General features: G+C 62.3%; 58 protein-coding genes (1 of these 58 cut by a window edge). 32 read left to right on the plus strand and 26 right to left on the minus strand.

Annotated elements, in window-relative coordinates; genetic code table 11:
* Positions 1–19: 19 nt before the first annotated feature.
* From KIH45_RS14605 to KIH45_RS14625, 5 genes are all read right to left on the minus strand, one after another.
* Complete coding sequence (locus KIH45_RS14605; RefSeq protein ID WP_213176782.1) at positions 20–1,003, minus strand: bifunctional DNA primase/polymerase; 984 nt, start codon at positions 1,001–1,003, stop codon at positions 20–22.
* Complete coding sequence (locus KIH45_RS14610) at positions 966–1,310, minus strand: hypothetical protein (protein ID WP_213176783.1); 345 nt, start codon at positions 1,308–1,310, stop codon at positions 966–968. Before KIH45_RS14610 ends, KIH45_RS14605 begins: the two co-directional genes overlap by 38 nt.
* A 165-nt stretch (positions 1,311–1,475) precedes the next feature.
* Positions 1,476–1,664: a helix-turn-helix transcriptional regulator gene (locus KIH45_RS14615; protein WP_213176784.1), complete on the minus strand. Its 189-nt coding sequence runs from the start codon at positions 1,662–1,664 to the stop codon at positions 1,476–1,478.
* A gap of 85 nt (positions 1,665–1,749) precedes the next feature.
* On the minus strand, positions 1,750–2,256 hold the full coding sequence (locus KIH45_RS14620; RefSeq protein WP_213176785.1) for a hypothetical protein: 507 nt from the start codon (positions 2,254–2,256) through the stop codon (positions 1,750–1,752).
* Positions 2,249–3,532: a tyrosine-type recombinase/integrase gene (locus KIH45_RS14625; protein ID WP_213176786.1), complete on the minus strand. Its 1,284-nt coding sequence runs from the start codon at positions 3,530–3,532 to the stop codon at positions 2,249–2,251. The genes KIH45_RS14620 and KIH45_RS14625 overlap by 8 nt, the downstream gene beginning before the upstream one ends.
* A gap of 369 nt (positions 3,533–3,901) precedes the next feature.
* On the opposite strand from KIH45_RS14625, the gene KIH45_RS14630 reads away from it, so the two are divergent.
* From KIH45_RS14630 to ribH, 6 genes are all read left to right on the plus strand, one after another.
* Positions 3,902–4,123: a hypothetical protein gene (locus KIH45_RS14630; protein ID WP_213176787.1), complete on the plus strand. Its 222-nt coding sequence runs from the start codon at positions 3,902–3,904 to the stop codon at positions 4,121–4,123.
* 107 nt (positions 4,124–4,230) lie between these two features.
* Positions 4,231–6,093, plus strand: a complete 1,863-nt coding sequence (locus KIH45_RS14635) for a cation:proton antiporter (RefSeq protein ID WP_213176788.1) — start codon at positions 4,231–4,233, stop codon at positions 6,091–6,093.
* A complete protein-coding gene (locus tag KIH45_RS14640) occupies positions 6,090–6,731 on the plus strand; it encodes an OmpA family protein (RefSeq protein WP_213176789.1) in 642 nt (213 codons plus the stop codon). Before KIH45_RS14635 ends, KIH45_RS14640 begins: the two co-directional genes overlap by 4 nt.
* 117 nt (positions 6,732–6,848) lie before the next feature.
* Positions 6,849–9,143 (plus strand): EAL domain-containing protein, encoded by a 2,295-nt coding sequence (locus KIH45_RS19485; RefSeq protein WP_213176790.1) that lies wholly within the window; start codon positions 6,849–6,851, stop codon positions 9,141–9,143.
* 279 nt (positions 9,144–9,422) lie between these two features.
* Positions 9,423–10,712 carry a 3,4-dihydroxy-2-butanone-4-phosphate synthase gene (ribB, locus tag KIH45_RS14650; RefSeq protein WP_213176791.1) on the plus strand — a complete coding sequence of 430 codons (1,290 nt, stop codon included), beginning with the start codon at positions 9,423–9,425 and terminating at the stop codon, positions 10,710–10,712.
* A 16-nt stretch (positions 10,713–10,728) separates the two neighbouring features.
* Entirely contained in the window at positions 10,729–11,151 is a 423-nt protein-coding gene (gene ribH, locus KIH45_RS14655) for a 6,7-dimethyl-8-ribityllumazine synthase (protein WP_213176792.1), read from the plus strand.
* On the opposite strand, the gene KIH45_RS14660 is transcribed toward ribH, so the two are convergent.
* Together KIH45_RS14660 and eno are read right to left on the minus strand one after the other, a co-directional pair.
* On the minus strand, positions 11,148–13,043 hold the full coding sequence (locus KIH45_RS14660) for a M13-type metalloendopeptidase (RefSeq protein WP_213176793.1): 1,896 nt from the start codon (positions 13,041–13,043) through the stop codon (positions 11,148–11,150). The genes ribH and KIH45_RS14660 overlap by 4 nt on opposite strands.
* Before the next feature lie 124 nt (positions 13,044–13,167).
* Positions 13,168–14,451 carry a phosphopyruvate hydratase gene (eno, locus tag KIH45_RS14665; protein WP_213176794.1) on the minus strand — a complete coding sequence of 428 codons (1,284 nt, stop codon included), beginning with the start codon at positions 14,449–14,451 and terminating at the stop codon, positions 13,168–13,170.
* Between the two features lie 191 nt (positions 14,452–14,642).
* Here eno and KIH45_RS14670 point away from each other — a divergent pair, with 191 nt between their 5' ends.
* The 6 genes from KIH45_RS14670 (at position 14,643) to KIH45_RS14695 (ending at position 17,474) form a co-directional block, all read left to right on the plus strand.
* Positions 14,643–15,203, plus strand: a complete 561-nt coding sequence (locus KIH45_RS14670) for a hypothetical protein (RefSeq protein ID WP_225899957.1) — start codon at positions 14,643–14,645, stop codon at positions 15,201–15,203.
* A gap of 26 nt (positions 15,204–15,229) precedes the next feature.
* Positions 15,230–15,622 (plus strand): phage holin family protein, encoded by a 393-nt coding sequence (locus KIH45_RS14675; protein ID WP_213176795.1) that lies wholly within the window; start codon positions 15,230–15,232, stop codon positions 15,620–15,622.
* Complete coding sequence (locus tag KIH45_RS14680; RefSeq protein ID WP_213176796.1) at positions 15,619–15,954, plus strand: hypothetical protein; 336 nt, start codon at positions 15,619–15,621, stop codon at positions 15,952–15,954. The genes KIH45_RS14675 and KIH45_RS14680 overlap by 4 nt, the downstream gene beginning before the upstream one ends.
* A 111-nt stretch (positions 15,955–16,065) precedes the next feature.
* Positions 16,066–16,620: a hypothetical protein gene (locus KIH45_RS14685; protein WP_213176797.1), complete on the plus strand. Its 555-nt coding sequence runs from the start codon at positions 16,066–16,068 to the stop codon at positions 16,618–16,620.
* Between the two features lie 141 nt (positions 16,621–16,761).
* Positions 16,762–16,986 (plus strand): DUF4170 domain-containing protein, encoded by a 225-nt coding sequence (locus KIH45_RS14690; RefSeq protein ID WP_213176798.1) that lies wholly within the window; start codon positions 16,762–16,764, stop codon positions 16,984–16,986.
* 2 nt (positions 16,987–16,988) lie between these two features.
* Positions 16,989–17,474: an arsinothricin resistance N-acetyltransferase ArsN1 family B gene (locus tag KIH45_RS14695; RefSeq protein ID WP_337925492.1), complete on the plus strand. Its 486-nt coding sequence runs from the start codon at positions 16,989–16,991 to the stop codon at positions 17,472–17,474.
* Between the two features lie 4 nt (positions 17,475–17,478).
* Here KIH45_RS14695 and greA read toward each other — a convergent pair whose 3' ends face one another.
* The 4 genes from greA to carA form a co-directional block, all read right to left on the minus strand.
* Positions 17,479–17,955 (minus strand): transcription elongation factor GreA, encoded by a 477-nt coding sequence (gene greA, locus KIH45_RS14700; protein WP_213176799.1) that lies wholly within the window; start codon positions 17,953–17,955, stop codon positions 17,479–17,481.
* Between the two features lie 115 nt (positions 17,956–18,070).
* Positions 18,071–21,394 carry a carbamoyl-phosphate synthase large subunit gene (gene carB, locus KIH45_RS14705; RefSeq protein ID WP_213176800.1) on the minus strand — a complete coding sequence of 1,108 codons (3,324 nt, stop codon included), beginning with the start codon at positions 21,392–21,394 and terminating at the stop codon, positions 18,071–18,073.
* The gene (locus KIH45_RS14710) at positions 21,395–21,685 is read right to left on the minus strand and encodes a hypothetical protein (protein WP_213176801.1); all 291 of its coding nucleotides are present in this window, start codon (positions 21,683–21,685) and stop codon (positions 21,395–21,397) included.
* 125 nt (positions 21,686–21,810) lie between these two features.
* Positions 21,811–22,995 (minus strand): glutamine-hydrolyzing carbamoyl-phosphate synthase small subunit, encoded by a 1,185-nt coding sequence (gene carA / locus KIH45_RS14715; RefSeq protein WP_213176802.1) that lies wholly within the window; start codon positions 22,993–22,995, stop codon positions 21,811–21,813.
* Between the two features lie 149 nt (positions 22,996–23,144).
* Here carA and KIH45_RS14720 point away from each other — a divergent pair, with 149 nt between their 5' ends.
* The 3 genes from KIH45_RS14720 to rpoD are packed head-to-tail and all read left to right on the plus strand — an operon-like array spanning position 23,145 to position 27,566.
* Positions 23,145–23,597: a GatB/YqeY domain-containing protein gene (locus tag KIH45_RS14720; protein WP_213176803.1), complete on the plus strand. Its 453-nt coding sequence runs from the start codon at positions 23,145–23,147 to the stop codon at positions 23,595–23,597.
* Positions 23,598–23,609: 12 nt separating this feature from the next.
* Entirely contained in the window at positions 23,610–25,493 is a 1,884-nt protein-coding gene (dnaG, locus tag KIH45_RS14725) for a DNA primase (protein WP_213176804.1), read from the plus strand.
* 51 nt (positions 25,494–25,544) lie between these two features.
* Positions 25,545–27,566 (plus strand): RNA polymerase sigma factor RpoD, encoded by a 2,022-nt coding sequence (rpoD, locus tag KIH45_RS14730; RefSeq protein WP_213176805.1) that lies wholly within the window; start codon positions 25,545–25,547, stop codon positions 27,564–27,566.
* A 58-nt stretch (positions 27,567–27,624) separates the two neighbouring features.
* Here rpoD and KIH45_RS14735 read toward each other — a convergent pair whose 3' ends face one another.
* Positions 27,625–28,575 (minus strand): homocysteine S-methyltransferase family protein, encoded by a 951-nt coding sequence (locus KIH45_RS14735; protein ID WP_213176806.1) that lies wholly within the window; start codon positions 28,573–28,575, stop codon positions 27,625–27,627.
* A 202-nt stretch (positions 28,576–28,777) separates the two neighbouring features.
* On the opposite strand from KIH45_RS14735, the gene KIH45_RS14740 reads away from it, so the two are divergent.
* Positions 28,778–29,395 carry a TetR/AcrR family transcriptional regulator gene (locus KIH45_RS14740; protein ID WP_213176807.1) on the plus strand — a complete coding sequence of 206 codons (618 nt, stop codon included), beginning with the start codon at positions 28,778–28,780 and terminating at the stop codon, positions 29,393–29,395.
* 59 nt (positions 29,396–29,454) lie between these two features.
* On the opposite strand, the gene KIH45_RS14745 is transcribed toward KIH45_RS14740, so the two are convergent.
* On the minus strand, positions 29,455–30,972 hold the full coding sequence (locus KIH45_RS14745; RefSeq protein WP_213176808.1) for a catalase: 1,518 nt from the start codon (positions 30,970–30,972) through the stop codon (positions 29,455–29,457).
* A 199-nt stretch (positions 30,973–31,171) separates the two neighbouring features.
* Between KIH45_RS14745 and rpiB the strand changes: the two genes are divergently transcribed.
* The 5 genes from rpiB to KIH45_RS14770 are packed head-to-tail and all read left to right on the plus strand — an operon-like array spanning position 31,172 to position 34,282.
* Positions 31,172–31,609 (plus strand): ribose 5-phosphate isomerase B, encoded by a 438-nt coding sequence (gene rpiB, locus KIH45_RS14750; RefSeq protein ID WP_213176809.1) that lies wholly within the window; start codon positions 31,172–31,174, stop codon positions 31,607–31,609.
* Between the two features lie 11 nt (positions 31,610–31,620).
* The gene (gene glyA / locus KIH45_RS14755; RefSeq protein ID WP_213176810.1) at positions 31,621–32,916 is read left to right on the plus strand and encodes a serine hydroxymethyltransferase; all 1,296 of its coding nucleotides are present in this window, start codon (positions 31,621–31,623) and stop codon (positions 32,914–32,916) included.
* A 10-nt stretch (positions 32,917–32,926) separates the two neighbouring features.
* Positions 32,927–33,088 (plus strand): hypothetical protein, encoded by a 162-nt coding sequence (locus KIH45_RS14760; protein WP_156521628.1) that lies wholly within the window; start codon positions 32,927–32,929, stop codon positions 33,086–33,088.
* A gap of 10 nt (positions 33,089–33,098) precedes the next feature.
* A complete protein-coding gene (gene nrdR, locus KIH45_RS14765; RefSeq protein ID WP_213176811.1) occupies positions 33,099–33,560 on the plus strand; it encodes a transcriptional regulator NrdR in 462 nt (153 codons plus the stop codon).
* 5 nt (positions 33,561–33,565) lie between these two features.
* Positions 33,566–34,282 (plus strand): RNA methyltransferase, encoded by a 717-nt coding sequence (locus KIH45_RS14770; RefSeq protein WP_213176812.1) that lies wholly within the window; start codon positions 33,566–33,568, stop codon positions 34,280–34,282.
* A 4-nt stretch (positions 34,283–34,286) separates the two neighbouring features.
* Here the strand turns inward: KIH45_RS14770 and KIH45_RS14775 are convergent, their stop codons facing one another.
* Entirely contained in the window at positions 34,287–34,598 is a 312-nt protein-coding gene (locus tag KIH45_RS14775) for a chorismate mutase (RefSeq protein WP_213176813.1), read from the minus strand.
* A gap of 233 nt (positions 34,599–34,831) precedes the next feature.
* Between KIH45_RS14775 and rpsD the strand changes: the two genes are divergently transcribed.
* The gene (gene rpsD, locus KIH45_RS14780; RefSeq protein WP_213176814.1) at positions 34,832–35,446 is read left to right on the plus strand and encodes a 30S ribosomal protein S4; all 615 of its coding nucleotides are present in this window, start codon (positions 34,832–34,834) and stop codon (positions 35,444–35,446) included.
* Positions 35,447–35,588: 142 nt separating this feature from the next.
* Positions 35,589–35,777 (plus strand): hypothetical protein, encoded by a 189-nt coding sequence (locus tag KIH45_RS14785; RefSeq protein ID WP_213176815.1) that lies wholly within the window; start codon positions 35,589–35,591, stop codon positions 35,775–35,777.
* 5 nt (positions 35,778–35,782) lie between these two features.
* Here the strand turns inward: KIH45_RS14785 and tgt are convergent, their stop codons facing one another.
* Both tgt and KIH45_RS14795 read right to left on the minus strand, forming a co-directional pair.
* Positions 35,783–36,904: a tRNA guanosine(34) transglycosylase Tgt gene (gene tgt / locus KIH45_RS14790; RefSeq protein ID WP_213176816.1), complete on the minus strand. Its 1,122-nt coding sequence runs from the start codon at positions 36,902–36,904 to the stop codon at positions 35,783–35,785.
* A 58-nt stretch (positions 36,905–36,962) separates the two neighbouring features.
* On the minus strand, positions 36,963–37,535 hold the full coding sequence (locus tag KIH45_RS14795; protein ID WP_213176817.1) for an alpha-ketoglutarate-dependent dioxygenase AlkB: 573 nt from the start codon (positions 37,533–37,535) through the stop codon (positions 36,963–36,965).
* Positions 37,536–37,605: 70 nt separating this feature from the next.
* Between KIH45_RS14795 and KIH45_RS14800 the strand changes: the two genes are divergently transcribed.
* Entirely contained in the window at positions 37,606–38,367 is a 762-nt protein-coding gene (locus tag KIH45_RS14800; protein ID WP_213176818.1) for a TSUP family transporter, read from the plus strand.
* A 9-nt stretch (positions 38,368–38,376) separates the two neighbouring features.
* Here the strand turns inward: KIH45_RS14800 and KIH45_RS14805 are convergent, their stop codons facing one another.
* The 8 genes from KIH45_RS14805 to KIH45_RS14840 all read right to left on the minus strand — a co-directional run bounded on the left by KIH45_RS14805 (position 38,377) and on the right by KIH45_RS14840 (position 44,894).
* Positions 38,377–39,312: a DUF481 domain-containing protein gene (locus tag KIH45_RS14805; RefSeq protein WP_213176819.1), complete on the minus strand. Its 936-nt coding sequence runs from the start codon at positions 39,310–39,312 to the stop codon at positions 38,377–38,379.
* 19 nt (positions 39,313–39,331) lie between these two features.
* The gene (locus tag KIH45_RS14810) at positions 39,332–40,105 is read right to left on the minus strand and encodes an ABC transporter permease (RefSeq protein ID WP_213176820.1); all 774 of its coding nucleotides are present in this window, start codon (positions 40,103–40,105) and stop codon (positions 39,332–39,334) included.
* Positions 40,102–41,085: an ABC transporter ATP-binding protein gene (locus KIH45_RS14815; protein ID WP_225899958.1), complete on the minus strand. Its 984-nt coding sequence runs from the start codon at positions 41,083–41,085 to the stop codon at positions 40,102–40,104. The genes KIH45_RS14810 and KIH45_RS14815 overlap by 4 nt, the downstream gene beginning before the upstream one ends.
* Before the next feature lie 165 nt (positions 41,086–41,250).
* Entirely contained in the window at positions 41,251–42,279 is a 1,029-nt protein-coding gene (queA, locus tag KIH45_RS14820; protein ID WP_213176821.1) for a tRNA preQ1(34) S-adenosylmethionine ribosyltransferase-isomerase QueA, read from the minus strand.
* 42 nt (positions 42,280–42,321) lie between these two features.
* The gene (locus tag KIH45_RS14825) at positions 42,322–43,065 is read right to left on the minus strand and encodes a peptidylprolyl isomerase (RefSeq protein WP_213176926.1); all 744 of its coding nucleotides are present in this window, start codon (positions 43,063–43,065) and stop codon (positions 42,322–42,324) included.
* A 103-nt stretch (positions 43,066–43,168) separates the two neighbouring features.
* Positions 43,169–43,681: a pantetheine-phosphate adenylyltransferase gene (gene coaD / locus KIH45_RS14830; RefSeq protein ID WP_213176822.1), complete on the minus strand. Its 513-nt coding sequence runs from the start codon at positions 43,679–43,681 to the stop codon at positions 43,169–43,171.
* 30 nt (positions 43,682–43,711) lie between these two features.
* Positions 43,712–44,638: a polyprenyl synthetase family protein gene (locus KIH45_RS14835; RefSeq protein WP_213176823.1), complete on the minus strand. Its 927-nt coding sequence runs from the start codon at positions 44,636–44,638 to the stop codon at positions 43,712–43,714.
* A gap of 4 nt (positions 44,639–44,642) precedes the next feature.
* On the minus strand, positions 44,643–44,894 hold the full coding sequence (locus KIH45_RS14840) for an exodeoxyribonuclease VII small subunit (protein WP_213176824.1): 252 nt from the start codon (positions 44,892–44,894) through the stop codon (positions 44,643–44,645).
* A gap of 110 nt (positions 44,895–45,004) precedes the next feature.
* On the opposite strand from KIH45_RS14840, the gene purL reads away from it, so the two are divergent.
* Together purL and KIH45_RS14850 are read left to right on the plus strand one after the other, a co-directional pair.
* Positions 45,005–47,224 (plus strand): phosphoribosylformylglycinamidine synthase subunit PurL, encoded by a 2,220-nt coding sequence (purL, locus tag KIH45_RS14845; protein ID WP_213176825.1) that lies wholly within the window; start codon positions 45,005–45,007, stop codon positions 47,222–47,224.
* On the plus strand, positions 47,221–47,892 hold the full coding sequence (locus KIH45_RS14850) for a nitroreductase family protein (RefSeq protein ID WP_213176826.1): 672 nt from the start codon (positions 47,221–47,223) through the stop codon (positions 47,890–47,892). Before purL ends, KIH45_RS14850 begins: the two co-directional genes overlap by 4 nt.
* On the opposite strand, the gene KIH45_RS14855 is transcribed toward KIH45_RS14850, so the two are convergent.
* Complete coding sequence (locus KIH45_RS14855; protein WP_213176827.1) at positions 47,889–48,326, minus strand: PaaI family thioesterase; 438 nt, start codon at positions 48,324–48,326, stop codon at positions 47,889–47,891. The genes KIH45_RS14850 and KIH45_RS14855 overlap by 4 nt on opposite strands.
* Before the next feature lie 3 nt (positions 48,327–48,329).
* A complete protein-coding gene (gene serB / locus KIH45_RS14860; RefSeq protein WP_337925493.1) occupies positions 48,330–49,211 on the minus strand; it encodes a phosphoserine phosphatase SerB in 882 nt (293 codons plus the stop codon).
* On the opposite strand from serB, the gene miaA reads away from it, so the two are divergent.
* The 6 genes from miaA to KIH45_RS14890 all read left to right on the plus strand — a co-directional run.
* Positions 49,204–50,190: a tRNA (adenosine(37)-N6)-dimethylallyltransferase MiaA gene (gene miaA, locus KIH45_RS14865; protein ID WP_213176829.1), complete on the plus strand. Its 987-nt coding sequence runs from the start codon at positions 49,204–49,206 to the stop codon at positions 50,188–50,190. The two genes, serB and miaA, sit on opposite strands and share 8 nt — an antisense overlap.
* A 141-nt stretch (positions 50,191–50,331) precedes the next feature.
* Positions 50,332–52,041 (plus strand): biosynthetic-type acetolactate synthase large subunit, encoded by a 1,710-nt coding sequence (ilvB, locus tag KIH45_RS14870; protein WP_237688785.1) that lies wholly within the window; start codon positions 50,332–50,334, stop codon positions 52,039–52,041.
* On the plus strand, positions 52,041–52,556 hold the full coding sequence (gene ilvN, locus KIH45_RS14875) for an acetolactate synthase small subunit (protein ID WP_213176831.1): 516 nt from the start codon (positions 52,041–52,043) through the stop codon (positions 52,554–52,556). The genes ilvB and ilvN overlap by 1 nt, the downstream gene beginning before the upstream one ends.
* Positions 52,557–52,664: 108 nt before the next feature.
* Positions 52,665–53,684: a ketol-acid reductoisomerase gene (gene ilvC / locus KIH45_RS14880; protein ID WP_213176832.1), complete on the plus strand. Its 1,020-nt coding sequence runs from the start codon at positions 52,665–52,667 to the stop codon at positions 53,682–53,684.
* A 183-nt stretch (positions 53,685–53,867) separates the two neighbouring features.
* Positions 53,868–54,518 (plus strand): YceI family protein, encoded by a 651-nt coding sequence (locus KIH45_RS14885; protein WP_213176833.1) that lies wholly within the window; start codon positions 53,868–53,870, stop codon positions 54,516–54,518.
* A gap of 104 nt (positions 54,519–54,622) precedes the next feature.
* Positions 54,623–55,816, plus strand: the 5' portion of a protein-coding gene (locus KIH45_RS14890) for an amidohydrolase family protein (RefSeq protein ID WP_213176834.1). The gene runs 240 nt beyond the window's last position; the window shows 1,194 of its 1,434 coding nt (coding positions 1–1,194); its start codon is at positions 54,623–54,625; its stop codon lies off the right edge, out of view.

The following is a 55,816-nucleotide window of genomic DNA, read 5'->3' on the forward strand; positions in this document are numbered from 1 at the left end:
CACCAGCAGGAAGTCTGAATCACAACGCAGCCGAAATGGGAATCCCCCTCGAGTCAGTTCGTGTGGAAACCGCTCTAAACCGCCGCAGCGGCCACGGTTCGCCCGGCATGTGATTGGCCATTTCATTTGCGGCCACGAAGGTTTCGCGGTGTCCGTTCATGCGGCGCAGGTAGGCCAGAAGGGCGAATGCGTCGGGGTGCTGCACCATGCGGTCTATGTCATCGAAGGTCAGGACAAGGCGCTGCCCTGCCCCGAACCAGTTTTCACCCGCTTGGGTTTTCGTCCAGGCGCTTGCGACAACGCCTAGAACCTCGGTATCGGGCAGCGGTTCGATCATTCCCGAGTCATTGAATGATGACGCGAAGGTCATCAGGTCCTCGATGGTGCGGCTGTTCCGCGCCTCGGTCATACATGCCCGCCACAAGGCAACATTGCGCTGCCCCTTGCCGATCAGGTCGTCATTGATAGGTGCGACATTCTGACGCGGCAACGGCTTGCCGCGCATGACGGGAAGGTCCGCAAGGTCATCTAGCGAGCCTTGGATCAGCTCGTAGGCACCTTTCGCGCCGCGCGATGGCGGGGCCACCACGAACCCGTCGCCCAGAATGTCGATAGGCCGGGCAGGGTCGGGACGAACGGCCCGCCTTTCCCCGCCATGGCGATACCATGCTTGGAAGTTGCCGGACCCGCTGCGCACGATGATCGGGGTCGGCCCGAACTCGTCTATGGCATCGCGCAGTAGGCGTTCGTCCGGCGCGTCCACGTCCAGAACCGTGATGCGATTAGGACGGCAGGCGAAGCCGAAAGCATCATCGCCGGGGAACTTGCCCCTGAATTGCTCCGATGCTTTCAGCCCCGCTTTGAGATAACCTTTTACCGCCGGGCGCTTGTCACGAACCGGAAAGGTCGCGATGCCTGCCTCCGCATAACGCGGCTGCCATGTGGCAAAGAGCCCCGCCATGTTCTCATATCCCGTAGTCGGATTCGGGATCGCAGGGGTCATCGTCCACCGCCTTGTCGGAACAATCGTCCTCTTTAGGATCGTCGTCCTCGGCATCCTCATGGTCGCCGCCGGTGACATTGCGAATGCCCTTCATGGAAGGTGGCATCCTTTCCCATTCGATCCATGCGGTTTCGCGCGGATCGTCGTCCTCGGCTGGGTCGTCGTCCTCCCAGTCGGGGTCGCCGTCCAGCAGGTCTAGGGTGCCGATCATGGCTTGGTAGAGATTGCCGATTTCCTCGGTCATGCGCTCGAAAGACTGGCGCGATGCCAGCAGCGGCGCGATGTAGATTTCAGGTGCGTGTCGCATGGCGAAACCTCCCGAACTCGGGCAGGCCGATCAGCAGCGAAAGGCGCTGCCGCATGGCTGCATTTGCTTGGATTTTCGGGCGGTTTCGGGTATGGCTGGGGGTGTCCGCCGCAATGGACATTCCAGCCCTCGCGCCCTGCCCGGCGCGGGGGTTTTTCCTTTCCATCAGGCCGCCTCCCGCTCCGCGATGCGGGCTTTGATCCACCCGTCGATCTCATTGTCGGGCCAAGCATTGATGCGGCCGGAAAGCTTCACGGGGCGCGGAAATTCGCCGCGTTCGAGCAACTCGTAGATGTGGGAGCGGCTAAGGGCGGTGCGCTCCTTAACGGCATCAAGGCGGAGAAGTGTCGTCATGTCGTCCCTCGCTGTTTATTGGACGACATGATTAATTAGCGGCATCTAGCCGGGTGTCAGCAATATTGCAGTCTTGGTAATTCGGTTAGATGTCCTTTGCCCGATGCTTTTCGAGCAAGGTTTGAACGAAGTTCGCGCGCCATTCGGGGTCAGACCAGTCTCGGCGATGTTTTAGCCAAGTGAATATCTCTGCCCGACTCATTCCAGTTTCCTCTGTCGCTTGGGCAACAGCAGCCTCCTGTTTAATGTTCAGCGCAACTAGAGATTCGACAATTGCAGCGGCCCGATGACCGTTCAGGGCGCGATCATGCTTATTTATCGGCTTGCCACGCTTCGCGCGCGTCAATTTATAAGGAACACTTCCGTCACCATTCACGGCACCCGCCAAACCAATCAGGACAAGATGAAGGCCAGAAAGGAATGCCTCATCTTCTTGGGACATATTTTGTCGTGATTTCGCTATGTATCCGCCCAATATGGGCAGTGCATCCATGAGGTATTCTCCGACAAATTCCAAAGGCTCGTCCCCGTTCAACGCATACCAAGCCAGCCATTCCTTGCCGATGGATGGATCGCGTTTGCTTTCAGCCATGAAGCGCCACCACATTAGTCGTTTCAGTCCCGCGCACGATCCGGTCTAATTCGTTCGCCCATGCTTCCAGTGCGGCCCGCTTCTCGTCCTTCCAGTCGTGGCGCTGATAAACGCCAGCGATGCCGCCCCGCGCACCTGATACGTGATTCAGAACCGCCTCTGTGACCTCGTAGCGGACCCCTAGCCGTTGCAGGCCGGTCGCGACGGTTCGCCGTATATCATGCAAGGTCCAATGCGGCCCGTCCTCGCGTTCTAGGTTTTCGTCCAGCTTGGCCCGGAACCGCGCCTGCGCCTTGCTGAAACCGCTAGGGCCGCGATCAGCCTGCCCCGCCCTCGTCCGCGTCGGGAACAGCTTTCCGCTGCCCTCGACCTCGGGGATCGCCTCGACAATGGTTTTCGCCACGGCAGGCAGTGGGAGAATATGCACAACATCATTCTTTGCCCGGCCCGCCGGTATCGTCCATTCGGCGGCGTTCAGGTCGAACTCGTCACGATCCGCGCTGAAAACCTCGTCGCGGCGCGCGCCGGTCAGCATCAGCAACTTTAGGCCCGGTCCCCATGGGTTCGGTTCATCCTCGGCCACGCCCCACAAGGCTTTCAGTTCCGCCTCGGTCAGCACCCGGTCGCGCGCTTTCGGCTTCGGGGGTCGTCCTGCATCGCGGCACGGGTTCGCTTCCAGCTTGTCGAGCCTCGGCATAGCCCATGTATAAAAAGCCGATAGCTGCGCATGGACCGCGCGGGCCATCGTCGGGGCGGTCGTGGCGATGTTGTCGATCAGTTCGGTTATCTCGCCCCGCGTCACGGTATCAGCGAAGCGGTCGCCAAGTTCGGGCATGACATAGCCGTCCATGATGCGCTTGATCTCGCCATGCGATCGCAGGTCCCGTTTGCCGTCGAGATAAACGGGGATCAATTGGCGGAAGGTCCCGCCCTTGGCCCGTGCCCGCTTCGCAGGGGGCGGTGCGCCTTTCCCTGCCTCCAGGTCGTTCAGATAGGTCCGCGCCTTGCGCCGTGCCTCGGCCAGCCCGAACCGGGGGCCATAGGTCCCCAAGGTCAGGTTATGGACCTTCGCACCCTGCCGCTTGCGTAGGACAAAGGTTTTCGTGCCCTTGCTTGATACCCGGACCCGCAAGCCCTGCACCTTGTCGTCGGGAACCTCGATCCGGCCCGTCTCGGGTGCCTTGATCGCTTTCACGCGCGTGTCGGTCAGTGTAATGTTACCCACGATGTTACCTGCCTCGCAGAAATGCCCGCCAACGGTCAGCGGGTCATGCAAAGTGTTACCCCGGGTAACAGAATCGTGCAAATACTATCGGATAGCGCCGGATGATGCCGGACCATCTATCATTGAAATACAACGCTTTATGGATGCAATCGGACCCCGCCGGATGCTCCGTCCTATAACTCTTAATCAGCGGGTCCTAGGTTCGAGCCCTAGTGCGTCCACCATTTTTTCAACATTCATCGATGTTTAGCCCGGTTTCTTGCCTCGTCGGCAGAATGCCTCGTTGCATCCGCAGCTGCTCTCGCCGCCAATGATACGAAAGTATCAATGCGGGTGCGAACGATGTTCGCCGGACTCCTCGCAGGTTAGCGCATGCTGCGTTGCACACAGAGCCTGCGAAGAGAATACGACGTGAAGATCATGACCCCGAGCACCTATGAAACCATCATTGCCGCGCTCGGCGATTCGATCGTCTACCTTCTGGAACAGAACAGCCTCCCCGCCGAAGCAACCGATGCGCGCGAAAAGGTCGAGGCGATGTTTCAGACGCTTGCCACTTTCATGGGACGCGAGGGGCACGACGATCTTGAAGGCTTGCTTCAGCATTATGCCTTCATGACTTCGGGCTCCACATCGCACTGATCTTCAATTTGGTCGGGAACTCTAAGGGGTCTCGTCATTTACCTTGGGCACAGGCCCCGCAGGCGCGATTGCACCTTGGGCCGCCGCGTGGCAGCATCTGAGGGGTAATGGAAGAACAGGCTCTCGTAATCGCGCTGGTCGGCGTGCTCGGCATCGGCGCTCAATGGATTGCCTGGCGGACCGGTTGGCCGGCCATCGTGCTGATGCTCGTCGCAGGCTTTGCCGCTGGTCCCATCACCGGGATCATGGATCCCCATCACGCATTCGGCGAACTGCTCGAACCGATGATCTCCATCGGCGTTGCAATCATCCTGTTCGAAGGCGGGCTCAGTCTCGATTTCCGGGAATTACGCAAGACGGGCAGCGCGGTCTGGCGTCTCGTCATATTCGGCGTGCCGATCGCCTGGTTCGCAGGGTCACTGGCCTGCTACTATATCGCAGGTCTGGTCTGGCCGGTCTCCATCCTGTTTGCAGGCATCCTCGTCGTCACGGGCCCGACCGTGATCTTGCCGCTCTTACGCCAGTCCAGCGTTGCGCAGCGGCCTGCCGCGATCCTCAAGTGGGAAGCGATCGTCAACGACCCCTTCGGCGCGATGTGCGCCGTCATCGCCTATGAATATTTCCGCGCATCGGCCAACGGTGCAGGCCTTGCCGAAGTCCTGCCGCAGATGGCCTTTGCAACGATTGCCGCCGCCGTCCTTGGCTATGCAGCGGCCTGGATGATCGCGTGGAGCTTTCCGCGCGGGTTCGTGCCGGAATTCCTGAAAGCGCCGGTCCTGCTCGTCACGGTGATCGGGCTGTTCGTCATTTCGAACTCGATCCAGCAGGAAACCGGCCTCGTCGCCGTTACGCTGATGGGCATCGCGCTGGCCAACATGAACGTCGATTCCCTGCGCGACATTCACCCGTTCAAACAGAACATCGCGGTGATGCTGGTTTCCGGCATCTTCATCCTGCTTTCGGCCTCACTCAACTTTGACACGCTACGCGCGCTGGAATGGCAGTTCACGCTGTTCCTCATCGCCATCCTCTTTGTCGTGCGCCCGCTTACGGTCCTGCTCAGCCTCGCGTTCAGCTCGATCCCGTGGAAAGAGCGTATCTTCGTCGCCTGGATCGCGCCGCGCGGTATCGTTGCGGTCGCCATTTCCGGCCTGTTCGCATTGCGCCTGTCAGACCTTGGCTATGGTGACGGTACGATCCTGATCAGCCTGTCCTTTGCCGTCTGCGTCGTCACCATCGTCGCGCATGGCTTTACCATTGCGCCCGTATCGCGGTGGCTGGGACTGACCGGCTCAACCACGCCCGGCATTCTTCTTGTCGGCGCAACGCCGTGGTCCATCGCGCTGGCCCGGGAATTGAAGCAGATGGAAGTACCGGTGACGATTGCCGACACCAGCTGGTGGCGCCTGTCGGGTGCGCGTCAGCAGGGTTTGCCCACATATCACGGCGAAATCCTTGCCGAAGCGACCGAACATTCACTCGATCTTTCGCAATTCCAGACGCTTGTCGCCGCGACCGAGAACGAGGCTTACAACGCGCTCGTCTGTAACGAATTTGCGCCCGAAATCGGCCGCGATGCGGTTTATCAGCTGGGCGAAGCCGGTCACCACGACGATCCGCGTTCGTTGCCGCCCTCAATCCGCGGCCGCGCGCTGTTCCAGTCGGGCGTCGACATGAACGAAATGCACCGCCGCCAACAGGCTGGCTGGGAATTCCGCAAGACGCGCCTGTCCGAACAATTCGATTTCGAAGCCGCCCGCGCCGCCCTTCCCGATGAGGCGGACTTCCTGATGGTCGTGAAGGCCAGCGGCGCGCTGCGCTTCTTCACCCACGCCGCACGGCCCAGCCCCGTCGCAGGCGACTACGTCGTATCCTATTCCCCACCTGAAGAGCCGGACATGCAACGTGTCCAGGCCCGCAAGGAGAAGAAGGCACGCGGCCAATCCAAGGCAGAGGCAAAACCGGCATGAAAACAACAGCGAACCTGATGAAAGATGCTGGCAAACTGGCTCTGGTCGTGGCGGTACCGGCCCTGTTTCTCGCGGGGTGCAACCGGGCTGAAGAGCCAGAGCCTGAACCCGAACCGACCGAAACGCCCTCACCCGAAGCGAGCGAGAGCCCGATCTCTATCCTGAGGGAAACGCCGAACCCGATTGTCGAGGATCTGCTGCCGACAGAACCGTTCGAACAGACCGTGCCTTTTGCCGAAGGCGGCTTTGACTTGTCCGAAGAGGCGCAGGAAGCCATCCAGACTGTCCTTGAATCCGAACAGTACAAGCTTGGCGGCGCGATCCTGATTTGGGGCCATACCGACAGTTCAGGGCACGACGAAGCCAATCTTCGCGCCTCCAAACGCCGGGCCGAGGCGGTTGCCGAAGTCCTCGAGGAAGCTGGCACGGACCCAGATCGCATCAAGATCATCCCGATGGGCGAGATGCTGGCGATCGCTCCCAATGCCAAGCTCGACGGCACGCCTGACGAAGAAGGCCGCGCCAAGAACCGCCGTGTCGAAATCTCCGTCGCCGCCCCGGCAGCAGACGATGCCGATGATGATGATGCCGCTACGGAAGTTAAGAGCGAAGCGGCCGTAGAGCCGGCGTCGAGCTGAAATCGCGGCCCGGAACAGTCTAAGCGCGGCGTTAACCATTTAACGGGCATTGCTACGAGGAGGCTCCTCGTAAGTTTTGCAGCGAAAAGTTAACCACTTCCCGTTACATCTACGCGCGTGAAGTTCGGGCTCCGCCTTTTTTCCGCGCGCCGCGCCTCCTCGCAGGAGCTTGTACGCCTGTACCAGCTCGCCGCGAGCGCGCTTGCCGCGTTCGTGCTCGGCTTCGCTGCCCTGAACCTGTTGATCGACCACGCGCCGCGTTGGTTCGGTGCGGCCTTGATGGCGCAGCCACTCTCGGGACAGATCGTTTTGATCGACACCGGAAGCGGGCAAAATTTCACGGATGAATCGATTGCCGAGCGACAGGCACAAGCGGTGCGGATCGCCTCGAATGCTGGTGCCGATGCGATTTTTATCGAAGGACGGTTCGTCGAATCCGACCCAGGTATTCCCGACCTCGCCAAATCGATCGCCGCTGCATCCGCACCGGTGACCATTGGCTGGCCTCTTGCCTATACGGCGGATGAAAACTCCATCGGCGTCCGTGTCGATCGCCGGGCTTCGTTTCCTGCGGTTCATGAAACCGCCCAGGCAAATCGTGTCTTGATGACTGGCTTCGTCCGCGAGGGAGAGTCACCGATCACGGTCGCTGACAAGCGGTGGAAGTCTTTTAGTGCCGCGATCGCCGGGGTGGACTACATCCCCGGCGTATTCCCGATCGATTATCGTCATCGCGCATCGGATCTGAAAGTCTATTCAGTCGATGACTTTTCCGGCCGATCTGCTTTGTCGGCACAATTGCGCGGCAAGAGGGTGGTGATCGCTTCTATCACCTCTTTGGAACGCACGGCCCTTGTCCCGAAAGACTGGCGCGTTCCGCTGATTTTCGTCGATCTGATCGCCGCAGAAACGCTGATCAACGGCGTTCCTTTTCGCGTTCCAACGGAAATCGCCTTCTTTTTCGCGATAATCATGCTTTATATCGCGGCCTTGTTGCCGCGTGGGCTGAGGCGCAAGACATACGCCGCGACGACAGGCCTCATGATCGCGATTCCACTTTTTGTCGCGCCTTTCGGACCGATCATCAATTCCGGCTCAGGCCTTTGCGTCATTTTGGTCTACGGCGCCCTGCGTCTACGCTCCAGCATGCGTGAGCGTGCGGCAGGTGTCGAACGCCTTTCCGGTCTTCCCAATTTCCACTCGCTCGAGGATGATTTCGCTGCCTCCAAGGGACGCCTGATCATCGCCAAAGTCGAGAACTACGAGGAAATCCTCGCCAGCCTTGAAACTGCGCACCATGCCGACTTTGTAAAGCAGATCGCATCGCGACTTGCGGTTGGCGGAACGACACAGATCTACACCGATACCACGGGCCACTTTGCGTGGTTCGATGAACTGGAACACGCAAAGAGCCACGTCGCAGGGTTGCTCGCCCTTACCAGCGCGCCGATCGTGACGGGTGATCGCACGCTGGACTTCAACTGTGCGTTCGGTCTCCTCGACTGCACGATTGAAAAGCCGCGCCAGGCAATCAGCGCCACGATCGTCGCGGCCGATCGTGCTGCCTCGCGCCCCACGCACATTTCCTATGTTAGCGAACAGGAAGGCTTCGACGCCAATTGGCAGCTCTCGCTCCTTGCCTCGCTTGGTGACGCCATTGAGCGCGAGCAGATCTATCTCGCCTTTCAGCCCCAGTGTCGCCTGTCGGACGAACGTATCGTAGGCGTAGAGGCGCTGGTCCGCTGGCGTCATCCCGAACGCGGGGTTATCAGCCCGTCGCAGTTCATCCCGCAGATCGAACGAGCTGGTCGTCTCAAGCCGCTGACGGCACATACCTTGCGTCTTGCTGCACGTGCTGCCGACAGGATTATCTCCACCGGCATCCGCGTCAGTGTGAATGTCTCCGCGACGCTCGTGGCAGACGATGATTTCGTGACGTTCGCGCACGAGAACATCCTTGCAGGCGGCGGCCGGCCATCATCCATCACGATCGAAATTACCGAAACGGCCCGTACACCCGACATCGAAAGGGCGGCCCGCAATCTCGAGAAGCTGCGCTCGATCGGGTATCATATCGCACTCGACGATTTCGGTACAGGCGAAGCAAACCTCTCGCTTCTGGTCGCCCTGCCCTGTGACGAGGTCAAGATTGACCGCAGCTTCGTCGTCCTTTCCCAGCATAGCGACCGGGCGCGCATGGTTATAGGTGCGCTGGAGAAAACGACCAGCATGGCCGACATGCGTCTTGTCGTTGAAGGGATCGAGACCGAGGAAGATCGCAGCACGATGCTCGAGCTCGGATGCGAGATCGGGCAAGGGTATTTGCTGGGCAAACCCCAGTTGTTGACACAGTTCATCCAGATGCTTGGAAAGCAGGCCGTAGAAGAGCCTCGAAAATTAACCCTTTATTAACCTTAAAAAATGTGGTTAACGTGTAAGCCTCAAGAACGGAGGCCAAACACATGTGGGACTGGGCATTGAACTGGTTCGAACGCTGGGTCTGAGGATCCACGAACCGAATTAACAAAGGCCTCGCCTAACGGCGGGGCCTTTTTCGTTGAGGCATTCAAGCTCTGGAAATCCTGCATTTCTGCGGCTTTGCGGCCTGATCCCATTGGCCTATCCACCTATCGATCACATCCCAATGTGATCTGATTTGCCAAGCACATTATAATGTGCGAAGTGCCCCGCATGCAGACCACAACCACCCCGACTCAAGAGCGAATCAGGGCCCTCGTTGCACAGGGCACGATGTCGCGTTCCGCCATTGCACGCGCAGCAGGCCTCCATCCCAACTCACTACGGGATTGTACGGAGGTCAGCTGGAACCCCACGTCCGAGACACTAGCCAAGCTCGATGCGTTCCTGCGCGACAACGACGATCGCCCCGTCCTCGCGACGCCGGAAGAGATAATCGACGAAGCGCGCAATGGCCGGATGTTCATCCTGGTCGATGACGAGGACCGCGAGAACGAAGGCGACCTGGTCATCCCGGCCCAGATGGCGACGCCGTCGGCGATCAACTTCATGGCAACGCACGGCCGCGGCCTGATCTGCCTCGCGCTCGGCAAGGCGCGGGTCGAGGATCTCGGCCTCGAACTGATGAGCCGCAACAACCGCACGCGGCACGAAACGGCTTTCACCACCTCGATCGAGGCACGTGAAGGCGTCACCACCGGCATCAGTGCCGGCGACCGTGCCCGCACGATCAGCGTGGCGATCGATTCCTCCAAGGGCGCGGACGACATCGTTACACCCGGCCACGTTTTCCCGCTCGTCGCCCGTAATGGCGGCGTGCTGGTCCGCGCCGGTCATACCGAGGCGGCGGTCGATATCTCGCGCCTTGCCGGTCTCAATCCGTCGGGCGTGATCTGCGAGATCATGAATGACGATGGCACGATGGCCCGCATGGATGACCTGATCACGTTCGCGCGTCGTCACGAGCTCAAGATCGGTACGATCCGCGATCTTATCGCCTATCGCCGCAAGCACGACCATATCGTCGAACTGCGTTCCGAAACCCGTTTCGAGAGCCAGTACGGTGGTACCTGGACGGCGCGGGCCTATTACAACACCGCGACGGGTGACGAGACGTTGGCGCTTTCGCTCGGCCACATCGGCCCTGAAAAGCCGACGCTGGTTCGGATGCACACGCTCGACATCTTCAGCGACACGTTGGGCGAAGAAGGTCCGCGCTCTGGCCTCATGGCGCGTGCCATGAAGCAGATCGCAGAGGAAGGCGCCGGTGTCGTCGTTATCATCAACCGCCATCGCAAGCGGCTCTGGTCGACCGTCCTCGATCTTCATTCGGGGGCAAAGTCCGCGCCCGACATGGACGAACTGCGCGACTACGGCGTAGGGGCGCAGGTCCTTACCGAACTGGGTGTGCATGAAATGATCCTGCTCACCAACACGCATCACTCGCTCGTCGCGCTGGAAGGTTACGGCCTTTCGATCGCCGGCGAACGTCCGATCGACTGATCCAACGGAGACCGACATGGCCCGCTTTCTCATCGTGGAAGCCCGCTTCTACGATCATCTCAACGATATGCTCGTGTCCGGTGCCCGCGCGGCGCTGGAGGCCGAGGGGCACTCCGTCGACGTCCTGACCGTTCCGGGCGCTCTCGAACTGCCGGGCGCGATCGCGCTGGCTTCGGAAAGCGGCCAGTATGACGGTTATGTCGCCATTGGCGTCGTGATCCGGGGCGAGACCTATCACTTCGAGATCGTCGCAGGCGAAAGCGCGCGCGGTATCCTGGCGCTGACCATGGACGGCGTTGCCATCGGTAACGGCATCCTGACTGTCGAGAACGAGGCACAGGCGCTTGTCCGTGCCGATCCGACGCAGAAGGACAAGGGCGGCGAAGCGGCGAAGGCCGCCCTCGCCCTGCTCGACCTGCAGTCGCGGTTCGTGGCTTAAAAGGCGGTCAGCCGGTCTTCGGCTGACTGGTACATCCGCGCCCCCGGCTGCACGTCGAAGGCGCGGTACCAGGCATCGATATTGTCGACCAGATTTGCCCGGGCCTGCAGGGCATCCTGCGCCCGGCGCCGATCGAGGCTGCTGCCTTCGGGATACTTGGTGCCCCACATCTGCGCCCAGGCGATGAAGAACCGCTGGTCGCCGGTGAACCCCTCAATCACGGCAGGCTCTTTCCCGCCGAGCGAGCGGCGATAGGCGCCGAATGCAGCCTGCAAACCTGCAAGATCGGCTGATGCCTTGGCCTCACCTCTCGGCAGGTCCAGCACTCGCGCCATTTCGCGCCCGATGATCGAACCAATGCCGCCAAAGTTGGCTGCCGCGTCAGACGTCGCGTTGTAGATCGGGGGCTGGATGAACGCCGCGCTGATCTGGATCGACGATTGTTGCGGCAGCGTCAGCACGCTGGCCTCGTGTGGGGCAAGCCACCATTCGCCCGCCTTGGCGGCGGTTCCGGTACGCGAGGCCTGTTGAAGATAGAGCGCGCGGTCTGCTTCCTGCGCAATGGCGTAAGCGCCATCGAGTTCGAGTTCGCGCCGCTTTACGGGCGTGATCGTCTCTGGATGGCCGACCGAGACACGAACTGCCTCCAACCTTTGCAGCAGAACTTCGCTGGTCGCTTCGTCGATCCCATCGCTGTCGCGGACCGCCTGTGCCAGCGCGCCGCGCACGGCCTCTGCGATCTGCTGCACGTCCTTGACCTGCGCTTCATCGACATAACGCTCGACGTAAAGCCGCCCGAGAACGTCGGGATAGAGCGCCGAGGCCCGCGCCACGGCCTCGCTCTCACGCGAAGGGCGCCCGCGAATGCCGCGCAGGTCACGCTCGTAGAACTGGAATTGCGCGTCGGACACGGCCTTGGGCAGCAACCCTGCCTGACGGTTCAGCCGGTGGAACAGCAGCCAGTCGCGCCAGACCTCGATCGGCTCCGAGACCACCAGCGCCGAGGCTGCCTGCACCGCCCCTGACGGCTGCACCGCGATCTGCGCTGCCTTGTTCAGTCCGGCCCCGGCAAGGAAAGCGTCCCAGTCCATGCCCGGCGCCTGGCTGGTCAGATCGTCGCGGCTCCACGTTACGGTATCGGATGCACCGATTTGCGTTGCTGCGAGCTTACGCTCCAGCTCCACGACTTCGCGGGCCCGCGACGCCGCACCGTTGAGCCCTGCCCAGCCGAGTACCCGCGCGACATAGATGCGGTAGGACGCGCGAGTTCGCGAGGAATCGTAGTCGTCCACCTGAGGCAGGCCGAGGCCGCCAGCGAAAAGGTATGGGATTTGCGTTTGCCCATCGGGCCCCGCCATGACGGCGACCGAGAACAGCCCGTCACTGCGCTCGTCCTTGGCGAGCAGCGGGTTCGCATCGCTGCGTACGTTCTCTCCAATCGCGCGAGCAAGATCTTCAGGCGTTTCGATATCGGCAAAGCGGGCAACGTCGTCGGCCACGATGTCACGCCCTGCCCGTTCGATGCCGGCGCGGTTCATGAAAGCGCGGTAGAACTCGCGAAGCTGAGCCTCACCGCTGCCATTGGGCTGCGGGCTGTTGGCCAGTTCCTGAAGGATGGCGAGCAGCCGCGTTTCGAGCAGGCTTGCCGCCGCATCGCGCCTGCTGGCGTAGGGCTGGTCCTCGGGCACTTCGGCATATTGCAGCCATCCGCCGTTGGCATAGAGGTAGAAGTCGTCGCCGGGCGGGATCGCCTTGTCCATCGCCTCGACATCGATGCCCACACCAGTGCCCTGCGTCGCGACATAGCCGCTGTCGTCAGATGACGAGCACGCGGCCAGCACCCCGAACGACACCGCCATCAGGGCGGAAGCAGCTAGGATTGCGTGGCGCAAGGCGGGACCCGACTTTCATTATGGCAAAAACGTGGCAAGGGCCCTTTTACGGAACCTTGCCACGCTTCGCAAATATCTGAACGCGCCGGATTTAGACGCGTTTCATTCTGAACGTGTGCTGGCCTCAGGCCAGACGACCGAATGCGCTGGACCCTGCATAGAAGGCCGATGCGCCCAGCTCTTCCTCGATGCGGATCAGCTGGTTGTACTTGGCAAGCCGGTCCGAACGCGCAAGCGAGCCGGTCTTGATCTGGCCGCAGTTGGTGGCGACGGCGAGGTCGGCGATCGTGCTGTCTTCGGTTTCACCCGAACGGTGCGACATGACGGCGGTGTAGCCATTGCGCTGTGCGATCGAGACCGCCTCCAGCGTTTCGGTCAGCGTGCCGATCTGGTTGACCTTGACCAGCAGCGAATTCGCAAGGCCATCGCCAATGCCCATGTTCAGGCGCTTGGGGTTGGTGACGAACAGGTCGTCGCCAACCAGCTGGACCTTGTCGCCGATCTTGTCGGTCAGCGCCTTCCAGCCGTCGAAGTCGTCTTCGGCCATGCCGTCCTCGATCGACTTGATCGGGTAGTTGGCGCACAGGTCTGCCAAGTAGTCGGCCATTTCCTCACCGGTCAGCGAAAGCCCCTCGCCCGCGATGTCATAGCGGCCATCGGCAAAGAACTCGGTGCTGGCGCAGTCGAGTGCGAGCGCGATGTCGTCACCGGGCTTGAAGCCGGCCTTTTCGATCGACTGCATGATGAAGTCGAGCGCGTCGCGCGTGCTGGCAAGGTTCGGGGCAAAGCCGCCTTCATCGCCTACTGCGGTCGACAGGCCCTTGTCCGAAAGGCCCTTCTTCAGTGTGTGGAAGATTTCCGCGCCCCAGCGGACCGCGTCGGCCAGCGATTCGGCGCCGACCGGCATGACCATGAATTCCTGGAAATCGATCGGGTTGTCGGCATGTTCGCCGCCATTGATGATGTTCATCATCGGTACGGGAAGGACATGGGCCGAAACGCCGCCGATATAGCTGTAAAGCGGCAGGCCGCGCGCAGCTGCCGCAGCCTTGGCGACGGCCATCGACGTGCCGAGGATCGCATTCGCGCCGAGGCGGGCCTTGTTCTCGGTCCCGTCGAGAGCGATCATGGCAAGGTCGATGTCGCGCTGGTCTTCGGCGTCGAGGCCCAGAAGTACCTCGGAAATCTCGTCATTCACGGCGTCGACGGCCTTGAGTACGCCCTTGCCCATGTAGCGGGTCTTGTCGCCGTCGCGCAGTTCGACGGCTTCGTGCGCGCCGGTCGATGCGCCCGAGGGAACGGCTGCGCGGCCCATCGAGCCGTCTTCGAGCAGGACGTCCACTTCCACCGTCGGATTGCCGCGGGAATCGAGGATTTCGCGGCCATGGATGTCGATGATGGCGGTCATGTTCGGGCACCTTCCTGACTTGATAGAGACGGCACGCGCATCGCGCGCCTGCATGTGATACGCTCGCAGCCGATAGATGGCGGAACAATCGCTGGCAACACTCGTTGGTCAGGTAAACGGGGGAGCCGCACGGCTGCCCGCCACATATCATGAAGGGGCCGCCCGATACTCGGGTGGATTAAGGAAGAAAGATGGAAACGATGGCCGAACCGATCGAACCCACCACGCCGGAAACGCCGGTGAATTCGAACCGCGCCGAAGCCAAGAGCCGCTTTTCGAAGGCGCTCGACGAGGCAAAGGCCGGTGCTGCTGCTCTCAAGGCCGAAGCCGTGGAAAAGGCTGACGCTTTCAAGGCAGACGCCAAGGAAAAGGCTGACGGCTACAAGGGCCGCGCTGGTGAAAAGGGCGAACAGCTGAAGGGCGACGCTGCTGCTTATGGCGAGCAGGCGAAGGCCAAGGCGACCGAACTCGCACTCGAGACCAAGGCGAAGACGAGCGAGGCGATGGTTTCGCTGGGCCGTTTCGCGACCGACAATGCCGGCACGATCGATGAAAAGCTCGGCGTGAAGTATGGCGACTATGCCCGTTCGGCTGCACGCAGCCTGGAAAACGGCGCTGCCAAGCTGGACGCCAAGAGCCTTCCCGAACTGGGCGAAGACGCACGCGAAGTCGTTCGCAAGAGCCCGGGCACGGCAGTCGCCGTTGCGGTTGGTGCAGGCTTCCTGCTCGCACGCCTTTTCCGCTCCAAGTAAGTTCCTGACAGGAACGGAAGGGGGCAATGCTGGATAGCACCCGCTACGAGTCCGACGCCTCGGACAGTGCGGACCTGGCGACCGAAAGGTCGCTGGCCGAAGACATCAAGGCGCTCGTCAGTGACGGGCGCCTTCTTGCCGAGGCAGAGATCGACTTTCACAAGAAGCGCGCCATCTACGGCGCGAACGAGGGCAAAAACGTTGCCATATCGTTCGCGATCGCGGGCGTGCTGGCGTTTTTCGCGGTCATGGGTTTGGTTTTCGGCCTGATCCTCGCGCTTGGGCAGATCATCACTTACTGGGGCTCGACCGCAGTCGTTGTCGGCGCGCTCTTGCTGGTTGCGCTGATCTTCGTGTCGAAAGGCAAATCTCGCCTGAACCGCATGAAAGCCGTGCTGAGCACAGAGGAAGAGGCATGACCGAGGCCGAAGTTATCGAGGCCAAGCGCCTTCGCAACACCGCGCGCGGTGTTTTCGATACGCAGAAAGATCTCGTTCGCGCCGATCTGGATGCCGCTTCACTGGGCAAACGCGTCGCCACGCGCATCAGCGAGGATGGACGTTACTTGGCCGAAGAAGCCGCCGATGCCGCCAATCGCAACAAGGCTCTTACCGGTCTTGGCGCGCTGGCCGTGACCGCGCTGCTGTTCCGCAAACCGCTGATGGCGTTTGCAGGCAGCATTTTCGGCAGCGAACAGGCTGAAGACGAAAGTGAAACTGCACCGGAAGCGGAAAAAGAAGGCGCAGAATAGGCGAAGGCCCTTCCCCCTCGGAACCACAGGCCTTTCGCTGCATTGATTTTGCAAAGGCCTGTTCTTTTCGCGGGCGCAAACAATAACATTCCGAATGGAAGGACCAATTTCGTGACCGACACCGATCCGACGCCCGCCAACGACAGCCCGGCCATCCCGCTGAACATCGACGCGAGCAATCCCGAACCTGAAACGCAGAGCCTGTCCGACCGTGTTGCGGCCGCGCAGAAGCGTATCGCCGAACGCACCGCCCCTGCCCGCGCCAAGGCGGCAGAGCAGACCAAGGCAGCAGCAGGTACGGCCAAGCAGTTCGTGAAGGATCACCCGGCCATCGCCATTGGCGGTGCAATTGCCGCCGGTGTCGCCATCGCTTACGCCCTGCCCGGCAAGCCGAGCCGCAAGCTGCGCAGCGGCACGCTGGCGCTTGGCGGTCTCGTCGCCGAACTCGCTGCGACCTATGGTGCTCGTATGCTTTCGATGGCCGAAGATGCCGCCGAAGCGAGCCAGGAAAAGCTGGGCGAGATCGGTGAAAGTTTTGCGTCTGCCGGTGAATCGTTCGCCGACAGCGCGGCAGATGCCGGCACGTCGGTGCTTGCCAGCGTAAAGCGCGCGGGCGAAGCAACCGCCTCGCAGGCCCAGTCGCTGGCCGGAAAGATCAAGCGCTGATCTGCCCGCTCTACGAGAATTAGACGAACGTCGGCCCGGTGCATCCCTTGCGCCGGGCCGATTTTTCTTTAAGGGGTCGCGCAAGAGGCCGCTTCAAGGGTGGGGCGGTCTTCTCCCTCAACTGGAATGGAACCCCTTCTCATGACGCAGAAGCTGCATCTTGTGATGGGTGGCCGGGTCACCGACCCGCGTTCGCTCGAATTCGCCGACCTGCCGTCGGTTCACCTCGTCGGTGTCTTCCCCGACTATGCCAGCGCTGAAGAGGCATGGCGCTCGAACGCCCAGCGCACCGTGGACGATGCCGAGATGAAGTACGTCATCGTGCACCTCCACAAGCTGCTTGAACCGGGCCTGGCTGACGACTGATCGTGCAGATCCGGCCTGCATCAAGGGCGGACGCATCACAGATTGCCGCGATCTACGCGCCTTATGTCGCGGGTACGACCATCTCTTTCGAGGAGGTCGTACCAACGCCCGACGAAATAGCGGCGCGAATTGACGGGCTGCTACCCGACTATCCCTATCTCGTAGCGGAGACCGACGGCGCGATCGCTGGATATGCCTATGCCGGCCCGCATCGCACCCGATCGGCATATCGGACATCTGTCGATGTCACCGCTTATGTGGACCAATCCGCCCACCGCACGGGTGTTGGCCAGGCGTTATACACCCACCTTTTGCAGGTGGCGAAAGAAGCCGGTTATCACGCGGCCTTTGCAGGCATAGCGCTTCCCAACACAGCTAGTGTCGCCCTGCACGAGGCGGTGGGCTTCGCCCCTGTCGGTATATACCGCGAGGTGGGTTGCAAGTTCGGGCGCTGGCTGGACGTGGCTTGGTACCAGCGCCTTCTTTGAAAGATCAGATAAACTCGATCTTGTCGACGAGGTAGAAACGGTCGCCCGACGGCACCGTGACCTCGATCTCGTCACCGACTTTCTTGCCGATGAGAGCGCGGGCCAGCGGGCTGTTGTAGCTGATCCGGCCCTTCTTGGCGTCCGCTTCGGTCTGGCCGACGATCTGATATTTCACCGGCTTGTCATCATCGTCGAGCAGGGTGACGGTCGCGCCGAAGACGATCTTGTCGCCCGAAAGCGAAGCCGGATCGATGATCTGCGCGCGGCTGATCTTGTCCTCAAGATCGGCGATCGATGCTTCGATCTGGCCCTGGCGTTCCTTGGCGGCGTGATATTCGGCGTTTTCGGAAAGATCGCCATGGGCGCGGGCTTCCTCGATCGCGTCCACTACGCGGGGACGCTCCAGGCGCAGCTCCTTGAGATCCGCAGTCAGCTTTTCATAGCCTTCCGCCAGCATCGGGACTTTTTCGATACTCGCCATTTCTTTCCCTGTTCTTCCAGTCGCAATGGATTTCCCCGGGACAGGTGACCCCTTCGCCCCTTCGTCAAGAAGTCGGCGTCCGGGTAACCTGAACGTGTGAGGGAAATCCGATCAGTCAGCCATAATAGGATTGAAGCGAACGCACTTCAAGCGTGCCGCCACGTTGTGCCGCAATGGCATCGGCTGCGACGACTGCTGCGGCCGCTGTCGTGTAGATCGCCACCTTCGCTTCCAAAGCGGCCTGACGGATCGATGCGGAGTCCTTGAGGCTCTGCCAACCTTCGGTCGTGTTGAAGATCAGCGAGACGTCGCCGTCGATGATCCGGTCCACGATGTGCGGGCGCCCTTCGGCAACCTTGTTCACGCGTTCGACGTTCACACCGTTCTCGGCAAGAAAGCGCTGCGTGCCGCCGGTGGCGATGATGGAAAAGCCGTTGGCTTCCAGCTTTTTCACCGCGGGCAGGATGTGGTCCTTGTCGCTGTCTTTGACCGATACGAACAACACGCCGCCTTCGGGCAGAAGCGCGCCTGCACCAAGCTGGCTCTTGATGAAGGCCGCAGTGAAGTCGGTATCGATGCCCATGACTTCGCCAGTGGACTTCATTTCGGGGCTGAGCACCGGGTCCGTGCCGGGGAACCGGCTGAACGGGAAGACGGCTTCCTTGACCGCGATGTGGTCGACCTTGCGCTTGATCTTGGGCAGGTCGGCCAGCTTCTCGCCCGCCATGACGCGCGCGGCGATCTTGGCGATCGGATCGCCGATGGCCTTGGCGACAAAGGGCACGGTGCGCGATGCACGCGGGTTCACTTCGATCAGGTAGACCTCGCCGTCCTTGATCGCGAACTGGATGTTCATGAGGCCCACGACCTTCAGGGCACGGGCCAGAGCGTCGGCCTGACGCTCCATCTCCTCGATGATGTCGTCGGACAGGCTGTAGGGCGGCAGGGTGCAGGCGCTGTCGCCCGAGTGCACGCCTGCCTCCTCGATGTGCTGCATCACGCCGGCAACGACGACATCGGTGCCGTCGCAAAGCGCGTCGACGTCGCATTCCACGGCATCGCGCAAGTACTGGTCGATCAGGACCGGGCTGTCACCCGACACGCGCACGGCAGTTTGCATGTACTCGTCAAGCTGCGCTTCGCTATCCACGATCTCCATCGCTCGGCCGCCAAGGACGTAGGACGGACGGATGAGGACCGGATAGCCGATCTGTGCCGCGATGCCGCGAGCCTCTTCCTGGCTGCGGGCGATGCCATTGGCGGGCTGCTTGAGGCCGAGCTTGTTGACCAGCTTGGCAAAGCGTTCGCGGTCTTCGGCAAGGTCGATCGCGTCGGGCGACGTACCGAGGATCGGGATGCCCGCCTTTTCAAGGTCCGCCGCCAGCTTCAGCGGGGTCTGCCCGCCGAACTGGACGATGACACCGGCCAGCGTGCCGTTCGACATTTCGACGGCGAGGATTTCCAGCACGTCTTCTGCGGTCAGCGGCTCGAAATAGAGGCGGTCCGACGTGTCATAGTCGGTCGACACTGTCTCAGGATTGCAGTTGACCATGATGGTTTCGAACCCTGCATCCTCCAGCGCGAAGCACGCGTGGCAGCAGCAGTAGTCGAACTCGATCCCCTGCCCGATGCGGTTCGGACCGCCGCCAAGGATGACGACCTTGTTACGCGGCGACGGGTCGGCCTCGTTCTCGGCCTCGCCGAACAGCGGGGCTTCGTAGGTCGAGTACATGTAGGGCGTGATTGCCTCGAACTCGGCGGCGCAGCTGTCGATGCGCTTGAACACCGGGCGCACGCCCAGCTTGTGACGCAGCTTGCGGATTTCCTCTTCCGAGGTGCCGCCGGCCATCGCCTTCAGCGTGTCGTGCAGCAGCCCCGAACGCTTCGCCTGCGTTTCGCCCATGCCGCCGGCAACGCCGATCGAACGGACCGCCAGCGTGGCTAGGCGCTTGTCGGAAAAGCCCATGGCCTTCAGGCGGCGGAGACCCTCGGCATCGCCGGGAACGCCGTTCTGAATGATGCGGGTCTCTTCCTCGATGATCTGGCGGATATGGTCGAGGAACCACGGGTCGTACTGGGTGACGGCGTGGATCTCGTCCTGCGTCATGCCTTCGCGGAAGGCCTGTGCCACGATCAGCAGCCGCTCGGGCGTACGTTCGGACAGGCGCGCGGTCAGCACGTCCTTCGACGCGCCTTCCAGTTCCTCGACGCGGTTGAAGCCGTCGAGGCCCGTTTCCAGACCGCGCAGGGCCTTCTGCAGCGATTCCTTCATATTGCGGCCGATGGCCATGACTTCGCCGACCGACTTCATAGCGGTCGACAGCTTGTTCTGTGACCCCTTGAACTTCTCGAACGCGAAGCGCGGGATTTTCGTCACGACATAGTCGATCGTCGGTTCGAAGCTGGCGGGCGTTGCGCCGGTGATCTCGTTCGTGATCTCGTCCAGAGTGTAGCCCACGGCCAGCTTCGCCGCGACGCGCGCGATGGGAAAGCCGGTGGCCTTCGATGCCAGCGCCGAGGACCGCGACACGCGCGGGTTCATCTCGATCACGATCAGGCGGCCATCGGCGGGATTCACTGCGAACTGTACGTTCGAACCACCTGTTTCCACGCCGATTTCGCGCAGCACGTTCAGCGACGCGGTGCGCATGATCTGGTATTCCTTGTCGGTCAGTGTCAGGGCTGGCGCGACGGTGATGGAATCGCCGGTGTGGACGCCCATCGGGTCCACGTTCTCGATCGAGCAGATGATGATGCAGTTGTCCTTGCGGTCGCGGACGACTTCCATCTCGTACTCTTTCCACCCCAACAGCGATTCCTCGATGAGGACTTCGGTGGTCGGGCTGGCTTCAAGGCCTTCGCGGACAATCTTCTCGAACTCGGCCTTGTTGTAGGCGATACCGCCTCCGGTGCCGCCCAACGTGAAGGACGGACGGATGATCGAGGGCAGACCCGTGTGTTCGAGGACGGCGAACGCTTCTTCAACCGTGTTGGCAACGCCCGAGCGTGCCGATTCCAGCCCGATCGCGTCCATCGCCTTGCGGAACCGCTGGCGGTTTTCGGCCTTGTCGATGGCATCGGCATCCGCGCCGATCATCTTCACGCCGTACTTTTCAAGCGTTCCGTTCTCGAAAAGCTTGAGCGCGGTGTTGAGCGCGGTCTGACCGCCCATCGTGGGCAGCAGCGCATCGGGGCGTTCCTTCGCGATAACGCGCTCGACGAATTCGGGAGTGATCGGCTCGACATAAGTGGCGTCAGCCATTTCCGGATCGGTCATGATCGTGGCGGGGTTGGAGTTCACCAGGATGACCCGGTAGCCCTCTTCCTTCAGCGCCTTGACCGCCTGCGTGCCCGAATAGTCGAACTCGCACGCCTGCCCGATAATGATCGGGCCTGCGCCGATGATGAGGATGGACGAGATGTCAGTGCGTTTGGGCATTTAATTCTCACAAGGCCAAGTGTGCAGAAGAGCTTTAGCAAATGCAGTTAAGCCCATCTGGCCCTGCAATTCTTCGCCATGGCTCTCAAAATATTGAATGAATGCGCGCGCCATAGCAGTGGGGGGATCGCTATCGTATGCGAGGTCGCCCACAGCGCAATAAGTGAAAATTGGACTGTCGCCTTCGGAAGCAGCCGCTGCTTGAAGGCCCACCCAAGCACAAGCTACCGGCGAAATCGGCTTATATTGATCACCAATTTGCGCTTCGGCTAGCTGTTCTTTCGCGAGCATAAGAGAGCAAGCAACGTAAAGTTGCCGAGGGCTAATGTCTTCGGCAACTGGAGACTTGGCCTGCGCCCCGAACGAACACGCCCCTCCGACAGTCACGAGAATTAGGGCAATCCAAATTCTGAGCATCAACCCAGCTCGCTCACGAACTTCTCGAACAGGTAGAAACTGTCCTGCGGTCCCGGCGACGCTTCGGGGTGGTACTGCACGCCGAACGCCTTCTTGTCCTTGATCGCGATGCCGCAGTTGGTGCCGTCGAACAGCGACTTGTGCGTCTCGATCACGTTGTCGGGCAGCGTGTCGCCGTCGACTGCGAAGCCGTGGTTCATGCTGGTGATCTCGACCAGCCCCTCGGTCTCGCCCCAGACGCCGCCGACGCGCTGGACCGGGTGGTTCGCGCCGCGGTGGCCCTGAAACATCTTGGCGGTCTTGGCGCCAGCAGCCAGTGCCAGCATCTGGTGGCCGAGGCAGATGCCGAACAGCGGCACGTCCGCATCCAGAAGCTGCTTGATCACCGGCACCGCATATTCGCCCGTCGCCGCCGGATCGCCGGGGCCGTTCGACAGGAACACGCCATCGGGCTTCAGCGCCATGATGTCGTCAAAGCTCGCCTCTGCCGGCACCACGGTCACTTTCGCGCCCGCCTTCACGAGATTGCGGAAGATGTTGTCCTTTGCACCGAAGTCCATCGCCACGACATGCGGGCGGCCTTCTGCGCCCGGCTGGTCATAGCCCTCGCCCAGCGTCCAGTGACCGCCGGTCCAGTCCTGATGGCACGAACGCGCCACGGTCTTGGCAAGGTCCATCCCTTCCAGACCCGGCCATTCCTGCGCCTTGGCGTGGAGCGCCTTCAGGTCGAAATTGCCATCGGGGTCGTGCGCGATCACCACGTTGGGCGCGCCCTGGATGCGGATGCGGCGGGTCAGCGCGCGGGTGTCGAGCCCGGCAATGCCGATCTTGCCCTTGTCCGCCATCCACTGCGGCAGATCTCCCATCGAGCGGAAGTTCGACGGGTCGGTCACGTCCTCGCGAACGACACAGCCCAGCGCCGAATCGCAAAGCCCTTCGACGTCTTCGGGGTTGGTGCCCACGTTGCCGATATGCGGGAAGGTGAAGCAGACGAACTGTCCCGCGTAGGACGGGTCGGTCATCACTTCCTGATAGCCGGTCATTGACGTGTTGAAGCAAAGCTCGCCCACAGCCTCGCCAGTGGCGCCGAAACCGCGACCCCAGGCCACGTGGCCATCGGCAAAGACGATAACGGCCGTTGCTCCCTTTGGTTGAGGCGCGTGCGAAGGTGCGGCGTCGGCCATAAAAAGGCGCTCCGTTATCTTAGAATACAGCGATGCGTGCTAAGGCTCGGTCGCTAGAGGTGTGCAACTGTACCGTCAAGGTGGTCGGGCGGGTTTCTTTTCGCTATCGGCGCCTCAATCCACCGCATTAGACCGAAAGACCCTGACACATGCTTCGCGATGACCTGAAGGCCGCCCAGATCGATGCCATGAAGGCAAAGGACAAGGAGCGCCTTGCCGCCGTTCGCCTGATCCTCGCCAAGATCAAGGACCGCGACATCGAGCTTCGCACTGCGGAGAACAAGCCGGACGACGACGCGATGGTGATCGAGGTCCTGCAGAAGATGGCCAAGCAGCGCCGCGAATCGATCGAGATGTATCGCCAGGGCGGCCGCGAGGAACTGGCCGCGGTCGAAGAAGCCGAGATGAAGATCATCGAGGAATTCCTCCCCCAGCAGATGAGCGAGGAAGACACCAAGGCCGCGATCGAGGCGATCAAGGCCGAGGTGGGCGCGACCGGCATGAAGGACATGGGCAAGGTCATGGCCGAGCTGAAGGCACGCCACGGTGCACAGCTCGACATGAGCAAGGCCAGCGGACTGGTTAAGGCGTCTCTTTCGTAATATCCGGGAGAGATGGCGCTCTCACCCCAATGGCTGGACGAACTGCGTAGCCGCATCACGCTTTCGGGCGTGATCGGTCGTACCACGCGGCTGACCAAGGCGGGGCGCGAGTTCAAGGCTTGCTGCCCCTTCCATAACGAGAAGACGCCAAGCTTTACCGTCAACGACGAAAAGGGCTTCTACCACTGCTTCGGCTGCGGCGCGCATGGCGATGCCATCCGCTGGATGACCGACCAGCGGGGAATGCCCTTCATGGACGCGGTAAAGGAACTGGCGGCGGAAGCGGGGATGGAAGTCCCCGCCCCCGACCCGCGGATGGCCAAGGCGGCGGAACAGCGCGCATCGCTGCATGACGTGATGGCGGCGGCGCAGGCGTGGTTCGTCGACAACCTCGCCTCGCCCGCAGGCACGCAGGCGCGCGCCTATCTGGACAAGCGCGGCATATCGGCGGCGGCGATCCGCGAATTCGGGTTCGGCTATGCCCCCGACGACCGCGGGGCAATTGCCAAGGCGCTCTCGGGCTTTCCGAAAGAGATGCTGATCGAGGCGGGGCTGCTGATTGATGTCGAGGGCAAGGATCCGTATGACCGGTTCCGTGGCCGTCTCATGCTGCCCATTCAGGACCGCAGGGGCCGCGTGATAGCATTTGGCGGGCGCATCCTTGCCGATGTGCCGAATGCGCCGAAATACCTCAACAGTCCGGATACGCCGGTCTTCGACAAGGGCCGCACGCTCTACAACCTGCACCGCGCCGCCGCCGCCTCGCGACAGACGGACCGAATAGTCGTGGTCGAAGGCTATATGGACGTGATCGCGCTTGCTGGCGCGGGCATGGGCGAAGCGGTCGCGCCGATGGGCACTGCGCTGACCGAGAACCAGCTTGAACTGATCTGGCGGCTCGTGCCCGTGCCGACGCTTTGCTTCGACGGCGACAGCGCGGGCCAGCGCGCGGCGCTGCGCGGGATTGCGCGGGCTCTGCCGATGCTGAAGCCGGGGCATTCGCTCTCGATCGTAACCTTGCCCGAGAAGATGGACCCCGACGACCTCATCCGCCGCGACGGACCGCAGGCTATGGAAAAGCTGCTGGCCAAGGGTGAAACGCTGCTCGACGCGATCTGGCGGTTCGAACGCGATGCTCAGCCGCTGCGCACGCCCGAGGACAAGGCGGGGCTGAAGGCGCGGCTCATCGAACATACCGAGACGATCCAGCATCCTGACATCCGCTCGCTCTATCGCCGCGAACTGCTGGACCGCTATGGCGAGTTCGCGTTTCCGCCACGCGAACAACGTTCGAATTTTCAGCGCGGATCATTCCAGAAGGGCCGTCCGCCCTTCCCCAATCGCTTTGGCACAGAGCCGCCTTCAGGCCGTCTCAAACAGCTAACCCCGGCATCGGCTCGCAACCGCCTGATCACCGCGCTTCTGGTCGGTTTGTGCCGTCATCCAGGCGTGATCGGAGACGAGAGCGACCGCCTTGCCACGTTGCATCCAGACGATGCCGTGCAGGCCCGCGTGCTCGACGCCATGCTCGAAGCGGCGGAAACCCGAAAATTTGCGGCGGAAATCGATTCGCAGCCGCTTGAAACGGGTGAAGTTACGTCCATATTGCAGGGACGTGGACTGGCCCTACCCGACAGGGAATCGATCGGCGGCATGAAATTTGCCTTCTTGTCCGATCACGCAGAGGAGCACGAGGCCACGAGAGAACTGGTACAGGCGATCGAGCTGCTGGTCGAAAGGCCCGCAATCGAGACCGCCCTTGCCGAGGCGACCGCGCGTTTTGCCGAGGATCCGGAAGGAGCCTACGCCGAACAGCAGCGGTTGCTGAAGAGAAAGCTGGAATTCGAACGCCGTCTCATGCAAATGGCGGCATCGCGCGCGAATGCGTCGGCCTGAAGATCGCGACTTTGACGGCCGGCTCGAGGGATACGGGAATATATTTCGGTAATGGCGACACAGGAAAAGAACGAAAGCGGCGACGCTCCGCTGATCGATCTCAACGAAGCCTCCATCAAGAAACTCATCGCCCGCGCCAAGAAGCGCGGCGTCATCACGTATGACGAGCTGAACGAGGCGCTTCCGTCCGACCAGATGTCCTCCGAGCAGATCGAGGACATCATGGCCGCGATCAGCGAGATGGGCGTCAACATCGTCGAGAGCGATGACGACTCCGACGGCGAGGACGGCAGCCCCGACGAAATCGGCAGCGACGACGACAACGACGACGATAACGACGCGGCTTCTACCGGCACGGCCAACAAGGCCCCTGCCAAGAAGAAGGAAACGGTCGAGCGTACCGACGACCCGGTCCGCATGTACCTGCGCGAAATGGGCGCGGTCGAACTCCTCAGCCGTGAGGGCGAGATCGCCATCGCCAAGCGTATCGAGGCCGGCCGCGACATGATGATCATGGGCCTTTGCGAAAGCCCGATCACCTTCCACGCCATCATCCAGTGGTCCGAAGCCCTCAACAACGAGGAAATGCAGCTGCGCGAGATACTCGATCTTGACGCCATGCTGTCGAAGGAGCCTGCGCCCGAGAACCTCAATGACGAGGATGAAGGCGACGGCGAAATTTCCGAGGAAACAGCCGGCCCCTCCTACAAGGAGGACGACGATGACGACGACGACGAGTCCGAGGAAGGCGAGGACGGCGAAGAAGGTTCGAGCCGCCGTAAGGAAGACGACGACGAGGAGGACAACACCCTCTCACTCGCGCAGATGGAAGCGGCGCTGAAGCCCGACGCCATCGAACGGTTCGCTCGCATCACCAAGCTGTTCAAGACCTTCGAGAAGCTTCAGGAAGAACGCGTCGAGGCCATGGGCCGCGGCGAAAGCTTCCCGACTGCGAAGGAAAACAAGTACGAGAAGCTGCGCGAAGACCTGACCGCAGAGGTCGAGTCCGTGCAGTTCCACGCGACGAAGATCGAATTTCTCGTCGACAATCTCTACGCCTTCAACCGCCGCCTGACCGCGCTTGGCGGCCAGATGTTGCGTCTTGCCGAACGCCACAAGGTGAAGCGCGCCGATTTCCTCAAAGAATATGTCGGCCGCGAACTCGACGACACCTGGCTTGCCGAGATGTCGAAGAAGGACAAGAAGTGGGCTGCCTTCGCCGAGAAGGAAGCCGACGCGGTCGAGCGTATCCGCGCGGAAATCGCCGACATCGCTTCGCAGACCGGCATGGCGCTGCACGAATTCCGCCGCATCGTGAACATGGTGCAGAAGGCGGAACGCGAAGCGCGTATCGCGAAGAAGGAAATGGTTGAGGCGAACCTGCGTCTCGTGATTTCCATCGCAAAGAAGTACACGAACCGCGGCCTGCAGTTCCTGGACCTTATCCAGGAAGGCAACATCGGCCTGATGAAGGCCGTCGACAAGTTCGAGTATCGCCGCGGCTACAAGTTCTCGACTTATGCGACGTGGTGGATCCGTCAGGCCATCACTCGCTCGATCGCCGATCAGGCCCGTACGATCCGTATCCCGGTCCACATGATCGAGACGATCAACAAGCTGGTCCGCACGAGCCGCCAGTTCCTGCACGAACAGGGCCGCGAGCCTACGCCCGAGGAAATGGCAGAGCGTCTGTCGATGCCGCTCGAGAAGGTTCGCAAGGTGATGAAGATCGCCAAGGAACCGATCTCTCTCGAAACGCCGATCGGCGACGAGGAAGATTCGCATCTCGGCGATTTTATCGAAGACAAGAACGCGATCATCCCGGTCGACGCCGCGATCCAGGCGAACCTCAAGGAAACGGTCACCCGCGTCCTTGCCTCGCTCACCCCGCGCGAAGAACGCGTGCTTCGCATGCGTTTCGGTATCGGCATGAACACCGATCACACGCTGGAAGAAGTTGGCCAGCAGTTCTCGGTTACCCGCGAACGTATCCGTCAGATCGAGGCGAAGGCGCTGAGGAAGCTCAAGCACCCGAGCCGGAGCCGCAAGATGCGCTCCTTCCTCGACCAATAAGCGCGGCAGCGAACAAGACAAAACCCCGCCCTTTCGAGGCGGGGTTTTTCTTTTGGGCTCAGGCGTCGAGACCCGTGGTGCAGACCTCGCGGCTGACGCAACCGACATGGCGGTGATCGGTGCCGCAGCAACCGCCGACGACCCGCAGGTTCGGCAGCATCGACGCCAGTTCAGCGTGCAAGGCGCCGAACTCTACCGGATTGCCGTCATCCAGTTCCTCGGCGTTGTCGAGCTCCTCATGGCTCATGCGCGAGGCATTGGCCCGCAGGCCGCCTATGCGGTTCACCCATCCCTCGCCCCCTGCGATGGCGTCACGGAAGTGGTCGGGGTGGGCGCAGTTGACCATGTAGTAAGCGGGGTAGCCGCCCGTCGCTGCGTCCACCGCCTCGATGGCTTCGCCCAGCAGGTCACCTGTCGGCAGCCGTCCGTCGGTTTCGACCGTGAAAGAGATCGCGACCGGAAGGCCTGCTTCCTGCGCAGCCCGCGCAATGCCGATGGCCTCTCCGATATTGGTCATCGTGATCGCGGAGATCATGTCGACCCCGCCCCGCCCCAGTGTTGCCACCTGCTTGCGATGGATGGCGAGCGCTTCGTCTGAAGTCGGCACCTTGCCGGGTGCATAACCATCGCCAGCCGGACCGATCACGCCATTGAGCACGACCGAAGGCACACGCCCTGCCCAGGCATCACGGATCTCGCGCGCGAAGGCGACTGCCTTGCGGTTGAGGTCGATCTGGCCCTCTTCGCTCTGTCCGATGGCCGATGCCCAGACGGGCGACCCGCGCCACGTTGCCGTGTCGAGAACGAAGCCCGTGCCCGCATCTTCGGCCAATTCGAGGAAACCGTCGAAATAGCGGCGAAGGGCGGTCCGGGCCTTTTCGTCTTCGATCAGCGCGATCGCCGCGAATTCTGGTGCCTCGAACCCCTGTTGAAAGAACAGCCAGGTCTCAAGCCCCCCGTCGGTAAGATAAGGCCGTTTGGCCTGCATAAGTTCAGTAAAGTGCGACATCACATGTCCCCATCCATGTCATTGAATGGCCCCAGTATCGCGCGCACCCCCATTTCGATCCAGTGAACTCGTGGTGCAGTTCGATTTATCGCTTTGGGCCAGTTACTTGCATATGGACTCGGCTGTGCGTTACTGACTGCTTGCAGGGCCAACTGTACCGGCGGTACAGTATAGGTGGTTGGGGAATTGAGGAGGGTCAGTCATGTCGCGTGCGAGCGACACCCGTCAGCGCATCATGGATGTCGCGCAGGAATCGATCCTGCGCAAAGGCTTCGACGCAACCTCGATCGAGGAGATCGTGGCCAGCGTGGAGATCACCAAGAGCGGTTTCTTCTACCACTTCCCCGACAAGAACGCCCTCGCCCACGCCTTGATCGAGCGGCATATCGAGGTCGAGGATGCGATCTTCGACGACCTGTTCGCCCGCGCGCGGGAGCTTTCGGACGATCCGCTACAGGCTATGCTCATCGGGCTGAAGTTGATGGCAGAACTGATCGCCGACATGCCGAACAAGCATCCCGGCTGCATCGTGGCGACCGCGGCCTATCAGGACCGGCTGTTCAATAACGAGGTAAAGGAAGCCAACCGCAAGGCCGTACTTGGTTGGCGCAAACGTTTCCGCACCATGCTGGATGAAATCGCTGCGATCTACCCGCCGCGTGACGACGTCGACCTGGACGATGTGGCGGACATGGTCAGCGGGCAGGTCGAAGGCGGGATCATCCTGTCGCGCGCATTGGAGGATGCCTCGATCCTTCCTCAACAAGTCATTCTATTGCGCTCATATATCAAACTTTTGTTTTCCCCGCCCGTGCAATAGGTAAACGAAAAGGGCCGATCCCGCGAAGGACCGGCCCTTTCCGATTCGCCTGAATTTGATCAGCCGGAAATGGACAGCGCCGATGCCATGCCCGGTGCCTCCGACTTTCCGCCAAGCTTTTCGCGCACGGCTTTCTCGATCTTCTCGCCAGTCGGTCCGTCGATGTTGCGCCAGTATTCGAAAGCGCGAACGAGAACCTTTTCGCTGACGCCGTCGCACAAGTGGCCGGTGACGTTCATGACCAGCCGTTCGCGGGCCTCTTCGTCCATGACATCGTTGATCAGCGCGCGGGCCTGGCTGAAATCGTCGTCGTCCTCGCGCAGGGTGTAGGCCTGACGAACCATGTCGCCATCGGAATGCCAGATTCCTGCCTCACCGCCCATGTCGGGCTGGGCCGCAGGGCCGCCGTAGGAGTTGGGCGCATAGACCGGATCGGTGACGCCGATGGTGCGCCCTGCCCCGTCCTTCGAATAGGAATGAACCGGACATTGCGGCCGGTTGACCGGGATTTCCTTGTAGTTGACGCCAAGCCGCGCACGGTGCGCGTCGGCATAGGAAAACCCGCGGGCCAGCAGCATCTTGTCGGGCGAGAGGCCGATACCGGGGACCATGTTGTTCGGCTCAAACGCAGCCTGTTCGATCTCGGTATGGAAATCGGTGGGATTGCGATCCAGCACCAGCTTGCCAACCTCGATCAGCGGATAGTCCGCATGCGGCCAGACCTTGGTGAGATCGAACGGGTTGATACGATAGGTTTTGGCATCTTCCCACGGCATGATCTGCCAATAAAGTGTCCAGCTGGGATAATCGCCCTTGGCAATCGCGGCAAACAGGTCGCGGCGGTGGAAGTCACCATCCTTGCCCGCCATCATGTCCGCCTCTTCCTGCGTGAAGTGGGCATTGCCGTCGCCGAGGTCGGTCTTGAAGTGGAACTTGACCCAGAACTTGTCGCCGTCCGCATTGACGAGGGAATAGGTGTGGCTGGAATAGCCGTTCATCTCCCGCCACGTTTTCGGAATGCCGCGGTCACCCATAAGGTACGTGACCTGGTGCGCGCTTTCGGGCGATAGCGTCCAGAAATCCCACTGCATGTCATGATCACGCAGGCCATTGTCGGCGCGGCGCTTCTGGCTGCGGATGAAGTTCTGGAACTTGATCGGGTCCCGGATGAAGAAGACCGGCGTGTTGTTACCGACCATGTCGAAATTGCCGTCATCGGTGTACATCTTCACCGAAAATCCGCGCGGATCGCGCCAGGTGTCGGGGCTGCCGCGCTCACCCGCAACGGTCGAAAACCGCATCAGTGCGTCGGTCTTTGTGCCGGGCTGGAATACTTTGGCCTTGGTGTACTTCGACACGTCCTGCGTAACTTCGAAATAGCCATGTGCGCCGCTGCCCTTGGCGTGGGGCTGGCGCTCGGGAATACGCTCGCGGTTGAAGTTAGCCATCTGTTCGAGAAGATAGTGATCGTTGAGGACGATCGGCCCGTCCGGCCCCACCGTCAGCGAATGCTCGTCGCTCTGTACGCGGATGCCTGCGTCAGTGGTGGTGTGCGGAACTTTCTTGGGGTCGGCCATGTGCGGCGCCTTTCCATGCGTTGGATTGTTCGGTCCTGCATGAAGCGTTTGCCGATCAGCTAAGTTCCGCGACTCTGGGCGCTTTTTCCGATCATGGTAATCGCTATCCCCGGCAAGCGGCCAATAGCGGTGGCCTTTCGCCGATCTTAGCACTATGCGCAGGCGCGAGCCGAATCCCATTAGCGACACGGAAAGCTTCATGCGCATTGCCATCGCCTCCGATCACGCCGCCGTAGAGCTGAAATCCGCCCTGCGCGAATACTTGATCGAACTGGGCCACGAGGTTGCCGATCTCGGCCCCGAAACCGCCGACCGCGTCGATTATCCCGACTATGGCTACAAGCTGGCATCGGTCGTCGCGGACGGCACCGTGGAATACGGCGTCGCACTTTGCGGATCGGGCATCGGCATTTCCATCGCCGTCAACCGCGAGCCGAAGTGCCGCGCCGCGCTGGTCTCCGAACCGCTTTCGGCAGCGCTTGCCCGCGAACACAACGACGCCAACGTCATCGCCATGGGCGCACGCCTGACCGGCATCGACATGGCCAAGGCCTGCCTCGACGCATTCCTTTCGACCAAATTCGGCGGAGGCCGCCACGCTGGCCGCGTCGACAAGCTTTCCAATCCCTCCTGCTGAGTGAGCCAAGCATGACCACCGACACCATCATCCGCGCACCCGGCTTCTTCACCGACGATCTGGCCGCGACCGATCCCGCCATCGCCAAGGCAATCGACGCCGAAATGTCGCGTGAGCGCAAGCAGATCGAACTGATCGCTTCGGAAAACATCGTCTCCAAGGCCGTGCTCGAAGCGCAGGGCTCGGTCCTGACGAACAAGTACGCCGAGGGCTATCCCGGCAAGCGCTACTACCAGGGCTGCGCTCCTTCGGACGAGGTTGAGACGCTGGCTATCGAACGCGCCAAGCAGCTGTTCGGATGCGAGTTCGCCAACGTTCAGCCGCACTCGGGCGCGCAGGCGAACGGTGCGGTCCTGCTCGCCACGGTGAAGCCGGGCGATACGATCATGGGCATGAGCCTCGATGCAGGCGGCCACCTCACCCACGGCGCGCGCCCCGCGCTTTCGGGCAAGTGGTTCAATGCCGTCCAGTATGGCGTCACCCCCGACACACACCTCATCGACTATGACGAAGTCGAAGCGCTGGCGCTTGAGCACAACCCCAAGCTGATCATCGCGGGCGGCAGCGCTTATCCGCGCATTATCGACTTTGCCCGCATGCGCGCGATTGCCGACAAGGTCGGCGCGCTGCTGCACGTCGACATGGCGCACTTCGCAGGCCTCGTTGCCGCTGGCGTCCACCCCTCGCCCTTCCCGCACGCGCACATCGCGACCACCACGACGCACAAGACGCTGCGTGGGCCGCGTGCCGGCATGATTCTGACCAACGACGAGAAGCTGGCCAAGAAGATCAACTCGGCCGTGTTCCCGGGGCTTCAGGGCGGCCCGCTGATGCACGTCATCGCCGCCAAGGCCGTGGCTTTTGGCGAAGCGCTGCGTCCCGAGTTCAAGGATTACGCCAAGAAGGTCGTCGAGAATGCACAGGTTCTTGCGGCCACGCTGAAGGAACGCGGTGCGGAGATCGTTTCGGGCGGCACCGACACGCATCTCGCGCTAATCGACCTCACCCCGCTGGGCGTGACCGGCAAGGACGCTGACGAGGCGCTGGAGCGTGCGGGCATTACCTGCAACAAGAACGGCATCCCCAACGACCCGCTGCCGCCGACGAAGACCAGCGGCATCCGCGTCGGTTCGCCCGCCGGTACGACCCGCGGTTTCGGCGCGGAAGAGTTCAAGGCGATCGGCCACATGGTCGCCGACGTTCTCGATGGCCTCGCTCGCTGCGGCGAAGAAGGAGATGCGCAGGTGGAACAGAACGTGCGCCAGCGCGTCGAAGAGCTGTGCGATCGATTCCCGATCTACAGCTAAGGAGTTCCACATGGCCGAAAACGGCAGCCAGATGACGCCCGAAACCAAGACCGCCCTGAAATGGGGTGCGATCGGCGCGCTTATCGCGATCCCCGTCCCCTTCGTGGGCCCCATCATCGGCGGCATCGTCGGCGGCGGGCTCGGCTATGCGAAGGCCAAGGGCAAGATCTGAAGGACACGACTTGCGCTGCCCGTTCTGTGCCAATGAATCGAGCCAGGTAAAGGATAGCCGCCCCGCAGAAGACGGTGCGGCTATCCGTCGGCGCCGCCAGTGCGAAGGCTGCGGCGCAAGGTTCACGACTTTCGAACGCATTCAGCTTCGCGAGATCCACGTGCTCAAAAGCGGGGATCGCCGCGAGGTATTCGACCGCACCAAGCTCGAGCTTGCGGTCAATCTCGCCTGCCGCAAGCGCGGGATCGAGCAGGAGCGGATCGACCGACTTGTCTCCAGCGTGCAGCGCCAGATCGAAACGCGCGGCGAAAGCGAGATCAAGGCTGCCGAAATCGGCGAAATGGTGATGGAAGGCCTGCGCCAGCTCGACCCTGTCGCCTATATCCGCTTTGCCAGCGTCTATCGCGAATTTTCCGAAGCGCAGGACTTTGCCCAGTTCGCCGAAACCGTGCGCGACGCGGCGAAGGACTGACACCCATGAACCCCGTAATTGTCCTCGTTCGCCCGCAGTTGGGCGAGAATATCGGCAAGGCCGCGCGCGCCATGCTGAACTTTGGACTTACCGAAATGCGCCTCGTCGCCCCGCGTGACGGTTGGCCTAATCCCAGCGCAGGTCCGGCCGCCAGCGGCGCGGACATCGTGCTGGAAAAGGCGCAAGTCTTCGAAACCGTCGCGGACGCGGTTGCCGATTGCGAGCATGTCCACGCAACCACGGTGCGCAAGCGCGGCGTGACCAAGCCCGTCCTGACGCCCGAGGAAGCCGCGCGTGAGATGACGACGGCAAGCGGGCGTCACGCGATCTTGTTCGGGCCGGAACGCTCGGGGCTCGAAACCGACGACGTTGCGATTGCCCGCAATATCGTGACGGTGCCGATCAATCCCGAATTCGGCTCGCTGAACCTCGCGCAGGCCGTGATCCTGATGGCTTACGAGTGGTCGAAGACCCAGGCCGCCGTGCTGGCTCAGCCGACGCAGGAAGAAGTGCTGCCCCCTGCCCCGCAGGACCAGCTCGACGGGATGATCGCGCAGATGGAAGGCCTGCTCGAACCCAAAGGCTATTTCTCCCCCGAAAGCCGCGCCGCCGCGACAAGGCGGACACTGCGCAACATGCTGACCAAGCCGGGCTGGAACCACCTTGAGGTTCGGACGATGCGCGGCGTGCTGTCCGCGCTGGGCAAGCCCGACAAGGTTTAAGGTGTCAGGACCGGATGCGGTCCCATTCCTCCATCTCGTAGGCGATCGACGTCTCGACGAGGTTTTCCCAGAACTCCGCGATCAGGCCCACAGGGACGCCTTTGTTCAGCGCTTCGTCCATGGCGGCCTTGATAACCGCTGCCTTGCGCTCTTCATCTCGGACATGGCTGCGTTCGGGCTTGATCCGCGCGGCGGCGCGCATGAAGCCAAAACGGGTGGCAAGAAGGTCGATCAGGGCACGGTCGGTCGCGTCAACGCCGGCGCGTACTTCAGCCATCGTCTCGCAGTTTTCAGGCGACTTGAAAGTTGTATTCATAGGCCCGCGCTTTGCCCAAGCACTGCTCCTGTGTCGAGCGTCCCTTTTGCTTGACACCGCAGCGCTTTCCTTTAAGGGGCGCCCATCCACGTCGGTCGGGCCTGCTACAGGTCCGTTCCCGATAGGTCCCGCACCCCGGTGAAGCGGTGGCCGCATCTGGCAGATGGCCAGGTGGTGCGATGCCGGGCTTTGGCCCTGTCATGGTGGCAGGGACAGCATATTGGAGAATGATCATGACGAAGCGCACCCGCGCCAAGCATAAACTCGACCGTCGTATGGGCGAGAACATCTGGGGTCGCCCGAACAGCCCCGTCAACAAGCGTTCCTACGGCCCGGGCCAGCACGGTCAGCGCCGCAAGAGCAAGATGAGCGACTTCGGTCTGCAGCTCCGCGCCAAGCAGAAGCTCAAGGGCTACTACGGCGACGTCACCGAGAAGCAGTTCAAGGCGACCTACCTCGACGCTTCGAAGATGAAGGGTGACACCGGCCAGAACCTGATCGGCCTGCTCGAACAGCGCCTCGACATGGTCGTGTACCGCGCCAAGTTCGCGCCGACCGTGTTCGCCGCTCGCCAGATCGTCAACCACGGCCACATCCTCGTGAACGGCGTGAAGTGCAACATCCCGTCGCGCCGCATCCGCGTCGGCGACGTTATCAGCCTCGGCAACAAGGCCAAGGAAATGGCACTGATCATCGAAGCGCAGAGCCTGCCCGAGCGCGAGATCCCCGACTACGTCTCGACCGACGGCAACGACAAGGTGACCTTCACCCGCGTGCCGACGCTTGACGAAGTGCCCTATCCGGTCCGCATGGAACCGAACCTGGTCGTCGAGTTCTACTCGCGCTGATCAGTCGGGTAACCGAACAGTTTCAAGGAAAAGGGCGGGTCTTCCCGCCCTTTTTCGTTTGTGCAATGCGGCATCGGTTTCGCAGCGCAAACAGTGCCTTAGATGGGAACCGCAGGGCCCTTTCGCGCATTTATCCGGCACTATGGAATACCGCTTCATCACACCCAACCGGATCGGAAAATGGTACCCCGAGCTCAAGCTCGCGATGAAGCAGGCGGCAGGCATCGGGGCCGGATACTACGACAAGGCCAGCGGCCAGTTCTTCAAATACCGCGATACGCAGCTTCAGGTGCGCAGTTCGCCCGACGACGACGCGCCGCTCGCTGCCTGATTTGATCAGCGCAAGTAGTTGCGCCTGAAGTCAGCGGCGAAGGCTGCGAAGCGTCCGCCCGCAATCGCATCGCGCATCCCCTGCATCAGCTGCTGGTAGAACGAGATGTTGTGCTCGGTCATCAGCATCGCGCCAAGGATCTCGCCCGCCTTGTTGAGGTGGTGCAGATAGGCGCGCGAATACTTTCCGCAGGTCGGGCAGGTGCAGCGATCGTCCAGCGGCTCCTGGTCCTCCGCAAACCGCGCGTTGCGGATGTTGAGCGGGCCGTTCCACGTAAACGCCTGCCCGTTGCGGCCCGACCGGCTCGGCAACACGCAATCGAACATGTCGACCCCGCGCTCGACCGCGCCGACAAGATCGTCGGGCTTGCCGACTCCCATCAGGTAGCGCGGGCGATCATCGGGCAGTTGCGAGGGCGCGAAGTCGAGCGTGGCGAACATCGCCTCCTGCCCCTCACCAACGGCAAGACCACCGATGGCATAGCCGTCGAAACCGATCTCGGTCAGCTTTTCGGCGGAAATGCCGCGCAGTTCCTCGTCCAGCGCGCCCTGCTGGATGCCGAACAGCGCGGAGCGCGCCGCGTGTTCCTCGCCGCTGTCGAAGCCTTCGCGGCTGCGCCGTGCCCAGCGCATCGACATTTCCATGGATTTCGCGATGACGTCGCGGTCCTGATCGGCGCGCGGGCACTCGTCGAAGGCCATGACGATGTCGGAGCCGAGCAGACGCTGGATTTCCATCGAGCGTTCGGGGGTCAGCATATGCTTCGACCCGTCGAGGTGGCTCTTGAAGCTCACCCCCTCCTCGGTGATCTTGCGAAGGTCCGACAGGCTCATCACCTGGTACCCGCCGCTGTCGGTCAGGATCGGGCGGTCCCAGCCCATGAACTTGTGCAATCCGCCAAGCCGCGCCACGCGTTCGGCTCCCGGGCGCAGCATCAGGTGGTAGGTATTGCCAAGGATGATGTCCGCGCCGGTCGCGCGCACGTCCTCGACTTTCATGGCCTTGACCGTGGCGGCAGTGCCGACGGGCATGAAAGCGGGGGTGCGGATGGTGCCGCGCTTCATGGCGATCTCGCCAGTGCGCGCCTTGCCGTCGCGGGCGTGGATAGTGAAGGCAAATCGGGTCATGAGAAGCAGGCCCCTAGCCGCTTGGATGGCCGAGCGCCAGCCTGTCAGGCCGGTGCCGTCACGCAAGCGTGCGATAAGTGATCGACCAGCGTGGCTGTTCCATGGGCACGATGGAATGCTCCCACTCCCGCCGGGCCGGACCGTCGAGGCGGTAGGCATAGCCGGGTTCGAGTTCGAAGGCGGCGCGCTCGAAGCTGCTACCGCTTCGCTTGCGTAGCCGCATGGTCGCAGGCGCACCGAGCGAAAGGCCGATGACGCGCCCGAACTGTGGCCTGTCGCGATGCCACCCGATCTCTGCACCCGGATCATAGCGGATCAGAAGGGCCTGTTCGTAGTGTGCTGGATCATCACCGAAGGCTGAAACGACGCACTGGCGCATCTCGGCGAGCCAGTCGGGCATGGCCTCAGCCCGCGCGATACCGCCGCCTTCGAAGTCGTAGTGCCACCCGAACGAACGTGTCATCCGCTTGCCGGTCCATTGCTGGAAGCGGAAAGGGGCAAGCCCTGTCGCATCGATCAGGCCAGACAGACGCGCGCCCTCCTCCGCGTCGACCAACCTGCCTAAAAGGGACAGGCCCGGTACCGGCGGCACGACGTCCTCATCGTCAAAGAGATCGAACTGGCTGGTCATCACGACGATATGGTGCGCGGGGCACGAAAGACCACCTTCCGCTCGTCGCAGGCTCCGCTATGGAGGGGGCATGGAAATCGAACCTTGGCTCCTCGTCGTCATGGCCCTCGTGGCGGTGTTCACCGGCTTTCTCGATTCGGTCGCTGGCGGCGGCGGGCTGGTCATGATGCCCTCGCTGCTTTTTGCCGGCCTGCCGCCTTCGCTGGCGCTGGGCACGAACAAGGTGCAGTCGCTGGCGGCAACGACAATGGCATTCCGCAATTACGCGCGAGCCGGACTTGTCGAGTGGCGCAAGGAAAAGTGGCTGGCGCTGATCGCTTTCGTCGGGGCGGTCGCCGGTTCGCTACTGGTGCAGCAGATTTCGACCCGCGTTCTGGAACTCGTCGTCCCGCTGCTGCTGATGGGTGTGGCGGCTTACGTCATCTTCTCACCGCGTATGGACGACACGAAATCGCACGAGGTGGTCACGCGCAAAGGCTATGCCCCGGTGGGCGGAGCGATCGGGTTCTATGACGGCTTCTTCGGCCCCGGTACCGGCGGTTTCTTCGCCGCGACGCTGGTGGGCCTTCGCGGAGAGGGCCTCACTGCGGCCACCGGCCATGCCAAGCTGTTCAACATGACCACCAACGTCGCCAGCGTGATCGTCTTCGCACTGGGCGGAAAAGTTATCTGGACGCTCGGCCTGTGCATGGCCATCGGGTCTATGACCGGATCGTGGATCGGGTCCAAGTTCGCGGTGAAGCACGGCGCGAAACTGATCCGGCCGTTGCTTGTCACGATCAGCGTGCTGCTGACCGCAAAGCTGCTCTACGGCTGGTTCTTCCCCGGCTGATCCGACGCGTTAGAAGTCGTAAATCAGCGTAATGCGCGACAGCGTGTCGGTCTTGGCCGAATCGTCGGGCGGGCTCGTGTCGTGGACGACGCGGTATGACAGCCGCGCCGAAAGCCCGCTGCCCATCGCGGCTTCAAGCCCGGTCAGGCTGGTGTAGGTATCATTCCCGCTCTGCACGAAGGCGCTGGCGTTCTGGGTAAACTTCAGCGTCGGTGCGAACTGCCAGCGGAAGTTCATCGCCGCCAATCCCGCGAAATAGCTTTCACGGCCGACGTCCGGCTCGACTTCCTCGATAACCTTGGTCGTGCGCCACGCCGGACCGGCCTTGATCTCCAGACCAAGATCTTCACGATCAAAGACGCGATGGCCCAAACCGCCCGAGACCGAATAACGCGACGAATAGCCCTGGATCCGGTCACGCTCTGCCTGGGCCAGGCCGAAAATGAAGCTGCTCTGCGCGATGTTGAAGTTAGGCTCGTACGCCAGCAGGAACCGTTCGCGCGTCGTGTCCCCGTCGCTGCGCTGATAGTCGGCCTGCGCAGTAACCTTGTGCCGCCAGTCGATGCCGATCCGCTCTACGCCGAGCGCGGCGGTGAGGCCCAGATCATCGCTGTTGCCGGTCGCCCGGATCGCGCCAAGTTCGCCCTTGCCTTCCCAGCGATCGAACAGGCTGGCGTGCCGGATCTCTTCCTTGGCCAGCAGCGCTTCACGCTCGGCCCGCTTCTCGACCAGGCCATCGAACGTTTGCTTGCGCTTGGCCAGCGCCTCGATCTCGTCGGGATAGGCAGCTTCTGCCGCTGCATAGACCGCGGCGACTTGAGCCGGGTCTTTCGTCGCTTCGGCTGCGGCGATCATCTTGAGCACGGGTTCGGGCAACTTTGCCTGCGCCGCGAGGGGCATGGCGAGGGCAATGGCGGCGGTCGAAAATGCGGCAGTCCGTTTCATGGACGAGGCCGCTAGCAAATCAGTCGCGCAATCGCCACCCAGTGCGGAAAATCCATGTGATTATGCCGATGCAAAGCGCGAGGAAGCCAGCGGTGGCCGCAAATGCGACGCCGATGGTAACGTCCGACTGCTCGAAAAACGTCCAGCGCAGGCCCGAGACGAGATAGACGATCGGGTTGAACAGCGCGACGGTGCGCCACGGTTCGGCCAGCATGTCGATCGAATAGAACGTACCGCCAAGGAACGTCAGCGGCGTCAGGACCAGCAGCGGCACCATCTGCAGCTTTTCAAACCCGTCGGCCCAGAGCCCGAGGATGAAGCCGAAGAGCGAGAACGAGGACGCCACCAGCACAATATAGACGAAAGCCAGGACCGGATGCGCGATCGTGTAGTCCACGAACAGCGTCGCCGTGGCGAGAATGATCGCCGCGATGATGAGCGACTTGGTCACTGCCGCACCGACAAATCCGACAAGCGTTTCGGCTACGCTGACAGGGGCGGACAGGAGTTCATAGATCGCACCTGTAAAGCGCGGCATGTAGATGCCGAAGCTTCCGTTTGATGTGCTTTCCGAAAGGAGCGTGAGCAGCAACAGGCCGGGCACGATGAACGCGCCATAGTTCACGCCGCCGATGTCGTTCATGCGCGAACCGATGGCTGCGCCGAAGACGATGAAATAGAGACATGTGGTAAGCACGGGTGAAATGATCGTGCCGAACACCGTGCGCCATGCCCGCGCGACTTCGCGCTTGTAGATGGCCCATGCGCTGACTGCGTTGAAACCTGCCGTCATGCCGCGATCTCCGGCCGGTCTTCGACAAGCTTAACGAAAATATCCTCAAGGCTGGATTCGCGCACGTCGATGGCGGAATAGCCGATGCCTTCGCGGGCGAGCTGCTGGGCGACTTCGGCGACGGCTTCCTTGCCGCCCCCTGCCCCGTCGCCGCCACGGAAGGTCAGCGCCATGCCGTCATCCGACAGCGCGAGCCCTTCTCGGGCGATGCTGGCCGGGATCGCCGTCATTGGCGCGTTGAGGGCAAAGTTTGCCTCGGTCCGGCCAAGACTGGTCATGATCGATGCCTTGTCGTCGACGAGAAGAATACGTCCGCTGTCGATCACGCCGACGCGATCGGCCATTTCCTCGGCCTCTTCGATGTAATGCGTGGTGAGGATGATCGTGACGCCCAGTTCGCGAAGGACGTCGATCTGCTTCCACATGTCACGGCGCAATTCGACGTCGACGCCCGCCGTCGGTTCATCAAGGAACAGCAAGTCGGGATCGTGCGCCAGCGCCTTGGCGATCAGCACGCGGCGTTTCATCCCGCCCGAAAGCATGCGAAGCTGGCTGTCACGCTTGTCCCACAGGCTGAGCGCGCGCAGCACTTCCTCGATCCGCTTGTCGTCGGCAGGCCTTCCGAACAGCCCGCGCGAGTAAGTGACCGAGTGGTGCACTGTCTCGAAAATGTCGACCGCCATTTCCTGCGGCACGAGCCCGATGCGCGCACGGATCTTCCGCCAGTCGTCTTTCAGGCCCATCCCGAAAGCCTCGATCGTCCCGCCGGTCGGGCGTACGAGACCGCAGACCGCGCCGATCAGCGTCGTCTTGCCCGCGCCGTTGGGGCCGAGCAGCGCGAATATCTCGCCCTTGCGGATTTCGAGATCGACATTGTCGAGCGCCTTGACGGGTGGAGCGGCGCCGCGCCCCGGGTAGGTCTTGTCGAGGCCGGTGATTTTCAGGATTGGATCGGTCACCGCGGCAATGTGTGCCTTCATTCGCGCGATGCAAGATGCGGAGAAAAAACGCGCGTTTGACAAAAATCAATGAAGCGCCGCGCTGCATGCGCGAAGAAGCCTTAGCACGTGCTTACCTGGCTCGTGTCTTCTCCAACAAACTTCAGCCCGCCGCTTCATTGTGGCGGGCTTTCTTTTTGGTGGCGATCAGGGGATCAGCAGCGATCCGTCGCCATAACTATAGAAGCGATAGTCGTTGGCGATCGCGTGGGCATAGACCGCCTGCATCTTCTCCAGCCCCATAAGCGCGCTGACCAGCATGAACAGCGTCGATTTCGGCAAGTGAAAGTTGGTCATCAGTCCGTCGATGGCCCGGAAGCGGTAGCCGGGGGTGATGAAGATCGAGGTATCGCCCTCGAACGGTCGGATCACGCCGTCCTCTCCCGTCGCGCTTTCGAGAAGGCGCAGGCTGGTCGTGCCGACCGAGATTACACGGCCACCGGCAGCGCGGGCGGCGTTGAGGCGGTCTGCGGTCGCGGTGTCGATCCGGCCCCACTCGGCATGCATGGCGTGGTCTTCGGTGTCGTTGGCCTTCACCGGCAGGAACGTGCCCGCGCCCACATGGAGCGTCAGCGTCTCGCGCGCGACGCCTGCGGCATCGAGCGCCGCGATCAGGTCGGGCGTGAAGTGCAGAGCGGCCGTGGGAGCGGCAACAGCACCGTCCTTGTCCGCGAACATCGTCTGGTAATCGCTGCGGTCGGCCTCGTCGGTGTCGCGCTTGCCCGCGATATAGGGCGGCAGCGGCATACGGCCTGCGCGTTCCAGCAGGACTTCGACCGGCTCCTCACCCTCGAACGCCAGCACGAAACTGCCGTCGGGCAGGCGTTCTTCGGCAATCGCGGTAACATCGGCGGGAAATTCGATCCGGTCACCTTTGCGCAGGCGTTTCGCGTTGCGGACGAAGGCCTGCCAGCGGCGCAAGTCGATCCGCTTATGCAGCGTCGCGCCGATCCGCGCCTCGCCGCGCCGTCCCTCGAGCTGGGCCGGAATGACGCGGGTGTCGTTGAAGACGAGCACGTCGCCCTTGCGCAGAACATCGGGCAGTTCGCGCACGATGCGGTCGGCGAAAGGAGCCCCGTCTTCCACAACCAGCAGTTTGGCCGCGTCACGCGGGCGCGCCGGACGCAGGGCTATGCGTTCGGTCGGGAGGTCGAAGTCAAAAAGGTCAACGCGCATGGTTTCGCGCGCCTAGCCGTTGAGGCGCGCGAAGGGAACCGCTCAGTTGCCCGCGTCTTCCGAAGCGGGAGCCGCACTGAGCGGGGCGTTCAGCATGTCGCTGGTGATCGCGCCCTGCATCGGCGTGGTCGACGGCGGAGCGAGGTTCTGGCTGGCTAGTGAGGCCTGCAGGATCTTCGTCGGGTTTGCCGGCGGCTGACCTCGCGAGATGCCGTCCACATACTGCATGCCGGCGATGACGCGGCCGAAGTTGGTGTACTTCATGTCGAGCTGCATCGTGGGGTAAAACACGATGAAGAACTGGCTATTGGCCGAATCCTCGTTCGAGCCTTCACGCGCGGCCGCAACAGTGCCGCGAAGGTGCGGGACGCGGTTGAATTCTTCCTTCAGGTCGGGAAGCTCGGAACCGCCGCGACCGGTGCCCGTAGGGTCGCCCGTTTGCGCCATGAAGCCTTCAATCACACGGTGAAAAATGATGCCGTTGTAAAAGCCCTGACGGGTCAGCGTCTTGATCCGGTCGACGTGGTTCGGTGCCCATTCCGGCTTCAAACGGATGGCGACGCGGCCGCCGTTCGACAGGTCGAGCAGCAGGATGTTGTCGGGATCGGTCTGCAGCGAGGGATCGACGCGCCAGTAGGTCGTCGGATCGATCGGAGCCGGGGTCGCCGCCTCGGTCGTCTCTGCCTCTGCGGCAGGAGCGTCCTGGGCCATGACGGGTGCGGCGATTGCAGAAAGGCCGAGCGCGGCGGAAAGAACTGCGGCGCGGGCGGTAAGGCGGAACTTCATGTCGTTCTGGTGATCCCGAAATTTCACTCGGCCTGCCGCTTAGCGGGCCGTGGCTGACGTTTCAATGAATGGCTGGAATGGTTCCACCGTGGGGCAATTCCCCTCAGTAGTCGCCCTTGCGCCCCTCACGCTCCACCCTGGCGATGACTTCCTCGCAGACGTCCTTGCTGACGAAGCGCGAAATCTCGCCTCCGAACTGGGCGATTTCCTTGACCAGCTTGGAAGCGATGGGCTGAAGCGAGACGTCGGCCATGAGGAACACGGTCTCGATGCCCGGGTCGAGCTGCTGGTTCATGCCCGCCATCTGGTATTCGTATTCGAAGTCGGCCACGGCGCGCAGGCCGCGCACGATGACGGTCGCCCCCATCTTTTGCGCGAACTTGATCAGCAGTGCGTTGAAGCCCACGACACGGACATTGTCGAGGCCGAGGTCGCGGACCTCGCGCTCCACCATCTCCATGCGTTCTTCGGGGGTGAACATCGGGTTCTTCGACGGGTTCGTCGTGACGCCGATGATCAGTTCGTCGACCAGCTTGGACCCGCGACGGATGATGTCGCGGTGGCCCAGGGTGATGGGGTCGAATGTCCCCGGATAGATTCCGATACGCTTGCTCATGCCCCTCCCCGTCCGGTCCCTATGCGGACCTCAGCGGTCCCGTTCGACTATGTATCTTGCAATGGCGCGAAGCACTTCGGCCTCTTCGCCATAGGACGACAGGTGCCCGATTGCCTGCCGCACCAGCATTTCCGCCTGTTCGCGCGCGCGCTCTGCGCCCAGCAGCGAGACGAAAGTCGCCTTGCCCGCATCGGCGTCCTTGCGCAGCGCCTTGCCGGCGAGTTCTTCGTCGCCTTCGTGGTCGAGCAGATCGTCCGCGATCTGGAAGGCAAGCCCGATGTCGCGCGCATAGCTCTTCAGATGCGCGCGCCCTTCGGGAGGTACGCGCCCAAGGATCGCGCCCATCTCGACCGATGCGCTCAACAGCGCGCCGGTCTTCAACTGCTGAAGACGGGTCACGGTATGGAGGTCGAAGCCTTCGTCCCCCTCGCCCGCTTCCTCGGCGACGATGTCCATCATCTGGCCGCCTGCCATGCCGTCCATGCCGCTGCCCTTGGCAAGACAGGCAACCAGCTCGCTGCGAACGAAAGGATCGCTGGTGACTTGAGGACTGACGAGAATGTCGAAAGCCAGTGCGTGCAGCGCGTCGCCAGCAAGAACCGCCGTCGCCTCGTCGTATTCGAGGTGCACCGTAGGCTGGCCGTGACGCATGGCATCGTCGTCCATGCAGGGCAGGTCGTCGTGGATCAGCGAATAGACGTGGATCGATTCCACCGCGCACCCGGTCCGCACCGCGGCCTCGCGGTTCACGCCGTACATCTGCGCCGTCGCGGTCAGCAGCAGCGGCCGCAGCCGCTTGCCGCCGCCGATCGCGGCATAGCGCATCGCCTCGAACAGGCGGGCGCGGGCATCTTCGGGCACCGGCAGCAGGACATCGAAGTGGCGGTCCACCTCTTCGCGGATCGAGGCCAGCGCCTCGCCCAGCACGTCGGGTCCGACCACGCCTTCGATAGCCATGTCCTCAGGCACCTTCGTCAAAGGGGCGCGTGCCTTGCGGCGCGCCGTCGGGACCGGCGACGATCTTCTCGATCCGCGCCTGCGCCGCATCGAGGCGGGCCTGGCAATGTGCGCGAAGCTTTTCGCCGCGTTCATAGAGCGAGATCGATTCGTCGAGAGCAACTTCTCCGCTTTCCAGCCTGCGCACCACGTCTTCGAGCGCTTTCAGGGCCTGTTCGTAAGTCAGGGCGGAGATATCTTGAGGGGCCTCATCCATGGGCGACAGCAATGGCGGGGCGCGTTGGTGTGGTCAAGCACCGACAAAGAACTGGCAACCATCATTTAAGGGCTGGCATGGGCGCGCGCCGGTGGTTAAGGGCCCGAGGCATGAGCGAGATCACTCCTGACGTCGTCGAGGCGCACGGCCTCTCCCCCGAAGAGTACGAGCGCGTCCTGAATGCGCTTGGCCGCGAGCCGAACCTTGTCGAACTGGGCATCTTCTCGGTCATGTGGTCCGAGCACTGTTCGTACAAGTCCTCGCGCTTCCACCTGAAGAAGCTGCCGACCGAGGCTCCCTGGGTGATCTGCGGTCCGGGCGAGAACGCGGGCGTCATCGACATCGGTGACGGTCAGGCCGCGATCTTCAAGATGGAGAGCCACAACCACCCTTCCTACATCGAACCCTATCAGGGCGCGGCGACGGGCGTTGGCGGCATCCTTCGCGACGTTTTTACCATGGGCGCGCGTCCGGTGGCGAACATGAATGCGCTGCGTTTCGGTCGTCCGGACCATCCCAAGATGAAGCATCTCGTGAAGGGCGTGGTCGAAGGCATCGGCGGATACGGCAACTGCGTCGGCGTGCCCACCGTTGGCGGCGAGACGAACTTCCACAAGGCTTATGACGGCAACATCCTCGTCAACGCGATGACCGTCGGTGTCGCGGACGCGGACAAGATCTTCTATTCGGCCGCGACGGGCGTGGGTAACCCCATCGTCTATGTCGGCTCGAAGACGGGCCGCGACGGCATCCACGGCGCAACGATGGCCAGCGCCGATTTCGGCGACGACATCGAGGAAAAGCGCCCGACCGTGCAGGTCGGCGATCCCTTCGTCGAAAAGCTGCTGATCGAGGCCTGTCTCGAACTCATGTCGACCGATGCGATCGTCGCGATCCAGGACATAGGCGCGGCGGGTCTCACCTCCTCGTCGGTCGAGATGGCGACCAACGGCAAGGCCGGCATCCGGCTCGACATGGACAAGGTGCCCTGCCGCGAAGAGGCTATGACGCCCTATGAGATGATGCTGAGCGAGAGCCAGGAGCGTATGCTCATGGTGCTGAAGCCCGGCAAGGAAGCCATGGCCGAGGCGATCTTCCGGAAGTGGGAACTGGACTTCGCGGTCATCGGTGAGGTTACCGATACGCAGCACATGGTGCTCGAATTCGGCGGCGAAGTCGTTTGCGACATTCCGCTGGGTCCGCTGGCTGCAGACGCGCCGGAATACGAACGCCCCTATATCGGCCGCGAGGAATATGCCGCGTGGGCGGGCACGACCCCGCTGGGCGAGGTGCCGGAAAGCACCGACGTCGCAGGCGACCTGAAGACGCTGCTGGCAACGCCCGACCTCGCGTCGCGCAAGTGGATCTGGGAACAGTACGATTCGCAGGTCGGCGCCGACACGATGCAGAAATCGGGCGGCGACGCTGCGGTCGTGCGCGTGCACGGCACGAAAAAGGCGCTGGCGATCAGCACCGACTGCACCCCGCGCTATTGCTATGCCGACCCCTACGAAGGCGGCAAGCAGGCGATTGCCGAGGCTTATCGCAACATTTCCGCCGTCGGCGCGACGCCGCTGGCGGTGACCAATTGCCTCAACTTCGGCAACCCGCAGCGGCCCGAAATCATGGCCCAGTTCGTAGGCTGCCTGCAGGGCATGGGCGATGCCTGCCGGACGCTCGACTTCCCGATCGTGTCGGGCAACGTCAGCCTCTATAACGAGAGCAAGGCAACCGGCGGCGGTTCGGCCATCCTGCCCACGCCCGCCATTGGCGGCGTCGGCCTGATGCAGGACCACGAGATCATGGCCACGATCGGCTTCAAGGCCGCGGGCCAGCAGATCGTCGTCATCGGCGGTGAATCCGGCCACCTGGGCCAGTCGCTCTACTTGCGCGAACTGCATGGCCGCGAAGAAGGTCCGCCCCCGCCGGTGGGTCTGGAGCTTGCCAAGCGCGCTGGCGAAACCGTTCGCAAGCTGATTGCCGATGGCGTGGCCACCGCGGTTCACGACTGTTCGGACGGCGGCCTTGCGGTCGCTCTTGCCGAAATGGCGATGGCAAGCGGCCTCGGCTGCGCGGTCGCCATGCCTGAAGGCCGGTCCAGCGCCGCTGCCTTCTGGTTCGGCGAGGACCAGTCGCGCTATGTCGTGACCGCCGCCGAAGCAGAGCCGATCCTCGAAGCTGCCGAAGCCGCCGGCCTTGCCGCCGTCGCGCTGGGCGATGTCGAGGGTGACGAAGTGATCTTCCGCTCGGTCGCAGGCGAAAGCCGTGTTCCGGTCGCCGACCTGAAGGCTGCGCACCTGTCCTTCTTCGAAGAGTGGATGGAATCGTGAGCGAGGACCGGCAGCCCTTCCCCGCGCTGCCGGACCTGAGCGACGAGGAGCGCATCGAGAAGGCGCGTGCGGCCTACGAACGGTTGCGCACGCGCCATTCGTGCCGCGCTTTCGCCGATACGCACGTCCCGCGCGAAGTCATCGAGATGGCGATCGCTGCTGCCGGCACCGCACCTTCGGGCGCGAACCATCAGCCGTGGCATTTCGCCGTCGTCAGCTCGCCCAAAGCCAAGCGCGCCATTCGCGAAGCGGCCGAGGCGGAGGAACAGGCATTCTACGCGGGTCGAGCAGGCGATGAATGGCTCGATGCCCTGGCCCCGCTCCATACCGATCAGAACAAGCCTTACCTCGAAACGGCGCCCTATCTGATCGTGGTCTTCGCGCAGCGTCGCGGCGGGATCGACGACGATCACGTAACGCAAAACTACTACGTCACCGAAAGCGTCGGGATTGCCTGCGGAATGCTGCTTTCGACGCTGCACGAAGCGGGGCTGGCCACGCTGACCCACACCCCTGCGCCGATGCACTTCCTGCGCGAGATCTGCCAGCGTCCGAAGGAAGAGAAGGCGATGATGATCGTGGTCGTTGGCCACCCTGCCGCCGACGCAACTGTGCCCGATCACGCGACGATCAAAAAACCGCTCTCGCAGATTACAAGCTGGATCTAGTCCGCCACCGGCCTCGCAGGGACCATCTGGAAGACCCCGCTGCAGCGCAAAAGCGCAGGACCATCCGGCCCGTCACGCCTGACAATGCAGTTGAGGAATTTCGTGGTCCTGCCCGACCTCAGGATTTCGACATTGGCTTCGATCCAGTCACCAACACGCGCAGGAGCGAGGAAATCGCTGCTCATCGACATGGTTACGGTTACCATGCCGGGCTCACGCCCTTTCAGCGCAGCAAGCGTCATCGCGGTGTCGGCAAAGGTCAGCATCATTCCGCCGTGCATCATGGCGCCGGCATTGCGATGCCGTTCTTCAACCCGCATTCCGATGACGCGCTGCCCTTCCCGCTCCCCGATAAACATGGTGCCGACCAGTTCGTGAAATGGCCCGAACGGACGCATTTCGGTGAAACCTGTCGGGGCGGGATTTGAACTCACGGCTTATTCGACCCAGTCGCTCTGCGGCACGCCAAGAAGCTTGAGCAGATCGGTCAGGTCACCCCGCTCGATCCAGCCGTTGGCCGCAGACTTCGCCTTGGGCTTGGCGTAATAGGCCACACCGTAATCCGCTGCCTCGATCATCGGAATGTCGTTGGCACCATCACCCGTCGCAAGGCTGATGGCGCCGCTGCCCAAGCGCCCCAATTCCTCGTTCAGCGTGGCGAGTTTTGTCCCGCTATCGACGATCTCTGCCGCCAGCTTGCCAGTCAATTTGCCGCCGTCGACGCCGAGCACGTTGCCCACGACGCGTTCAAAGCCAAGCATGTCGGCCACGGGATCGGCAAAGGAATGGAAACCACCCGTCACCAGCACGGTGCGGCAACCACGTGATTTCAAAGTCTCGACCAGCACGCGCGCGCCCGACATCGGACGGATGCGTTCGTCAAGACAACGGGTTATCGCGCTTTCCTCAAGCCCTTCGAGAAGTCCAACCCGCTCGGTCAGTGCGCTGGCAAAGTCGAGTTCGCCCTGCATCGCGCGTTCGGTGATCTCGGCGATCTGGTCCTTGATACCGGCATAGTCGGCCAGTTCGTCGATGCATTCCTGCCCGATCATGGTCGAATCCATGTCCGACACGAACAGCTGCGGCACCGTGATCTCGCGGTCGGACATCAAGAGGTCGCAGGGCCCGAAAGCCTCGTCCAGGATCGCACGTACTTCGCCCGGATTGCCGTCGGCCATCGCGATTTCCAGCACGTCGCCGCAGAAATCGAGCATCTGCGCCCCCGCAATGGTCCAGCCCTTTTTGGCCAGCGCCTTGCCCGCCTTGTCGAGCGCGGTTTCCAAGATGGCCGGTTCTGCTATCAGCCGGGCAATGAGCACGGACGCTATCTCCTTCGATTCCGGCCGCTCCAACAATGGCGAGAAGCCTCGGGTCGCGCTCATTGCAGGGCCGACCGCCAGCGGCAAGAGCGATCTCGCTGTCGACCTTGCGCTCGCGGCGGAAAAGGCCGGTCTGCCTGCCACCGTGATCAATGCCGACAGCGCGCAAGTCTATGCCGACCTTCGCGTTCTTTCGGCCCGCCCGAGCGAAGAGGAAATGCGCGGCGTGCGCCATGTCCTGTTCGGCGCATGGGACGGAGCTGACCCGTGCTCCGCCGCAGACTGGGCAGCGCGGGCGAAGCAGGAGATCGCCAAGGCGCATTCCGAAGATCGTATGCCGATCCTCGTCGGAGGCACAGGCCTCTATTTACGCACCCTGATCGACGGCATTGCCCCGATCCCCGCGATCGACCCCGCCATCCGCGAGGAAATCCGCTCACTCGACGTGGCCGACGCGCACGCAGCTCTCACCTCCGAAGACCCAGAGGCTGCGGCACGCCTGAACCCCGCCGACACAACCCGCGTCGCACGCGCGCTCGAAGTGGTGCGCAGTACGGGACACCCCATGGCCTATTGGCAGCAGCGTTTGGAAGGCGGGATTGGCGACCGCATCGAACTCACCGCCGCGATCCTGATCCCCGAGCGCGAGACGCTTTATGAAAAGTGCGACCGGCGCTTCGACCTGATGCTCGAACTGGGCGCCGTCGAGGAAGTCCGCGCCCTGCTGGCCCGCGATTTAGACCCGGACCTGCCCGTCATGCGCGCCATTGGCGTGCCCGAAATCGCAGGCCTGCTGAATGGATCTTACGACGAGCAGGAGGCCGCAAACCGCGGGGCGCAGGCGACTCGTCGCTATGCCAAGCGGCAATATACCTGGTTCCGCCACCAGCCACCCGAAGGCTGGACCCGCTTTTATGCTAAAAATTTCACCAGAGATGATATAATAGCAACTTTGTTACGTGATTTGCGGTTGACATGATATTCTGTGTCGCTTAGTTCGCCCCTGAATTTGGGTTGGGAGAGAGAGGCTCGAGTGCACGTCACTCGGGCCCATTTTCTTGACCGACCCCTTTGTTGACGGAGACGAACAGTGACCGAGCGCAGCGGCGCCGACATCTTGATGGACACCCTTGTCGAACAGGGAGTCGAAGTAGTCTTCGGCTACCCCGGCGGCGCCGTGCTTCCCATCTATGATGCGCTGTTCAACGACAATCGCATCCGCCACATCCTCGTGCGGCACGAAGCTGGCGCGGCACATGCTGCCGAAGGTTACGCACGTTCGACCGGCAAGCCCGGCGTTGTTCTTGTCACCTCGGGCCCCGGCGCGACCAATGCGGTCACCGGCATTGCGGATGCCTTCATGGACTCGATCCCGATGGTCGTCCTGACCGGACAGGTCGCAACCGCGATGATCGGCACCGACGCTTTCCAGGAAGCGGACACGGTCGGCATCACGCGCCACTGCACGAAGCATAACTACCTCGTGAAGGACCCGGCAGACCTTGCCGCGACGATCAACGAGGCATTCAAGATCGCCACGACCGGCCGCCCCGGCCCTGTCGTTATCGACATTCCGAAGGACGTTCAGGTCGCCAGCGCGCCTGCCAACCAGACGGAACCGCGCTCGCGCTTCAACCCGCCGACGACCGGCGCGCCCGAAGCCATCGCCCAAGCCGTTGCCATGCTGGCCGCGGCCGAGGCTCCGGTTCTTTATACCGGCGGCGGCATCATCAATTCCGGGCCCGAGGCTTCGGAACTGCTGCGCGAGCTTCAGGACCTGTGCGGTGCGCCGCTGACCAGCACGCTGATGGGCCTTGGCGCCTTTCCCGCGCAGAACAAGGCGTGGCTGGGCATGCTGGGCATGCACGGCACGTACGAAGCCAACATGGCGATGAACCGTGCCGATCTCATCATCAGCGTCGGCGCGCGCTTCGATGACCGTGTCACCGGCCGGATCGAGGATTTCGCCCCGAACGCGAAGAAGATCCATATCGACATCGACCGTTCGTCGATCAACAAAACGGTTCAGGTCGACCTGCCGATCATCGGCGACTGCACGCTCGTCCTGCGGCAGATGATTGACGAGTGGAAATCGAGCGACGCTTCGGCCCAGAACCTGTCGGAATGGTACGCCCGTATCGACGGCTGGCGCGCGCGCAACTCGCTCGCCTATCCGCAGTCCGAAGAAGAGATCATGCCGCAGCTGGCGATCGAGCGCCTGTTCGAGCTGACCAAGCAGTACGATCCGATCATCACGACCGAAGTCGGCCAGCACCAGATGTGGGCGGCCCAGCACTTCCACTTCTTCGCGCCGAACAAGTGGCTGACGAGCGGCGGTCTCGGCACGATGGGTTACGGCCTTCCCGCCGCGATCGGTGCGCAGTTGGGCAATCCCGAGGCGCTGGTCATCGACGTTGCGGGCGAAGCCTCGATCCAGATGAACATCCAGGAACTCGGCACGGCGAGCCAGTATCGCCTGCCGGTCAAGGTCTTCATCCTGAACAACGAATACATGGGCATGGTCCGCCAGTGGCAGGAACTGACCTATGAATCGCGGTATTCGAACTCCTATTCGGACTCGCTGCCCGATTTCGTGAAGCTAGCCGAGGCCTATGGCTGGAAGGGCATCGTGATCGAAAATCTCGACGATCTGGACGCCGGCATTCAGGCCATGATCGATCATGACGGTCCGGTCATCGTCGACTGCCGCGTTGCCAAGCTGGCGAACTGCCTGCCGATGTTCCGGTCGGGTGCGCCGCATACCGAAATGATCATGTACGGCGACGACACGCAGCGCGAAGTCACTGCCGAAGCGAAGGCGTCCGTCTGATGAAGATCCAGCATCGTGAGCAGGAACGCCACGTCCTTGCCATCACCGTCGACAATGAAAGCGGCATCCTCGCCAAGATCGCGGGCCTTTTCACCGCGCGCGGCTACAACATCGATTCGCTGACGGTTGCCGACATTTCGGAAAACCATAACGTCAGCCGGATCACGATCGTGACCCACGGTCCGCCCGCAGTGATCGACCAGATCCATGCGCAGCTCGAACGGCTGGTGCCGGTTCACAAGGTCTCGGACCTTACCGAACTGGGCCCGCACGTCGAACGCGAACTCGCGCTCGTGAAAGTTGCCGGCAAGGGCGACAACCGGGTCGAGGCGCTGCGCCTTGCCGACGTTTATCGCGCCAAGGTGGTGGATTCCACGACCGAGAGTTTCATCTTCGAAATCACCGGCGCCCCTGAGAAGATCGACAGTTTCGTTGCCCTGATGCGCGAACTAGGTCTGGTCGAAGTAGGCCGCACCGGCATCGTGGGCATGATGCGCGGCGTGAACGGGGCCTGATTTCGTTCCAAACGATACATTTGAAGCAACCATCCAACACAGCTATGCGCCGCTGCGTAATCCGGCGGCCAAGCCATACCAGCAGGCCAAGAGCCAAGGGGAATTGAAGTGAAAGTCTATTACGACGCCGACTGCGACCTGAACCTGGTCAAGGACAAGAAGATCGCCATCGTCGGCTATGGTTCGCAGGGTCACGCCCACGCCCAGAACCTGCGCGATTCCGGCGTGTCGGAAGTCGCCATCGCTCTTCGCGAAGGTTCGGCCACTCGCAAGAAGGCCGAAGGCGCAGGCTTCAAGGTCATGACCAACTCGGAAGCTGCCGAGTGGGCCGACCTCATCATGATCCTCGCCCCCGACGAACACCAGGCCGCGATCTACAACGACGACATCGCCGGCAAGATGAAGCCGGGTTCGGCCCTTGCCTTCGCGCACGGCCTCAACGTCCACTTCGGCCTGATCGAGGCTCCGAAGGACATCGACGTCATCATGATCGCGCCGAAGGGCCCGGGCCACACCGTGCGCAGCGAATACCAGCGTGGTGGCGGCGTGCCCTGCCTGATCGCGGTCGAAAACGACGCCAGCGGCAACGCACATGACGTCGCCCTTGCTTATGCCAGCGCCGTTGGCGGTGGCCGTTCGGGCATCATCGAAACCAACTTCCGCGAGGAATGCGAAACCGACCTGTTCGGTGAGCAGGCCGTGCTTTGCGGCGGCGCGACCGCGCTGGTCCAGGCCGGATTCGAAACGCTGGTCGAAGCCGGTTACGCCCCGGAAATGGCCTATTTCGAATGCCTCCACGAACTGAAGCTGATCGTCGACCTGATGTATGAAGGCGGCATCGCCAACATGCGCTACTCGATCTCGAACACCGCCGAATACGGCGACATCAAGACCGGCCCGCGCATCATCACCGACGAAACCAAGAAGGAAATGAAGCGCGTTCTGGAAGACATCCAGTCGGGCCGCTTCGTGAAGGACTTCGTCCTCGACAACCGCGCCGGCCAGCCTGAACTGAAGGCTTCGCGCAAGGCGGCCCAGCGCCACCAGATCGAGGAAACCGGCGCCAAGCTTCGTGCGATGATGCCGTGGATCGGTGCGAACGCGCTGGTCGACAAGGAAAAGAACTGATCCTTTCGCGCTTCGGCGCGGATTGACGGACAGAACGGCCCGCCGGATCACTGTGATCCGGCGGGTCTTTTCGTTGATACACGCAAATTTTTCGGGCGGTTACACCGTTGTACCTAATTGAAGGCGAGCGATGGCTCGCCCAATTTCCCTTTCGGGAGTGCAAACTCAACAAAGGGAAACCCGATGAAGCGACTGACCACTACTGCAATTCTCGCTGCCGCCGGCCTCGCCGTGGCTGCCCCCGTCCTTGCCGACAACCACGAAGAAGCCAGCCTGCCCGGCGTCGTCGACGTCTCGCGCGTGACCGCTGGCACGTACGCGACCGACCCCAGCCACACGCTCGTCGGCTGGCGCGTGAACCACTTTGGCTTCAACGACTACTTCGGTATTTTCGGCGATGTGACCGGCACTCTGGACCTCGATCCGGCCGATCCCGCTGCCGCGCAGCTTGACGTCACGATCCCGATCGCGTCGGTTGCGCTGGCTTCGGAAGGCCTGAAGGAACACCTCCTGCGCCCCGGTTCGGATGGTGCGGCACCCGACTTCTTCGGCCCGGAACCGGCCCCTGCCCGCTTCGTCTCGACTTCCGTCACGCCGACTGGCGATACGACCGCACAGATCGTCGGCGATCTCACCATGAATGGCGTGACCGCTCCCGTGATGATCAGTGCCAAGTTCACTGGCGCGGGCGCAAACCCGATGAGCCAGGCCGAAACCGTCGGCTTCGAAGGCCGCGCGATGCTGAAGCGCAGCACGTTCGGCATCACGACTTTTGCTCCGATGGTGTCTGACGAGGTCGAACTCGACATCACGATCGCTTTCGAAAAGCAGTAATGTCCCCCGGTCCGGCGCGTTCCCCCGTCGCGCCGGACCACCCCCTTCGCAAATGCCGCCCCTTGCGTTAGGCCTGCGATCGGGTCGGCAAGTTGGGGGCAATCATGAAATTTCGGATCACGGGTCCGCTATTCGCGGGGCTTACGCTGATAGCTGCTGCACCGGTTGCGGCAGAGCCTGTCCTGCTTCGAAATGTGCAGGTCCTCGATCTGAACGCGTCAGAGCCGTCGCCTGTCGCCGGACAATCCATCCTCATCGATCGAGGCACGATCGTTTCGGTCGGTGCGATGGACGAGACTGCGGCCCCCACAGATGCCCGCGTGATCGACGGCGAAAGCCGCGTAGTGATGCCCGGCCTTTACGACATGCACGTGCATATCTGGGACGAGGCGGAACTGGCCGCCAATCTCGCGCACGGGGTAACGACCGTGCGCAATGCCTCGGGCATGCCGTTCCATCTGCGTCTTATCGAACGGATCGAGAGCGGAGAACTTGCCGGACCGCGCCTGATCACGACGGGCCCGATCCTCAACAGCCACGGCCCGAACGGCCAGATCATCCATCAATACGTCGACACCGAAGCCGAAGCCCGCGAAGCCGTGCGCGGCCAGCACGCAGCCGGATTTCGCCGGATCAAGGTCTACTCGAACCTCACGCCGGAGGCCTGGCACGGTATCAAGGCCGAGGCCGATATGCTTGGCATGACGATCATGGGCCACACGCCCGAAGGCCGCCGCACGGCAGGGATGCCTTACGAGAAGGCGTTCGATATTGCATTCGAAGAGATGCTCGATGAGGGTTTCGTGACCCTCGAACATACCGAAAGCATCGTCTGGCATGGTCTTCGCGACGGACGCGATCCTTATGCGGCAAAGGCGCTCGCGGAAAAGATCGCCGTGGCAAGCGTTGCGGTCGATCCCACGCTGGTCGCGTTCTACAACCTGCTGCGCACGGCAGAGACCAAAGGCGAATATGTCTCGCGCCCCGGCACCGAGTGGCTCAATCCCATGCTCGTCACGCAGGAGCAGGAGAACTACGACCGCTGGACAAACGAAAACGTCGCCCGCGCGCGCGAGGCGTTCGAGTTCTACAAGCTGATGACCAAGGCCATGCACGATGCCGGAGTGACGCTGGTCGCCGGAAGCGATGCGGGCATTTATGCAAACCCGGCGGGGCTCTCGCTGATCGACGAGTTGAACTTGCTGGCCGAGGCTGGACTGTCTCCGCTTGAAGTCTTGAAAACCGCCACGGTCAACGCAGCCAACGTTCTTAAGGAGGCTGAAACGCATGCTTGCATT

The sequence above is a fragment of the Croceicoccus gelatinilyticus genome, from assembly GCF_018398395.1.
Classification (GTDB): domain Bacteria; phylum Pseudomonadota; class Alphaproteobacteria; order Sphingomonadales; family Sphingomonadaceae; genus Croceicoccus; species Croceicoccus gelatinilyticus.

What these genes read in the sequence shown, in the direction of transcription:
- KIH45_RS14795 (WP_213176817.1), bottom strand. Translation starts at nt 37,535, where the DNA reads ATGACCAGCCAGTTCGATCTCTTTGACGATGAGGACGTCGTGCCGCCG.
- KIH45_RS14800 (WP_213176818.1), top strand. Translation starts at nt 37,606, where the DNA reads ATGGAAATCGAACCTTGGCTCCTCGTCGTCATGGCCCTCGTGGCGGTG.
- rpiB (WP_213176809.1), top strand. Translation starts at nt 31,172, where the DNA reads ATGCGCATTGCCATCGCCTCCGATCACGCCGCCGTAGAGCTGAAATCC.
- KIH45_RS14605 (WP_213176782.1), bottom strand. Translation starts at nt 1,003, where the DNA reads ATGACCCCTGCGATCCCGAATCCGACTACGGGATATGAGAACATGGCG.
- KIH45_RS14690 (WP_213176798.1), top strand. Translation starts at nt 16,762, where the DNA reads ATGACGCAGAAGCTGCATCTTGTGATGGGTGGCCGGGTCACCGACCCG.
- KIH45_RS14630 (WP_213176787.1), top strand. Translation starts at nt 3,902, where the DNA reads ATGACCCCGAGCACCTATGAAACCATCATTGCCGCGCTCGGCGATTCG.
- KIH45_RS14785 (WP_213176815.1), top strand. Translation starts at nt 35,589, where the DNA reads ATGGAATACCGCTTCATCACACCCAACCGGATCGGAAAATGGTACCCC.
- eno (WP_213176794.1), bottom strand. Translation starts at nt 14,451, where the DNA reads ATGACCGCCATCATCGACATCCATGGCCGCGAAATCCTCGATTCCCGC.
- miaA (WP_213176829.1), top strand. Translation starts at nt 49,204, where the DNA reads ATGAGCACGGACGCTATCTCCTTCGATTCCGGCCGCTCCAACAATGGC.
- ilvB (WP_237688785.1), top strand. Translation starts at nt 50,332, where the DNA reads ATGGACACCCTTGTCGAACAGGGAGTCGAAGTAGTCTTCGGCTACCCC.
- KIH45_RS14760 (WP_156521628.1), top strand. Translation starts at nt 32,927, where the DNA reads ATGGCCGAAAACGGCAGCCAGATGACGCCCGAAACCAAGACCGCCCTG.
- KIH45_RS14810 (WP_213176820.1), bottom strand. Translation starts at nt 40,105, where the DNA reads ATGACGGCAGGTTTCAACGCAGTCAGCGCATGGGCCATCTACAAGCGC.
- KIH45_RS14840 (WP_213176824.1), bottom strand. Translation starts at nt 44,894, where the DNA reads ATGGATGAGGCCCCTCAAGATATCTCCGCCCTGACTTACGAACAGGCC.
- tgt (WP_213176816.1), bottom strand. Translation starts at nt 36,904, where the DNA reads ATGACCCGATTTGCCTTCACTATCCACGCCCGCGACGGCAAGGCGCGC.
- KIH45_RS14835 (WP_213176823.1), bottom strand. Translation starts at nt 44,638, where the DNA reads ATGGCTATCGAAGGCGTGGTCGGACCCGACGTGCTGGGCGAGGCGCTG.
- KIH45_RS14670 (WP_225899957.1), top strand. Translation starts at nt 14,643, where the DNA reads ATGGAAACGATGGCCGAACCGATCGAACCCACCACGCCGGAAACGCCG.
- rpoD (WP_213176805.1), top strand. Translation starts at nt 25,545, where the DNA reads ATGGCGACACAGGAAAAGAACGAAAGCGGCGACGCTCCGCTGATCGAT.
- KIH45_RS14675 (WP_213176795.1), top strand. Translation starts at nt 15,230, where the DNA reads ATGCTGGATAGCACCCGCTACGAGTCCGACGCCTCGGACAGTGCGGAC.
- purL (WP_213176825.1), top strand. Translation starts at nt 45,005, where the DNA reads ATGAGCGAGATCACTCCTGACGTCGTCGAGGCGCACGGCCTCTCCCCC.
- dnaG (WP_213176804.1), top strand. Translation starts at nt 23,610, where the DNA reads ATGGCGCTCTCACCCCAATGGCTGGACGAACTGCGTAGCCGCATCACG.
- queA (WP_213176821.1), bottom strand. Translation starts at nt 42,279, where the DNA reads ATGCGCGTTGACCTTTTTGACTTCGACCTCCCGACCGAACGCATAGCC.
- KIH45_RS14740 (WP_213176807.1), top strand. Translation starts at nt 28,778, where the DNA reads ATGTCGCGTGCGAGCGACACCCGTCAGCGCATCATGGATGTCGCGCAG.
- KIH45_RS14615 (WP_213176784.1), bottom strand. Translation starts at nt 1,664, where the DNA reads ATGACGACACTTCTCCGCCTTGATGCCGTTAAGGAGCGCACCGCCCTT.
- KIH45_RS14680 (WP_213176796.1), top strand. Translation starts at nt 15,619, where the DNA reads ATGACCGAGGCCGAAGTTATCGAGGCCAAGCGCCTTCGCAACACCGCG.
- KIH45_RS14815 (WP_225899958.1), bottom strand. Translation starts at nt 41,085, where the DNA reads ATGAAGGCACACATTGCCGCGGTGACCGATCCAATCCTGAAAATCACC.
- ilvN (WP_213176831.1), top strand. Translation starts at nt 52,041, where the DNA reads ATGAAGATCCAGCATCGTGAGCAGGAACGCCACGTCCTTGCCATCACC.
- KIH45_RS14805 (WP_213176819.1), bottom strand. Translation starts at nt 39,312, where the DNA reads ATGAAACGGACTGCCGCATTTTCGACCGCCGCCATTGCCCTCGCCATG.
- KIH45_RS14775 (WP_213176813.1), bottom strand. Translation starts at nt 34,598, where the DNA reads ATGAATACAACTTTCAAGTCGCCTGAAAACTGCGAGACGATGGCTGAA.
- KIH45_RS14825 (WP_213176926.1), bottom strand. Translation starts at nt 43,065, where the DNA reads ATGAAGTTCCGCCTTACCGCCCGCGCCGCAGTTCTTTCCGCCGCGCTC.
- KIH45_RS14770 (WP_213176812.1), top strand. Translation starts at nt 33,566, where the DNA reads ATGAACCCCGTAATTGTCCTCGTTCGCCCGCAGTTGGGCGAGAATATC.
- glyA (WP_213176810.1), top strand. Translation starts at nt 31,621, where the DNA reads ATGACCACCGACACCATCATCCGCGCACCCGGCTTCTTCACCGACGAT.
- carB (WP_213176800.1), bottom strand. Translation starts at nt 21,394, where the DNA reads ATGCCCAAACGCACTGACATCTCGTCCATCCTCATCATCGGCGCAGGC.
- KIH45_RS14640 (WP_213176789.1), top strand. Translation starts at nt 6,090, where the DNA reads ATGAAAACAACAGCGAACCTGATGAAAGATGCTGGCAAACTGGCTCTG.
- ribH (WP_213176792.1), top strand. Translation starts at nt 10,729, where the DNA reads ATGGCCCGCTTTCTCATCGTGGAAGCCCGCTTCTACGATCATCTCAAC.
- KIH45_RS14720 (WP_213176803.1), top strand. Translation starts at nt 23,145, where the DNA reads ATGCTTCGCGATGACCTGAAGGCCGCCCAGATCGATGCCATGAAGGCA.
- ribB (WP_213176791.1), top strand. Translation starts at nt 9,423, where the DNA reads ATGCAGACCACAACCACCCCGACTCAAGAGCGAATCAGGGCCCTCGTT.
- KIH45_RS14885 (WP_213176833.1), top strand. Translation starts at nt 53,868, where the DNA reads ATGAAGCGACTGACCACTACTGCAATTCTCGCTGCCGCCGGCCTCGCC.
- KIH45_RS14610 (WP_213176783.1), bottom strand. Translation starts at nt 1,310, where the DNA reads ATGCGACACGCACCTGAAATCTACATCGCGCCGCTGCTGGCATCGCGC.
- rpsD (WP_213176814.1), top strand. Translation starts at nt 34,832, where the DNA reads ATGACGAAGCGCACCCGCGCCAAGCATAAACTCGACCGTCGTATGGGC.
- KIH45_RS14710 (WP_213176801.1), bottom strand. Translation starts at nt 21,685, where the DNA reads ATGCTCGCGAAAGAACAGCTAGCCGAAGCGCAAATTGGTGATCAATAT.
- KIH45_RS14745 (WP_213176808.1), bottom strand. Translation starts at nt 30,972, where the DNA reads ATGGCCGACCCCAAGAAAGTTCCGCACACCACCACTGACGCAGGCATC.
- KIH45_RS14635 (WP_213176788.1), top strand. Translation starts at nt 4,231, where the DNA reads ATGGAAGAACAGGCTCTCGTAATCGCGCTGGTCGGCGTGCTCGGCATC.
- KIH45_RS14620 (WP_213176785.1), bottom strand. Translation starts at nt 2,256, where the DNA reads ATGGCTGAAAGCAAACGCGATCCATCCATCGGCAAGGAATGGCTGGCT.
- greA (WP_213176799.1), bottom strand. Translation starts at nt 17,955, where the DNA reads ATGGCGAGTATCGAAAAAGTCCCGATGCTGGCGGAAGGCTATGAAAAG.
- carA (WP_213176802.1), bottom strand. Translation starts at nt 22,995, where the DNA reads ATGGCCGACGCCGCACCTTCGCACGCGCCTCAACCAAAGGGAGCAACG.
- KIH45_RS14735 (WP_213176806.1), bottom strand. Translation starts at nt 28,575, where the DNA reads ATGTCGCACTTTACTGAACTTATGCAGGCCAAACGGCCTTATCTTACC.
- coaD (WP_213176822.1), bottom strand. Translation starts at nt 43,681, where the DNA reads ATGAGCAAGCGTATCGGAATCTATCCGGGGACATTCGACCCCATCACC.